Annotated in this window: 54 protein-coding genes (2 of these 54 cut by a window edge); 27 read left to right on the plus strand and 27 right to left on the minus strand. The window is 72.3% G+C overall.

The features are described 5' to 3' along the window. The 6 genes from CLV68_RS21435 to CLV68_RS21460 form a co-directional block, all read left to right on the plus strand. Nucleotides 1-236: the 3' end of a CoA transferase subunit A gene (locus CLV68_RS21435; RefSeq protein WP_121392691.1), read on the plus strand. The gene continues 529 nt to the left of window position 1, outside the view; the window shows 236 of its 765 coding nt (coding positions 530-765); its start codon lies off the left edge, out of view; it ends in the stop codon at nt 234-236. Next, nucleotides 236-868 carry a CoA transferase subunit B gene (locus CLV68_RS21440; RefSeq protein ID WP_121392692.1) on the plus strand — a complete coding sequence of 211 codons (633 nt, stop codon included), beginning with the start codon at nt 236-238 and terminating at the stop codon, nt 866-868. The genes CLV68_RS21435 and CLV68_RS21440 overlap by 1 nt, the downstream gene beginning before the upstream one ends. A 70-nt stretch (nt 869-938) precedes the next feature. Continuing rightward, a complete protein-coding gene (gene pcaH / locus CLV68_RS21445) occupies nt 939-1646 on the plus strand; it encodes a protocatechuate 3,4-dioxygenase subunit beta (RefSeq protein WP_121392924.1) in 708 nt (235 codons plus the stop codon). A 16-nt stretch (nt 1647-1662) separates the two neighbouring features. Continuing rightward, nucleotides 1663-2274: a protocatechuate 3,4-dioxygenase subunit alpha gene (pcaG, locus tag CLV68_RS21450; RefSeq protein ID WP_121392693.1), complete on the plus strand. Its 612-nt coding sequence runs from the start codon at nt 1663-1665 to the stop codon at nt 2272-2274. Then, a complete protein-coding gene (gene pcaDC, locus CLV68_RS35355) occupies nt 2261-3367 on the plus strand; it encodes a bifunctional 3-oxoadipate enol-lactonase/4-carboxymuconolactone decarboxylase PcaDC (RefSeq protein WP_121392694.1) in 1107 nt (368 codons plus the stop codon). Before pcaG ends, pcaDC begins: the two co-directional genes overlap by 14 nt. Then, nucleotides 3364-4500, plus strand: a complete 1137-nt coding sequence (locus CLV68_RS21460) for a 4-hydroxybenzoate 3-monooxygenase (RefSeq protein ID WP_121392695.1) — start codon at nt 3364-3366, stop codon at nt 4498-4500. The genes pcaDC and CLV68_RS21460 overlap by 4 nt, the downstream gene beginning before the upstream one ends. Nucleotides 4501-4530: 30 nt before the next feature. Here the strand turns inward: CLV68_RS21460 and CLV68_RS21465 are convergent, their stop codons facing one another. The 3 genes from CLV68_RS21465 to CLV68_RS21475 all read right to left on the minus strand — a co-directional run bounded on the left by CLV68_RS21465 (nt 4531) and on the right by CLV68_RS21475 (nt 6616). Continuing rightward, the gene (locus CLV68_RS21465; protein ID WP_121392696.1) at nt 4531-5418 is read right to left on the minus strand and encodes a hypothetical protein; all 888 of its coding nucleotides are present in this window, start codon (nt 5416-5418) and stop codon (nt 4531-4533) included. A gap of 60 nt (nt 5419-5478) precedes the next feature. Then, nucleotides 5479-5808, minus strand: a complete 330-nt coding sequence (locus tag CLV68_RS21470; protein WP_092774542.1) for a DUF2218 domain-containing protein — start codon at nt 5806-5808, stop codon at nt 5479-5481. 94 nt (nt 5809-5902) lie between these two features. Beyond that, the gene (locus tag CLV68_RS21475) at nt 5903-6616 is read right to left on the minus strand and encodes a hypothetical protein (RefSeq protein ID WP_121392697.1); all 714 of its coding nucleotides are present in this window, start codon (nt 6614-6616) and stop codon (nt 5903-5905) included. Nucleotides 6617-6861: 245 nt separating this feature from the next. On the opposite strand from CLV68_RS21475, the gene CLV68_RS21480 reads away from it, so the two are divergent. The 3 genes from CLV68_RS21480 (at nt 6862) to CLV68_RS21490 (ending at nt 10735) form a co-directional block, all read left to right on the plus strand. Further along, nucleotides 6862-7839, plus strand: a complete 978-nt coding sequence (locus tag CLV68_RS21480; protein ID WP_147460097.1) for a helix-turn-helix transcriptional regulator — start codon at nt 6862-6864, stop codon at nt 7837-7839. A 50-nt stretch (nt 7840-7889) separates the two neighbouring features. Then, a complete protein-coding gene (locus CLV68_RS21485) occupies nt 7890-8330 on the plus strand; it encodes a VOC family protein (RefSeq protein WP_121392699.1) in 441 nt (146 codons plus the stop codon). A 554-nt stretch (nt 8331-8884) separates the two neighbouring features. Next, on the plus strand, nt 8885-10735 hold the full coding sequence (locus CLV68_RS21490) for a S8 family peptidase (RefSeq protein WP_121392700.1): 1851 nt from the start codon (nt 8885-8887) through the stop codon (nt 10733-10735). A 95-nt stretch (nt 10736-10830) separates the two neighbouring features. On the opposite strand, the gene CLV68_RS21495 is transcribed toward CLV68_RS21490, so the two are convergent. The 4 genes from CLV68_RS21495 to CLV68_RS21510 form a co-directional block, all read right to left on the minus strand. Beyond that, complete coding sequence (locus CLV68_RS21495) at nt 10831-11274, minus strand: hypothetical protein (RefSeq protein WP_121392701.1); 444 nt, start codon at nt 11272-11274, stop codon at nt 10831-10833. Nucleotides 11275-11287: 13 nt separating this feature from the next. After that, on the minus strand, nt 11288-12028 hold the full coding sequence (locus tag CLV68_RS34120) for a hypothetical protein (RefSeq protein WP_170224504.1): 741 nt from the start codon (nt 12026-12028) through the stop codon (nt 11288-11290). Beyond that, complete coding sequence (locus CLV68_RS21505; protein WP_121392702.1) at nt 12021-15608, minus strand: phage tail protein; 3588 nt, start codon at nt 15606-15608, stop codon at nt 12021-12023. Before CLV68_RS21505 ends, CLV68_RS34120 begins: the two co-directional genes overlap by 8 nt. A 105-nt stretch (nt 15609-15713) precedes the next feature. Then, on the minus strand, nt 15714-16493 hold the full coding sequence (locus CLV68_RS21510; RefSeq protein ID WP_121392703.1) for an eCIS core domain-containing protein: 780 nt from the start codon (nt 16491-16493) through the stop codon (nt 15714-15716). Nucleotides 16494-16883: 390 nt separating this feature from the next. On the opposite strand from CLV68_RS21510, the gene CLV68_RS21515 reads away from it, so the two are divergent. From CLV68_RS21515 to CLV68_RS21525, 3 genes are all read left to right on the plus strand, one after another. Continuing rightward, entirely contained in the window at nt 16884-17534 is a 651-nt protein-coding gene (locus CLV68_RS21515; RefSeq protein ID WP_246010031.1) for a sensor histidine kinase, read from the plus strand. Between the two features lie 6 nt (nt 17535-17540). Further along, the gene (locus CLV68_RS21520) at nt 17541-18173 is read left to right on the plus strand and encodes a response regulator (protein ID WP_121392705.1); all 633 of its coding nucleotides are present in this window, start codon (nt 17541-17543) and stop codon (nt 18171-18173) included. A gap of 150 nt (nt 18174-18323) precedes the next feature. Continuing rightward, nucleotides 18324-18968, plus strand: a complete 645-nt coding sequence (locus CLV68_RS21525; RefSeq protein ID WP_092774532.1) for a helix-turn-helix transcriptional regulator — start codon at nt 18324-18326, stop codon at nt 18966-18968. Nucleotides 18969-19474: 506 nt separating this feature from the next. On the opposite strand, the gene CLV68_RS21530 is transcribed toward CLV68_RS21525, so the two are convergent. From CLV68_RS21530 to CLV68_RS34130, 11 genes are all read right to left on the minus strand, one after another. Continuing rightward, nucleotides 19475-20791 (minus strand): COG1470 family protein, encoded by a 1317-nt coding sequence (locus CLV68_RS21530; protein WP_170224505.1) that lies wholly within the window; start codon nt 20789-20791, stop codon nt 19475-19477. A gap of 43 nt (nt 20792-20834) precedes the next feature. Further along, the gene (locus CLV68_RS21535) at nt 20835-23168 is read right to left on the minus strand and encodes a DUF11 domain-containing protein (protein WP_121392706.1); all 2334 of its coding nucleotides are present in this window, start codon (nt 23166-23168) and stop codon (nt 20835-20837) included. Between the two features lie 40 nt (nt 23169-23208). Next, nucleotides 23209-24315 carry an NADase-type glycan-binding domain-containing protein gene (locus CLV68_RS34125; RefSeq protein WP_170224506.1) on the minus strand — a complete coding sequence of 369 codons (1107 nt, stop codon included), beginning with the start codon at nt 24313-24315 and terminating at the stop codon, nt 23209-23211. Continuing rightward, the gene (locus CLV68_RS21545; protein ID WP_121392707.1) at nt 24315-24884 is read right to left on the minus strand and encodes a phage tail protein; all 570 of its coding nucleotides are present in this window, start codon (nt 24882-24884) and stop codon (nt 24315-24317) included. Before CLV68_RS21545 ends, CLV68_RS34125 begins: the two co-directional genes overlap by 1 nt. 4 nt (nt 24885-24888) lie before the next feature. After that, nucleotides 24889-26823 (minus strand): putative baseplate assembly protein, encoded by a 1935-nt coding sequence (locus CLV68_RS21550; RefSeq protein ID WP_121392708.1) that lies wholly within the window; start codon nt 26821-26823, stop codon nt 24889-24891. Next, nucleotides 26823-27299, minus strand: a complete 477-nt coding sequence (locus CLV68_RS21555) for a GPW/gp25 family protein (RefSeq protein WP_121392709.1) — start codon at nt 27297-27299, stop codon at nt 26823-26825. Before CLV68_RS21555 ends, CLV68_RS21550 begins: the two co-directional genes overlap by 1 nt. Before the next feature lies 1 nt (nt 27300). Beyond that, the gene (locus CLV68_RS21560) at nt 27301-27582 is read right to left on the minus strand and encodes a PAAR domain-containing protein (protein WP_121392710.1); all 282 of its coding nucleotides are present in this window, start codon (nt 27580-27582) and stop codon (nt 27301-27303) included. Nucleotides 27583-27687: 105 nt separating this feature from the next. Next, nucleotides 27688-29460, minus strand: coding sequence for a VgrG-related protein (locus CLV68_RS21565; protein ID WP_121392711.1), 1773 nt, complete (start codon nt 29458-29460; stop codon nt 27688-27690). Continuing rightward, nucleotides 29450-30214, minus strand: coding sequence for a CIS tube protein (locus CLV68_RS21570; protein WP_121392712.1), 765 nt, complete (start codon nt 30212-30214; stop codon nt 29450-29452). The genes CLV68_RS21565 and CLV68_RS21570 overlap by 11 nt, the downstream gene beginning before the upstream one ends. After that, complete coding sequence (locus tag CLV68_RS21575) at nt 30214-30645, minus strand: phage tail protein (protein ID WP_092774524.1); 432 nt, start codon at nt 30643-30645, stop codon at nt 30214-30216. Before CLV68_RS21575 ends, CLV68_RS21570 begins: the two co-directional genes overlap by 1 nt. Before the next feature lie 16 nt (nt 30646-30661). Continuing rightward, on the minus strand, nt 30662-31807 hold the full coding sequence (locus CLV68_RS34130; protein ID WP_170224507.1) for a hypothetical protein: 1146 nt from the start codon (nt 31805-31807) through the stop codon (nt 30662-30664). Between the two features lie 907 nt (nt 31808-32714). Here CLV68_RS34130 and CLV68_RS33455 point away from each other — a divergent pair. Then, nucleotides 32715-32936: a hypothetical protein gene (locus tag CLV68_RS33455; protein ID WP_147460098.1), complete on the plus strand. Its 222-nt coding sequence runs from the start codon at nt 32715-32717 to the stop codon at nt 32934-32936. Nucleotides 32937-34222: 1286 nt separating this feature from the next. Here CLV68_RS33455 and CLV68_RS21585 read toward each other — a convergent pair. From CLV68_RS21585 to CLV68_RS21610, 6 genes are all read right to left on the minus strand, one after another. Further along, the gene (locus CLV68_RS21585; protein WP_092774522.1) at nt 34223-34381 is read right to left on the minus strand and encodes a DUF6760 family protein; all 159 of its coding nucleotides are present in this window, start codon (nt 34379-34381) and stop codon (nt 34223-34225) included. After that, the gene (locus CLV68_RS21590) at nt 34378-34806 is read right to left on the minus strand and encodes a hypothetical protein (protein WP_121392713.1); all 429 of its coding nucleotides are present in this window, start codon (nt 34804-34806) and stop codon (nt 34378-34380) included. The genes CLV68_RS21585 and CLV68_RS21590 overlap by 4 nt, the downstream gene beginning before the upstream one ends. 2 nt (nt 34807-34808) lie before the next feature. Beyond that, nucleotides 34809-35252, minus strand: coding sequence for a phage tail protein (locus tag CLV68_RS21595; protein ID WP_092774521.1), 444 nt, complete (start codon nt 35250-35252; stop codon nt 34809-34811). Between the two features lie 18 nt (nt 35253-35270). Beyond that, entirely contained in the window at nt 35271-36800 is a 1530-nt protein-coding gene (locus CLV68_RS21600; RefSeq protein ID WP_121392714.1) for a phage tail sheath family protein, read from the minus strand. A gap of 542 nt (nt 36801-37342) precedes the next feature. Then, nucleotides 37343-39346 (minus strand): ATP-binding protein, encoded by a 2004-nt coding sequence (locus CLV68_RS21605; protein ID WP_121392715.1) that lies wholly within the window; start codon nt 39344-39346, stop codon nt 37343-37345. Further along, nucleotides 39343-40002, minus strand: coding sequence for a Pvc16 family protein (locus CLV68_RS21610; RefSeq protein ID WP_092774518.1), 660 nt, complete (start codon nt 40000-40002; stop codon nt 39343-39345). Before CLV68_RS21610 ends, CLV68_RS21605 begins: the two co-directional genes overlap by 4 nt. A gap of 161 nt (nt 40003-40163) precedes the next feature. On the opposite strand from CLV68_RS21610, the gene CLV68_RS21615 reads away from it, so the two are divergent. Next, nucleotides 40164-41714, plus strand: coding sequence for an amidase (locus CLV68_RS21615; protein WP_121392926.1), 1551 nt, complete (start codon nt 40164-40166; stop codon nt 41712-41714). On the opposite strand, the gene CLV68_RS21620 is transcribed toward CLV68_RS21615, so the two are convergent. Together CLV68_RS21620 and CLV68_RS21625 are read right to left on the minus strand one after the other, a co-directional pair. Continuing rightward, the gene (locus CLV68_RS21620) at nt 41711-42925 is read right to left on the minus strand and encodes an MFS transporter (protein WP_121392716.1); all 1215 of its coding nucleotides are present in this window, start codon (nt 42923-42925) and stop codon (nt 41711-41713) included. The genes CLV68_RS21615 and CLV68_RS21620 overlap by 4 nt on opposite strands. Continuing rightward, nucleotides 42922-43509, minus strand: a complete 588-nt coding sequence (locus CLV68_RS21625; RefSeq protein ID WP_121392717.1) for an ArsR/SmtB family transcription factor — start codon at nt 43507-43509, stop codon at nt 42922-42924. Before CLV68_RS21625 ends, CLV68_RS21620 begins: the two co-directional genes overlap by 4 nt. Nucleotides 43510-43615: 106 nt before the next feature. Between CLV68_RS21625 and CLV68_RS21630 the strand changes: the two genes are divergently transcribed. The 12 genes from CLV68_RS21630 to CLV68_RS21685 all read left to right on the plus strand — a co-directional run bounded on the left by CLV68_RS21630 (nt 43616) and on the right by CLV68_RS21685 (nt 55263). Then, on the plus strand, nt 43616-44299 hold the full coding sequence (locus CLV68_RS21630) for a hypothetical protein (protein ID WP_121392718.1): 684 nt from the start codon (nt 43616-43618) through the stop codon (nt 44297-44299). Nucleotides 44300-44858: 559 nt separating this feature from the next. Beyond that, nucleotides 44859-45947 carry an LLM class flavin-dependent oxidoreductase gene (locus tag CLV68_RS21635; RefSeq protein WP_121392719.1) on the plus strand — a complete coding sequence of 363 codons (1089 nt, stop codon included), beginning with the start codon at nt 44859-44861 and terminating at the stop codon, nt 45945-45947. Nucleotides 45948-45997: 50 nt separating this feature from the next. Next, complete coding sequence (locus CLV68_RS21640) at nt 45998-46351, plus strand: hypothetical protein (protein ID WP_211346708.1); 354 nt, start codon at nt 45998-46000, stop codon at nt 46349-46351. Then, nucleotides 46351-46773: an RrF2 family transcriptional regulator gene (locus CLV68_RS21645; protein WP_121392927.1), complete on the plus strand. Its 423-nt coding sequence runs from the start codon at nt 46351-46353 to the stop codon at nt 46771-46773. Before CLV68_RS21640 ends, CLV68_RS21645 begins: the two co-directional genes overlap by 1 nt. Nucleotides 46774-46780: 7 nt before the next feature. Beyond that, on the plus strand, nt 46781-47236 hold the full coding sequence (locus CLV68_RS21650; protein ID WP_121392721.1) for a cupin domain-containing protein: 456 nt from the start codon (nt 46781-46783) through the stop codon (nt 47234-47236). Then, nucleotides 47233-48117: a DsbA family oxidoreductase gene (locus CLV68_RS21655; RefSeq protein ID WP_121392722.1), complete on the plus strand. Its 885-nt coding sequence runs from the start codon at nt 47233-47235 to the stop codon at nt 48115-48117. Before CLV68_RS21650 ends, CLV68_RS21655 begins: the two co-directional genes overlap by 4 nt. 319 nt (nt 48118-48436) lie before the next feature. Beyond that, nucleotides 48437-48964 carry an ABC transporter substrate-binding protein gene (locus CLV68_RS21660; protein ID WP_211346710.1) on the plus strand — a complete coding sequence of 176 codons (528 nt, stop codon included), beginning with the start codon at nt 48437-48439 and terminating at the stop codon, nt 48962-48964. Between the two features lie 591 nt (nt 48965-49555). Further along, complete coding sequence (locus CLV68_RS21665) at nt 49556-51085, plus strand: GGDEF domain-containing protein (RefSeq protein WP_121392723.1); 1530 nt, start codon at nt 49556-49558, stop codon at nt 51083-51085. Between the two features lie 746 nt (nt 51086-51831). Further along, nucleotides 51832-52275: a helix-turn-helix domain-containing protein gene (locus CLV68_RS21670; protein ID WP_092774507.1), complete on the plus strand. Its 444-nt coding sequence runs from the start codon at nt 51832-51834 to the stop codon at nt 52273-52275. A gap of 4 nt (nt 52276-52279) precedes the next feature. After that, the gene (locus tag CLV68_RS21675; protein ID WP_121392724.1) at nt 52280-52786 is read left to right on the plus strand and encodes a hypothetical protein; all 507 of its coding nucleotides are present in this window, start codon (nt 52280-52282) and stop codon (nt 52784-52786) included. Continuing rightward, complete coding sequence (locus CLV68_RS21680; RefSeq protein ID WP_121392725.1) at nt 52783-53895, plus strand: MAB_1171c family putative transporter; 1113 nt, start codon at nt 52783-52785, stop codon at nt 53893-53895. Before CLV68_RS21675 ends, CLV68_RS21680 begins: the two co-directional genes overlap by 4 nt. Before the next feature lie 192 nt (nt 53896-54087). Continuing rightward, nucleotides 54088-55263: a cytochrome P450 family protein gene (locus CLV68_RS21685; RefSeq protein ID WP_121392726.1), complete on the plus strand. Its 1176-nt coding sequence runs from the start codon at nt 54088-54090 to the stop codon at nt 55261-55263. Nucleotides 55264-55644: 381 nt separating this feature from the next. On the opposite strand, the gene CLV68_RS21690 is transcribed toward CLV68_RS21685, so the two are convergent. After that, nucleotides 55645-56559, minus strand: coding sequence for an Lrp/AsnC family transcriptional regulator (locus CLV68_RS21690; protein WP_246010032.1), 915 nt, complete (start codon nt 56557-56559; stop codon nt 55645-55647). 76 nt (nt 56560-56635) lie between these two features. On the opposite strand from CLV68_RS21690, the gene CLV68_RS21695 reads away from it, so the two are divergent. After that, nucleotides 56636-57130, plus strand: the 5' portion of a protein-coding gene (locus CLV68_RS21695) for an inositol monophosphatase family protein (protein WP_121392728.1). The gene runs 228 nt beyond the window's last position; the window shows 495 of its 723 coding nt (coding positions 1-495); it begins with the start codon at nt 56636-56638; its stop codon lies beyond the right edge, outside the window.

The raw sequence follows: 57130 nt of genomic DNA on the forward strand, positions 1-57130 counted from the left end.
GCGACCGGCACGGCAACCTGGTCTTCACCAAGTCCGCGCGCAACTTCAACCCGCTGGCCGCGATGGCGGGGCGCACCACCGTCGCCGAGGTCGAGCGGCTGGTCGAGCCGGGCGAGATCGACCCCGACCACGTGCACCTGCCCGGCGTGTTCGTGCAGCGGGTGGTCGAGCTGACCCCGCAGCAGGCCGCCGACAAGAAGATCGAGTTCCGCACGGTGCGCGGGCGGGCCGAGTAGTGGCCTGGACCAGGGAGCAGATGGCGGCGCGGGCCGCGGCGGAACTGCGCGACGGCGAGTACGTGAACCTGGGCATCGGGCTGCCGACGCTGATCCCCGAGCACCTGCCGCCGGGGGTGAGCGTCACGCTGGAGTCGGAGAACGGGATCCTGGGCACCGGGCCGTTCCCCACCGAGGACGCGGTCGACCCCGACCTGATCAACGCGGGCAAGCAGACCGTCACGGTGCTGCCCGGCGCCGCCTACTTCGACTCGGCGCTGTCGTTCGGGATGATCCGCGGCGGGCACATCGACACCGCGGTGCTGGGCGCCATGCAGGTGTCGGCCACCGGCGACCTGGCCAACTGGGCGGTGCCCGGCAAGCTGGTCACCGGCATCGGCGGCGCGATGGACCTGGTGCACGGCGCCAGGCGGGTCATCGTGATCATGACGCACACCACCAAGGACGGCGCGCCCAAGATCGTGCGGCGGTGCACCCTGCCGCTGACCGGCCGCGGCTGCGTGCACCGGGTCATCACCGACCTCGCCGTGCTCGACGTGGGCGCCACCGGGGTGGTGCTGGTCGAGACGGCACCGGGGGTCAGCGCGGCCGAGGTGGCCGCGCAGACCGACGCCGACCTGCAAGCGTGCTGAGGGGAGCAAGGCCGTGCGACCGCCGACACCGCTGACCGGGGAACCGACCCAACGGGACATCGACGCCGCGATGGCCGAGGCCGACCGGCTCCCACCACCGGATCCGGACCACCCCGACCGGGACTACCCGCCCTACCGCAGCAGCGCGCTGCGCCACCCCAAGCAGGCACCGCTGCCGGTGGTGGACCCCGAGGCGGTCGAGCTGACCGGGCCGGTGTTCGGCGTGACCGACGTGTCCGCGCTGGACAACGACCTGACCCTCGGCCGGACCGGTGAGCCCGCCGGGCAGCGGATCACCATCACCGGCCGGGTGCTGGACCGGACCGGGCGGCCGCTGGCCGGGCAACTGGTGGAGATCTGGCAGGCCAACGCCGCGGGCCGCTACGCCCACGACCTCGACCAGCACCCCGCGCCGCTGGACCCGAACTTCACCGGCTTCGGGCGCTGCCTGACCGACGCCGACGGCGAGTACAACTTCACCACCATCCGGCCGGGCGCCTACCCGTGGCGCAACCACCTCAACGCGTGGCGGCCCGCGCACATCCACTTCTCGCTGTTCGGCACCGCGTTCACCCAGCGCATGGTGACCCAGATGTACTTCCCCGGCGACCCGCTGTTCCCGTACGACCCGGTGCTGCGGTCGGTCACCGACCAGTCCGCGCGCGACCGGCTGGTCGCGGTGTACGACCACGACCTGTCCCTGCCCGAGTGGACACTGGGCTACCGCTGGGACATCGTCCTGGGTGGACCGTCCCGCACCCTGTTCGAGGATCGATGACGCCGTACGAGGATCGATGACACCACAGCCCGACTCGCACCCGCACGCTCCCGGCTGGTTGCCGCCGACCCCGGCGCAGACCGTCGGCCCGTTCTTCGGCTACGCGCTGCCCTTCACCGGCGGCGGCCACATCGCGGGCCACGGCGACCCGGACACCATCACCGTGCACGGCCGGGTGTTCGACGGCGCGAGCGGCCCGGTGCCGGACGCGCTGGTGGAGATCTGGCAGGCCGACCGGGACGGCTGCCTGGCCGGGGCGCCCGGCTCGCTGCGGCACGACCAGGTGACCAGCGAGGTCGTCGGCCGGGACGGGACGGCGTTCACCGGTTTCGGCCGGGTGCCCACCGACGCGGACGGGCACTGGGCGGTGCGCACGGTGGCGCCCGGGCCGCACCGGCCGGGGGCGACCCCGTACCTGGCGGTGGCGGTGTTCGCGCGGGGGCTGCTGCGGCACCTGTACACGCGGGTGTACCTGCCGGAGCAGGCCGACCACGTGCGCGCGGACTTCCCCGACCTGCCCGCGGAGCGGCTGGACACGTTGCTGGCGGTGCGCGAGCGCGACGGGCTGTACCGGTTCGACATCCGGCTGCAGGGCGAGCGAGAGACGGTGTTCTTTGACTTCTGCTGACCTGACCCACCGGCTCGACGGACCCGATGGCGCGCCGCCGCTGATCCTGGGGCCGTCGGTGGGGACCTCCAGCGCGGTGTGGGACCACCAGGTGCCCGCGCTGGCCAGGCGGTTCCGGGTGGCGCGGTTCGAGCTCCCCGGCCACGCGGGCACGCCGCCGCTGCCTGCCGGAGCGTCCATCGAGGACCTCGCCCGGCTCGTGCTGCGGTTGGCCGATTCCCTTGGCTGGCGCCGGTTCGACTACGCGGGGATCTCGATCAGCGGCGCGGTCGGGGCGACGCTGGCATTGCTGGAGCCCGCTCGGATCGGACGGCTGGCGCTGGTGTGTTCGTCGGCGCGGTTCGGGGAGCCGCGGCAGTGGCGGGAGCGGGCGGAGTCCGTGCGCGCCAACGGGACGGCGTCGTTGCTGGAGCCGACCGTCGCGCGGTGGTTCGCCAACGCCGGTTCGTCCCCTTTGGGCAAGCGGCTGGTCGATGATCTGGCCACTGTGGACACTGCCGGGTATGCCGCCTGCTGTGACGCGCTGTCCACTTACGACATTCGAGACCGGTTGGCCGAGATCCAGGCGCCGACGCTGGTGATCGCGGGCCGGGCGGATCCGGCGACACCGCCCGCGCTGGCCCGTGAGCTGGTCGACGGGATCCCGGACGCGAGCCTGACCGAGATCACCGGGGCCGCGCACCTGGCCGTCGTGGACCGGCCGGATGCGGTGACCGCGGCACTGTTGGCCTTCCTGGACAGGGAGTCGGCGGGAATGCGGGTGCGCCGGGAGGTCCTGGGCGACGAGCACGTCGACCGGGCGATCGCGCGGACCACGCCGTTCACCGAGGCGTTCCAGGACCTGATCACCCGCTACGCGTGGGGCGAGATCTGGACCCGGCCCGGGCTCGACCGGCGCACGCGCAGCGCCATCACGCTGACCGCGTTGGTGGCGCGCGGGCACCACGACGAACTGGCGATGCACGTGCGCGCTGCGGTGGGCAACGGGCTCACCCGCGACGAGATCGGCGAGGTACTGTTGCAGTCGGCGATCTACTGCGGGGTGCCCGCCGCGAACGCCGCTTTCGCCATCGCGCAACAGGTCCTGGAGTGAGCCTGCTGGTCGGGATCGTCGGCGCCGGGCCCGCGGGGTTGCTGCTGGGCCGGTTGTTGCAGCGCGCGGGGATCGACAGCGTGGTGTTCGAGAGCCGCGACCGCGGGTACGTCGAGCGGCGGCAGCGGGCGGGGATCCTCGAACAGGGCACAGTGGACACCCTGCGCGCGGCGGGGGCGGCGGACCGGCTGGACCGCGAGGGCATCCCGCACGACGGCATCGACCTCGTGTTCGACGGCGCGGCGCACCGGGTGGATTTCCTCGGCACGACCGGCGCGCGGGTCTGGATCCACGCCCAGACCGAGGTGGTCAAGGACCTGGTGGCGCTGCGGCTCGATGACGGGCTGCCGCTGCTGTTCGACACCGAGGTCCGAGCGGTGACCGACCTCGACGGGCGCCCGACCGTGCACCACGACGGCGGGAGCCTGGTGTGCGACTACGTGGTGGGCTGCGACGGCTTCCACGGGGTGACGCGCGGGTTGGTGCCGGGGCCGGTGCACGAGCGCGCGTTCCCGTACTCGTGGCTGGGGATCCTGGCCGACGCGCCGCCGGTGCACCACGAGTTGGTGTACGCGCACTCCCGCCGCGGCTTCGCCCTGGCCAGCATGCGCTCCCCGTCGGTGAGCAGGCTCTACCTCCAGGTCCTCAACGGCGAGTCCCCCGACGCGTGGCCGGACTCGCGCATCTGGACCGAACTGGAGCACCGCCTCGCCGACCACCGCCCCCACCGCGGCCCCATCACCGCCAAGTCCGTCCTCCCCATGCGCGCCTCCGTCGCCGAGAACCTCCGCAACGGCCCCCTGTTCCTCGCCGGAGACGCCGCCCACATCGTCCCACCCACCGGCGCCAAGGGCCTCAACCTGGCCGCCTCCGACGTCACCCTCCTCGCCGCCGCCTTCGACCAACTGAACCGCACCGGCTCCCCCGCCCTGCTGGACGCCTACGAGGACACCGCCCTACACCGAGTCTGGCGAGCCCAGCACTTCTCCCACTTCATGACCACGACCCTGCACCTGGCCCCCGACCAGTCGGAGTTCGACACCCACCTCCAACTCGCCCGACTCCGCCACCTCACGTCCTCCCGCGCGGCCACCACCGCCCTGGCCGAGAACTACACCGGTATTGCGCTGTAGGTACGCGAGCAACGGTTGGTTGAGGTGCGGTTAGTTGAGGTGCCCCAGCAGGACCGGATTCGGCACCGTGTCCACATTCGGTGCTGTCGGGTACCAGAGGAACTGGTTCGTCGGTACTCCGGAGGCGTCCGTGATCAGGGTGATCTCGGCGGTGCCGATGCCCTTGCCGTCGACGTTGCGGGGGTTGTTCTTGCGGCTGTCGGTGGGGCCGTGTTGGAACGCGGTGGAGTCGGCGATGGGGACCACCCAGCGGGTGGGGTCCTTGGTGGGGGTGGGTTTGGCGGCGACGAACATGACGTGGCCGGTGTCGGTGGCGCCGGGGCCCAGGGCGTAGGTGACGATGTCGCCGGGGGTGAGGGCGGGGACGGTGGGGACTCGGGTCCAGTGGCCGTTGGTGGTGCCGGGTTCGATCTGGGTGAGCATGGCGGCCCAGTCGGCGGCGTAGGGGCCGTGCTCGATGGCGCCGACGCCGAGGTCGCAGCCCGCGAGGAAGCCGGTGCCCCTGGTCTCGTTGGTGATGCGCACCAGGTCGGCGTAGGCGGGGCAGTCGGCGGCGCGGAGCAGGACGTTGCCCCAGCCCGAGCAGTCGACGATGTAGGTGCCCGCGGAGCGGTTGACCGTCGTCGTGTGCTGGTAGTCCGACTTCTGGTAGGTGTCGAGCTGGCGCCGGATCTCGGCGGAGACGGCGTCGGCGCCCTTCTCCTCGTCCTCCTGCCGGACCCGCGGTGCCGCCCGGAACGCCTGCGTGGTCGTCGTGGGCGCGGCGGGCAGCGCGGTCTGACCGGTCTGCCCGGTCTTGAGGCAGCCGATCTCCTCCGCCGTGACGGCGGGGGCTCCTGCCTGCTGGGCCGGGGTGGTGGACGAGCACGCGGTCAACGCCAACGCGATGACCACCGGTGGGACGAGGCGGATCAGCATGCCCTGATCATCGACCGTCGGGCCGCGCCGCCTTGAGGCGGGTCAGCACACCGGGTGACATCACTCGTCCCCGGAGTGCCGCCACTCGGTGCCCGCCTCGCCCGTCGACCGGCTCCACAGCACGACCAGCTCGTCCTTGGCGCCGAAGCGCACCAGGTGCTTGCCGACCACGGCCTCCAACCGCTCCAGGTCCTCGGCGGCCCCGTCCACGGTCAGCAGCAGCGCGTCCGGCTCGGCGACCAGGCTGGAGGTGCCGAACGGGAAACGCAGCTCACCGACCCCGGTGTCGGCGTCCCAGCTGGTGTCGACCTTGCGGGCCATGTGCGCCGCCAACTGCTTGGCGTAGCGCCCCGGCCGATCGGTCACCACACGCGCGCTCGAGGTCGCCATGCCGCGTCTCCCGTTCCGTCACCAACAAGTCCTGCGGCGATGTTACGTCGCCACCTGTCGAACTACCCGGCTACATGACGCGCGTCGCACCCGGTCAGGCCGCCCAGCTCGCCGAGGTCGCCAGCTGTGACTGCTGCGCGTACAGGTTCTGCACCAACTGCTTGCTGACCGCCGTGGAGTCGTACGAGCGCTGGGCCAGGTCGAACTGCTGCCGCGGGCCCGCGTCGTCCTGCTCGGGCTTCGGCGGACCCTCGATGATCTTGTCGGCGAGCTCGGACACCGCGTCGGCCGACAGGGTGGAGTCGGCGGCGCCGATGGCCTTGGTGAGGGTGGTCTTGAGGGTGGCGGCGTCCATCCCGTTGGCGGCGGCGACGTCGGTCAGCGACTCGCCGGAGGCCAGTTCGTCGTCGAGGTCGTCGATGCCCAGGGCGTCCTGGACGGCGCTGAGGGCCGAGTCGACGCGGGAGTCGCGGGGCGGCGGCGGGGGCCCACCGGGACCGCCGGGGCCACCTCCGGGACCGCCAGGACCGCCGTGGCCGCCGCCGGGCCCGGCGAGCAGCTTCTGGGCGATCTCGGCGCCGCCGGACGAGGTCGCGCTGGTGATCGCGTCGGTGATGGTCGACTCGCTGACGCCCTTGGCCTTGGCGATGTCGGAGAGGGACTGGCCGTCTTGTAGCGCACTGCGCAGGTCGTCGGTGGACATGTCCAGCGCCTTGGCGGCGGCCTGGAACGCCTTGCGCGTGGACGAGGCGTCTGGCTTCTGGGTCAGCGCGGTGGTCTGCGCGCTGGAGATGCTGCTTACGTTCATCGTTCCTGCCTCGCGGTGGGGTTCGCTTGCCCCCGGGAGGTCGGCACCGCCACTAGCCCATCCGAGCGAACCCGCGCCACGCACAGCCAACTCATGGGTCGCACAGGCTCCTCCCAGGTAGGCGGTGACCAGCCCGAACGCGCCAGAGGCCACTCGGCGGCGGTCACCGGAGTGGTGGACAGCAGGGGTAGCCCAGGTCAGCGGTGGGTAGCCGGGTGTGACACCCGTAGGCGGAAGGGCAGGCGATGACGACGCGACCGAGTGCGCCCGGCGGCACTCACGTGGTGCTGCCCAGCCAGCGCGGCCCCGGCCGGTCCCGGTTCGAGACCGACGACCCCGACGTGGCGCACCAGTACCTGGTGGAGACCCTGGACCACGACCTGCGGATCGGCTCCCTCGACGGCGGGACGCTGCGCCACGAGCGGGCCTCGGGCGGCCGGTTCGTCGTCGACGACCTGCAGCTGCCGTTCGAGCTGAGCTTCAGCGCCGAGTCGACCGGCCCGCTGGTGGTCGAGCTGTGGGCGGGGCACGCGGAGCGGACCCTGGGCAGCGACCACGCCCAGCTGGTCCCCGGTGACGTGCTGGTGCACGCCGGTCCCGGCCAGCGGTTCGCCGCGCGGTCGTCGATGGCGCTGCTGCGGTCGGTCACCTTCGACACCGCCCTGCTCGGCGAGGTGTCCAGCGGGCAGCCGCGGTTCACCGGGTACCGGCCGGTCAGCGCGGTCGCGGCGGGGCGCTGGCGGCGGATGGTGGCCTACCTGGTCGACGACGTGCTGACCGGGGAGCCCGTGTCGCGGCTGGTTCTGTCCAACGCGGGCAGGCTGCTGGCGGCGACCGCGCTGAGCACCTTCCCCAGCACCACGGTCGCCGAGCCGACCGGGACCGACCGGCACGACGCGTACCCGCCGACGCTGCGCCGGGCCATCGCGTACCTGGAGGAGAACGCCGCCCGCGACGTCAGCGTGCCGGAGGTGGCCGCCGCCGCGCGGGTCACCGTCCGGGCCGTGCAGCTGGCGTTCCGCAGGCACCTGGACACCACGCCGCTGGCCTACCTGCGTCGGATCCGGCTCGACCACGCCCACGAGGAACTGCGGTCGGCGACCCCGGGCGAGGAGACCGTCACCGCCGTCGCGGCCAGGTGGGGCTTCTTCAACGCGGGCCGCTTCACCGGCTACTACCGCGAGGCTTTCGGCGTCCTGCCCAGCCAGACGTTGGGTTCGTGACAGGTCTTTGAGGACAGCACCTGTCCGCGGTGGTGCCTAGGGTGGTCCGCATGAGTCCACACGTGTTCCAGGTCGTCGTCGACAGCCAGACCCCGCACGCGCTCGCCGACTGGTGGGCGGAGACCCTCGGCTGGGTGGTCGAGCCCTCCGACGAGGCGTTCATCCGCTCCATGATCGACAAGGGGTACGCCACCGACGACGACACCACCAGGCACAACGGGGTACTCGTCTGGCGCACCGGCTCGGCCATCCAGCACCCGGACGACCCGACCACCGGCACCAGGCGGCGGGTGCTGTTCCAGTGGGTGCCGGAGGCCAAGACGGTGAAGAACCGGGTGCACGTCGACGTCTGGGTCGGCCAGGAGAACATCCCCGCCGCGGTCGAGGCGCTGGTCGCCAGGGGCGCGACCCGGCTGCACGACGGCACGCAGGGCCCGCACGGCTGGGTCACGCTGACCGACCCGGAAGGCAACGAGTTCTGCGTGAGCTGAGCCACCGCCGGGGCGCCCGGTGGAGCACGCCCCACACCGCCTCCACCGGCCCCGCGGCCGCAGCCACGCCCTCAGGACGAAGCAGGCGATCGTCCACAGCGGACCCTCGGTGATGCCGAGCCCCGCTGGTAGCTAGAAGACTCACACGTTGGTGCCGAACGTGCCCAGGATCGTGATCCCGCGCAGCGCGTCCAGACTCGACACCCGTCCCATATCGTGACTCCCTCTTGTCACCGGATACCACCGACGGTGACCATGGGGCGCGCCACCGCGTGTCTTCCGCGTGCCCGGTACCGCGTCCACACTTCGTCGCAGTGGTGCCGCACCGGGTCAATACAGTGAATTGGGCGCCATTCACTGTTGCCGTGAACAACTGTGAACGTTCCAGCCTTGCCAGTTCTTCACGCCGTTCACCTGCGCTTTCACAGCGGAACGGTCACAGGGAAGGAATAGGGCTTGTATCCGAATTGGGACAATTGCACTGTTCCGGAGTCCGGTCCGCCGTGAGGGCATCGTGGACCGTTCGGCTCTGTCCCCTGCACAGAAGGACACCAATGAAGATTCGCCTCTCGCGGAGATCCGCGGTCGTGGCCATCTCCGTCGCCGCCGTCGCCGGTGCCGCCGCGATCATCGCGCCGCCCGCGTTCTCCGCCCAGGAAAGCTCCGCCGCCATCGTCAACGCGGGTGCCGCCAACTCGGTGGCCGACCGCTACATCGTCGCCTTCAAGTCCCAGGGCCAGGGCATCGCCTCGGTCAGCGCCTCGGCCACCTCGCTCACCCAGCGCTACGGCGGGCAGATCCGGCACACCTACGACGCGGGCATCAACGGCTACTCGGCGCGGATGTCGGCCGCCGAGGCCGCGAAGGTCGCCAAGGACCCGAGCGTGGCCTACGTGCAGCAGGTCACCACCATGGCGCTGACCGACACCCAGACCAACCCGCCGAACTGGGGCGACGACCGCATCGACCAGGCGAGCCTGCCGCTGGACCGGTCGTTCACCTACCCGAGCAACCCCGGCCAGGGCGTGCGGGTGTACATCATGGACTCCGGCCTCAACGCCAACCACCAGGAGTTCTCCGGCCGCGTCGCCGCGGGTTACGACTTCGTCGACGGCGACAGCAGCCCGACCGACTGCCACGGGCACGGCACGCACGTCGCGGGCACCGCGGCGGGCACCACCTACGGCGTGGCCAAGAAGGCCACCATCTCCGCGGTCCGGGTGCTCAACTGCCAGGGCTCCGGCGCCAACGACGACATCATCGCGGGCATCAACTGGATCCGGAACAACGCGGTGAAGCCCGCGGTCGTCAACTACAGCATCGGCTGCCAGCAGCGCTGCACCGACAACTCGCTCGACAACGCGGTGAAGGCCCTCGTGGCCAGCGGCGTGCAGTGGGTCCAGGCGGCGGGCAACTCCAGCGACGACGCCTGCTACTACAGCCCGCAGCGGGTCCCCGAGGCGATCAACGTCGGCAACTCGAACTCCACCGACGTGCGCAACTCGACCAGCAACTACGGCACCTGCCTGGACATCTTCGCGCCGGGCACCAGCATCATCTCGGCGTCGTACTCCAGCAACACCGGTACCGCCACGATGACCGGCACCTCGATGGCGTCCCCGCACACCGCGGGCGCGGCGGCGGTCTACCTGGGCAAGAACCCCTCCGCCACCTCGGCGCAGGTGCAGACCGCCCTGGTGAACAACTCCAGCACCAACAAGCTGACCAGCATCGGCACCGGCTCGCCGAACCGCCTGCTCAACATCAGCTTCCTCAACGGCGGCACCACCCCCGGTGACGTCTCGGTCGCCAACCCCGGCAACCAGACCGCGACCGTGGGCCAGCCGTTCAGCGTGAACAACTCGGCCTCGGGCGGCACCTCCCCGTACACCTGGTCGGCCACCGGCCTGCCCGCGGGCCTGTCGATCAGCTCCTCCACCGGCACCATCTCCGGTACCCCGACCGCCGCGGCCACCGCGAACGTCACCGTCACCGCCCGCGACTCCGCGGGCAAGACCGGCACCGCGTCGTTCACCATCACCGTCGGCACCACCGGCGGCTCCTGCGGCCCGGTCACCAACTCCGCCGACTACACCATCCGCGACAACGCCACCGTCTCCAGCCCGGTCACGGTCGCGAACTGCACCGGCCGCGCCTCGGCCACCGCCACCGTCGCGGTGAACATCGTCCACACCTACATCGGCGACCTCGTCGTCACCCTGGTCGCCCCGGACGGCAGCACCTACGTCCTGCACAACCGCGCGGGCGGCTCCGCGGACAACATCAACCGCTCGTACACGGTGAACCTGTCCTCGGAGAACAAGAACGGCACCTGGAACCTGCGGGTGTCCGACCAGTACGTCAACGACACCGGCTACATCAACTCGTGGACCCTCACCCTCTGAGTGAGCCCCACCCCGTTGAGATAGCGACAAGATGACGGTGCCCCGGTGAGCCTCGGCTCACCGGGGCACCGTGCTGTCGCGGGCCTTTCCGGCCGTCAGCCGAGGACGACCAGGCCGGAGTGGATCGTCGACTCGGCCCGCCGCTGGTCGGCGGGCACGTCGAGCAGGTGGGCCGCGATCGGGTTGAGGAACAGGGCCGGGAACCCCTCGGCGTAGAGCGCGGTGACGTCGCCGTCGAGCAGGGCCGACTCGTGGGTGGCGGCCACCGCGAGGACCTCCGCCAGGTCGGCCACCGCCGCGGTGAACGCCCCGGCGGGCTTGCCCTGGTCGCACGCGGCGGCGAAGGACTCGGGGAACCCGTCCGGCAGCCGGGGGTGGGCCAGCACGAGCACGGACAACTCCGCCAGGTCGTGCACGCTCACCTCGCAGTCGACGCCGGACCAGGTGCCACTCCCCTGGTCGACGCCGACCTCCGCGGCCGCCGCGGGGGTGAGGCCCTGCGGGAAGTCCGCGCTGTCGAAGTAGAAGACGGTGAACATGGTCGCTCCTGGCTCAGGTGGACGAGCGTGGGTGTTCGACGAACAGCCGGTCGGTGCGCCGGGCCGACGGGGACCAGCCGAGCTCCAGCGCCGCGGCCCGGAGGTGGTCGAGGCGGTCGACCGCGGTGGCGACGTCGTGGTCGCCGAGGGACACCACCACGTGGTGCAGCGCGGGTCCGAGTTCAGCGCTAGCGACGGCGGGCGCGTCGAACACCTCGGCCGCCGCCGCGGCGAGGGCGGTCACGTCGGGTTCGGCGCCGACGACGTCCGCGATCAGCTCGCACCGCTCGTGTCCGGGAACCCAGTACGCGCCGGAGGGCTGCCAGGTCTCGTCGACACCCCGCGCGCCGAACGGCCCGACACCGCGGTAGCCCTCGATGCCCGTTCCGACGACGGTGATCCGCACGTGCCAGCCCACCGGGTGGCGGTCCGCCCAGTCGCCGCCGAGGTCCTCGGCGCTGTCACCGCTGTCGCTGGTGGAGTAGTCGGAGTAGTAGGTCGAGCAGAACCGCGGCACGGACCAGTCCACGACCTCGTCGACCCGGACGTCGAGCGCGTGGCAGAACGCGCGGACCACGTCCTCGGTGCCCGAGCCCAGGTGTCGGTTCGACGCGGGTGTCGCGTCGAACTCGACGACGAGCCCGTCGTCGCCCCTCGTCGCCCGCACGTGCCAGAGCGCGAAGTCCACCGGGGTCGGCGACCGGTGACCGCGTCCCCAGGCGAGGGCGGCGTCGTGCGCCTGGGTCTCACTCATTCGGACCGCGGAAAGTGGGTTCGACGTTCCGGCCGAACGAGGCGCCACTGCTGCCCTTCCTGGAGTTGCACGGTCCACACATGATCTCCAGTATCGAGGTGTCGCTGTAGAACCGCACCCGCTCGGAGTGACGGGACTTGCGGCCCGTGTCCGTCCAGTGCTTCGCGACCGGCACCTGGTGGTCGAACGTCCAGTTCTCCTCGTGCACCAGGTGCGCGCCCTGCACGCACAGGTAGCACGAGTGCAGCGGAACTCCGGGTGGCGGCGCGAGTCCGCTGGTGGCGGCCCGGGCCTTGAGCGCGGTCAGCTGGGCGGCGGCCCAGGTGTGCGCGGTGGCGGAGTAGGCCGACGGGTAGAACTTCGCCCGGATGTCCGGGTACTCGGAGCGGATCTCCCCGTCGAGGACGTAGTCCGAGGGGTGTTGCAACGACTCGATCGAGGGGTACCCGTGGCCCTTGGCGACCCGGCTGGCGCGCTCGAGCATGTCGGCCAACTCGGCGCGGATGACGTCCTCCTCGGCCTTGCGCCGCACGGCCGCGATCCGGCTGTCGATGGCGGGCAGGCCGGCCGCCATCGACTCCATGGTCGTCAGCACGGTGGCGCACTCCGGGCGGCGGCGCACCCGTTCGATGCCGATCGCGTGGTCGAGCACGCTCTTGACGCGCTGGAACTTGCGCTTGAGCTTGTCGACGTCCAGACCGGGGGCGCGGGCGTCGGTCCGCTCCAGGTACTTGTCGATCAGCATCTGCTCCCGCCGGGCGGGCGCCAACCGCTTGAGGGAGCGGAGCAGGAAGTTCGGCCGCATCTCGGTGCGCAGCGCGTCGAGTTCCATCTGCGCCCGCACGTCGCCGAGCGCGGCCCGCATCGCCTGCAGCTCGGCGTCGGCGGGGTCGCGGAAGGAGCGCTCGCCGGTCCGCGAGGTCTGGATGTGCACGACCTCGCCGGTCGCGTCGACCCGGTCGGGCACCAACCGGAGCGGGACCTGGTGGCGCCTGCCGATCTCGGCGGCACCGCGCTGGGCCGCGGCCTTGTCCGGCGCGGCGGCCAGCATCGGGCCCGCCTCGCGGATCGCGGCGGCACCGTTGGCACCCGCGCCGCGGTTCGCGCCGGGCCGTTCGCCTGGCGCGCCCCTGTCCTTCCCCTTGTCCTTGCCGAACTTGCCCTTGAGCTTGGCCCACAGCTTCTTGGCGACCCCGGCGATCTTGTCGACCACCCAGTCGACGACCTTCATGACCGGTTTCGAGAGCGACTGGATGATCTTCTTGACCTTGTCGGCGATGCCGGAGATGCCGAGGATGGCGGCGAGGGCGCCGATGAGGACGGGGATGGAGGTGGCCAGGGCGGCCTCGATCAGGCTGGGGACGCCGCCAGCGCCGCCGCCCGCGATGGCGACGACCGCGTCGAGGACGGCGTTGACGAACTGGAGGATCTGCGCGCCCTGGGTGACGATGAAGGTCACGATGTCGATGATCATCTTGACCGCCTTGACGAAGGCGGAGGCCGGGTTGAGCAGGCTGATGATCCAGGTGATGCCCGCGATCAGCACGGTGGGGACCAGGAACTGGGCGATCTTGCCGAACAGGCCCGCCTTGAGGTCGCCGGTCTTGGCCTTGATGGTCTCCCAGATCCCGCCGACGCCCTCGGCCTTCAGCTTCTGCGCGACCGGGACCGCGCCCTCGGCGGCGGCCATCGCCGGTTCCGGGACGCCGCGGGAGAGGACGCGGCCGCGGATGGCGGACCAGGTGAGGCCGAGCAGGGAGCCGATCATCATGATGATGCCGCGCAGGTCGAACTTCGCGGGCAGCTGCAACCCCGCCCCGGCCATCGCGCCGAGCAGCCAGCCGATGAGGCCCTTCTTCAGGTGCTCGCCGATGTTGGCCATGAACGCGCGCAGCCCGGAACCGACCGCGGACACCAGGTTCCCCAGGAAGCCGATCGGGTCCTTCAGTATCCCCAGCACCGCCGCCGCGGCCTTGGCCAGTATCCCCAGCAGCAGGTCCTTGAGCTTGAGGATCGTGTCGATCACGCCCTTGATCGCGCCGACCGCCTTGGCCACCAGCCCCTTGTTCTTCTCCTTCTCCGCGTCGATCTCCGCGTCGACCGACTTGAGCGCCTCGTTGTACTTCGACGCCAGCGTCTGCACCAACTCCGAGCCCTTGGCGTCCACCGACTCGGTCAGCTCGTCGAACTTGCCTGCCAACTCCCCCGCCGCCTGCTTGCCGACGGCTTGCAAGTCGGCGGGCAGCTTGCGGACCTCGGCCTGCAACTGCTCGCGACCGGACGCGATCCGGGTCTTCGCGCGGGTCAGCTCCCCGCCGATGACGTCGGCGACCGAGGAGATCACCGCGCGCATCCGGGTCACGTAGCCCTGCCGCGCGGTGACGAAGATCTGGTTCGCCTCCTCGGGCAGCCCGGCGAACTTGTCCTTGACCCACTTGAGCTTCCCGGTGAACCCGGAGTACCGCTTGTCCTTGTAGGCGTCCATCTTCTGCTTGTGCTCGGCGGTGAACGCGTCGCGCGCCGCCTTCTCCCCCGCGGTGAACGCGTCGTCGACCTTCTTGTCCAGGCCGGACAGGATCGCCTCGACGTCGGTCTTGGTCGCGTCGAACACCTTCTGCAGCGTCGCGGTGACCTGAGCGCGCCGCGCCTCGTCCTTGCCCTTGGCGCCCTGCTTGTCCGCGGTGACCTTGCCCCCGGCCCTCGCCCGCTCACCCGCCAGGCCCGCCATCGCCGCCGCACCCGTGCCCGCCGCCGCGGCTCTCGCCTCGCCCAGGGTCTCCGCCTCGGCGCCGCGCACCTTCCCCGGGGCGGTCGCCGCGTGCTGCTCGACCTCTTTCTTCTCTTGCAGCGCACCGGTGAACTCGGGTTCGTTGGACTTCGCCAGTTGGTCCTCGGTGATCCCTGCCGCGGCCATGTCGCCGTCGACCTGCTTGGGCCCGGCGGAGAAGTCCGTCGCCGACGCGGGTGCCTTCTCCGGCACGGCCTTGGCCGCGTCCGGCGCGGCGGGCGCTCCCGGCGGGCGGTCCGGCGCGAGCGGGGTCACCGGTTTCTCGGTGGCGGCGGCGGTGTCCGGTGGCGCGTTCGTCGTCGACTCGATCGGACCGGCCGACGCCTGCTTGCCCGCGGTGACCTGGCCCCGCACCTGGCCCTTGACCGCGTCGGCCTTGCCGGACCCGCCGAAGTCGTCGGCCTCGGCGAGGTTCTTCGGTGCTTGCGCGGCGATCGCCTGCTCGACCGCGCGCACGAACCCGGCCTTGTCGAACTCGCCGGGCTTGGCCGCGTTCATCTTCTCGGCGTTGGCTGCCTTGCCCTGCGCGAGCTTGTCGTCCGGCGGCGCGACGGCGGCCGCTTGGGCCGCCGATGCCTCGGCCGCCGCGGGCGGGTGCGCGGCGACCTGTTTCTGCTTGCCCCGAACATCGGCCTCCACCGAGGCGAACCGCGGGTCGGCCTCGGCGGTGGGTCGGGTGACCGTCTCAGGCGGGGACTCCAGGCGCTGAACGGCCGCGGTCCGCCCGAGTGCCTTCGTCGCGGCCCGGTTGCCCACCGACCGCTGCAACCGCCGCACGTGGGCGACGGACATCCGTGCGGCGGGGAGTGCCCTGTGGCGTGGTTCGTCCGAACGGTCGACCGGGGGCGCGCGCCGGGGCTCCTGGTCCCCTTTCGTGCCGGGCGTCCGCACGCCCGATCACTCCTCCTCGGCGAAGTCCTCGCCACTCTCCTGCCGCTGGACGAAGGTCTGCGCGGCGGGCGCCTCCTCTTCCTCCTCCTCGGGGGCGGGCTCCTCGGCGCGCTGCACGGACGGCTCGCCCGGCTCCCCGTGGTCGTGCTCCGCGTGGTCGTGCGCCCCGTGATCGTGGTCGGCGTGGTCGTGGTCGGCGCTGCGCTGGACGGCCGGGGCGGACATGACGTGGTCGGCGTTGGCGACGGCCTCGCGTTCGAAGCGGTCGCCGGGGTCGCTGACCTTGACGCCGCCGCCGGTGTCGGTCCCGTCGACCGGGCCGGAGCGCTGCTGCACCACGTGGGTCAGCTCGTGGGCCAGCATGTGCTTGCCCTGCGCCGACCCCGGGTCGTAGTGGTTGTCGGAGAACACGATGTCGGATCCGACGGTGTACGCCTGCGCGTGCACCGACTTGGCCGACTCGGTGGCGGCGCCGCCGGTGTGCACGCGGACGTCGGAGAAGTCCTGGCCGCCGAAGCGGTCCTCCATCTCGGCGCGGGTCCCGGCCGCCAGCGGGCTGCCGCCGGAGCCGACGACGGAGTGCACCGGGGAGCGCTCCTCCTCCACCAGCGCGCCGACGCCCGCGTTGCCGACCGCGCGTTGCAGGCCGAGCAGGCCCGGCGCGCCGAGCACCTCGGGGCGACCCGCGGCGGCCGCCTTGCCGAGCAGGGCGTGGTCCTCGCCGTCGTGGCCACGGTCCGCCGCCTGCCGGTGTTCGGTCTCCTGGTCGTGTTCGTGCTCGCGCATCTGCCGCCTGCCCTCCCCCACCCTCGTCCACCGTGTCGGCGCCGCGCGGGGCGTCATCGCCCGTGGCGGGGCCTCGACGCCGAGCGTCCCCGGGTCGCCCGCGCCGGGCAACGACCGTCCGTTCACCCATTAGGGCAGTGCGGATTGCCCTTCCCGCAACGGAATCCGGCGCGGTCGGCGCGGTGGGCCGGTGCCGCGGCGCTCCCCGGGTGGCCCTATCGCGATCGCCGCGATGAGCGGAAAGTGCGATTGCTCCCCGGCCGGGTGTGATCCGCTGCTACGAACGGGCTACGCCGTCGCCAGGTGGCCGCATGGCGGAAACGTAGCCCCTATGGTCACCGATAAGGGTGTTGCGGAGGGGACATGCGTCGCAACAAGACGGTTTCTGCGGTGACCGGGGACGCCGGCCCCGACGGCGCGCGGCTGCTGCGGGAGCTGCACGACGCGATCGGGCCCGCGCTCACCGGGATGGCGTTCGGCCTGCGGGCGGCGCGCAACCTGGTCGGCCGCGACCCCGAGTCGGCCGCGCGGCTGCTGGCGCAGCTGGAGGAGGAGCTGCACGGGGCCATCTGCGACCTGCGCGGGCTGACCGACGGCGCTCCCCCCGACGTGCTCGACCGGGTGGGCCTGGTGGAGGCGATCCGCAGGCACGCGATCGCGTTGAGCGGCCACGTGTCCGGCTCCGGCACACCCCTGAGCATCGACGTGCAGGCGCGCGGGAACATGACCGTGCTGACGCTGCCGGTGCAGGTGGCCACCTACCGCGTGGTGTGCGAGGCGCTGAGCAACATGGCCAGGCACTCCCGCGCGCGCACCTGCGTCGTGCTCATCCGGACCGACGACGAGCGCGACGGGGAGCTGAACGTGGAAGTGGTCGACGACGGCATCGGGGTCCCGTGGCGCGACGCGGACCCGTGGCGCGGGGTGGGGCTGGCGTCGATGCGGACCAGGGTCACCGAGCTCGGCGGCCAGTGGTCGATCGAGCCGGGGGTCCCGGTGGGCACCAGGGTGGTGGCGACCTTCCCGCTCGGCTCGGGCTGAGCCGCCGTGCGCCGGGTGCTCATCGTCGACGACCACGCGACGTTCCGGCTCGGGCTCGGCGCGCTGCTGCAGACCGTGCCCGGCGTGCAGGTGGTCGGCGAGGCGGACCGGGGGCAGGCCGCGGTGGCGATGGCCGCGTCGCTGCGCCCGGACGTGGTGGTGATGGACCTGCACATGCCCGATGTGGACGGGGTGGCCGCGACCGAGCGGATCGTGCGCGCGCGCCCGGAGACCGCGGTGCTGGTGCTGACCATGGACGACGACGGCGAGGCGGTGTTCGCCGCGATCCGCGCCGGGGCGGGCGGGTACCTGCTCAAGACCGCGGGCCAGGACGAGATCGTGCGCGCCATCCACGCGGTCGCCGACGGGGACCTGATCTTCGGTGGCCCGGTGGCGGCGCGGGTGCGCGCGATGGTCGCCAACAACCCCGCCCCCGCGGGCGACCTCACGGGACTGACCGCCCGCGAGCGCGAGGTGCTGACGATGATCGTGCGCGGCGAGGGCAACGCGGTGATCGCCAGGCACCTGGTGGTGAGCCCGAAGACGGTGCGCAACCACATCACCCGGATCTTCCGCAAGCTCGACGTCGTCGACCGCGCCGACGCGATCCGCAAGGGCCACGCGGCCGGCCTGCGGTGAAACCGTCGTGGTCCCCCTCGACCGTGGGACCGGCGTGGGACCAGTCCCCGGCGATCGGGACCAATGGGGACAGCCGGTCACTTCTCGCCCATCCGGCCGAGCGGGAGGATATGTGCTATCGGACACATCCCAGGGAGGAGATCGACGAGGATGATCACCGACCCGATCCCGGTCGTGCTGCACGCGATGGACGTCATCACCAGGGCGGGGGTGGACGCGGCACTGCGCGCCCGCCCCGAGATCCGGCTGACCGCCGAGGAGGTCCTGCCCGCCCCCGACGCCGCCGACCGCTCGGTGGCGCTGGTGGTGGCCGAGACCTGGGACACCGCCACCCAGGCCCTGTTCCGCAAGCTCCAGGTCCAGGGCAGGCGCCGGGTCGTGCTGGTCGCCGGGGAGATCGACAACTCCCAACTCCTGGAAGCCGTCGGCATCGGCGTCGCCGCCGTCATCCGCCGCGCCGAGGCCACCCCGGAAACCCTGGTCCGCCTCATCGAGGCCACCTCAGCGGGCGACGGCACCCTCCCCCCGGACCTACTGGCCCGCCTGCTCGACCGCGTCTCCCGCCTGCAACGCCAGGTCCTCAACCCGCGCGGCTGGGACCTGGCCGGGGTGTCGGCCCGCGAGGCCGAGGTCCTGCGCATGGTCGCCGAGGGCATGGAAACCCGCGAGATAGCCGAACAGCTCTGCTACTCCCAGCGCACCGTCAAGGGAATCCTGCACGACATCACCAGCCGCTTCCAACTCCGCAACCGAGCCCACGCGGTCGCCTTCGCCCTCCGGGAGGGCCTGATCTGACAGGGTTTTCTCGCGCGTGCGGGGCGGCGGATACGTATCCGCCGCCCCGCTGCGCTTTCCCTGCCGCGCCTTCCCAGCCGTGCCTTCCCAGCCGTGCCTTCCCAGCCGTGCTTTCCTGCCTGCTGCCTGGCGCGCGCCCATTGGCCAGGAAGACCCGCACCGCAATGATCTGCCCGTCCCGCCCTCTCTCGCGCCTCCCCCGCAGCCTGGACTTTCACCCGGTTCAGCGACAGAAGTTATCCACATCTGGATCTTCAGCGCCCTGTTTCAAGATCGACTGTCGGTGGGTCCCGATAGACTGGCACTGGGACGCCCCCCGGTGAGGGTGGGGGCTGGGCGGGGTCCTCGCGGGCGCGCGAGGCGGGGGTTCGGGGGCTTGGGCGAGGCGGGGATTTCGTTGCTGTGGTTGGGGTTTCAGGGCTTCGGGGGTCGAGGGCGGGCTTTCGAGTCGCGCGTGGGCTTGGCCCTGGCGGGCCGCGTCGAGGGCCAAGCCCACCGCGGAGGGGTCAGCCCTCGATGCGGCCCGACAGGGCGATGGCGGGGGTGCAGTTGCCCTTCTCCGGTGGGTTCTGGCAGCTGACCGCCAGGGTGATGGCCTCCCCGCTGGTGAAGACGAGGGGTTGGACCCAGTGGTGGTCGAGGTCGCGGAAGTTGCCGAGGCCGAACTCGAACATCAGGGAGCGGCCGTCGGGGGTGCGGCGGACGACGCGCATGGTGCCGATGTCGGCTCGGGGGTTCTGCAGGATGAGGTCGGTGATCTGGAGGGTCTTGTTCTCCGGGACCACGAAGTCGAACTCGCGGAAGCGGCGGACGTCGGCGTCGATGGGGGCGTCGGCGGCGATGCGGCGGTCGAAGGGGGCGGTGGCGGGCGCGGGGGGCGGGGTGGGGGTGCGGGGGGGGGCGACGGGGTCCGACGCCGGGGGTTGGGCCGGGTCGACGCCTTGGGCGCGCAGGGCCCGGTCGGAGCCGGTCTTGGCCTCGCCGGCTTGTTGCTTGGCGGCGCCCGCGTCCTGTTGGGCGGCTTGGGCGACCTGCTTGACCTCGGCGGCCTGCTTGGCGGCGGCGTCGGAGGCGGCCGAGCGCACCGCGGGCTTGAACACGGTGAACCACAGCGCGATGATCGCCAGCAGGAACGCCAGCAGCACGGCCAGCGCGGGCAGCACCCACTTGGGCAGCAACTGCCGCTGCACGTACACCCCGTCGGCCACCACCACGGCCCCACCGACCGGCGTCACCGTGACCTTGAACGGCCGCCGCACCGGTTGCCCCCGCAGGAACCGGCGCGGCGGCCGGACCCGCAGCCGCACGTACGCGGTGGTGCCCGGCTCCAGGGTCACCTCCGTGTGCCGGAAGTCGAACGACAGGTCCGCCTCCGGGTCGACCGCGGCGAGCACGACCGGGGTGGCCTGGTTGCCCCGGTTGTCCACCGCCACCTCGAAGGTCGCCCCCGAGGCGCCCTCCACCTTGGCCGGGACGATCTCCGCGGTCACCTCGCCGAACGCGGCGATGTCGAGTTCGCCCTCGGCCATCACCGAGCCCTCGGGATCCTCCTGGGCGAACACCCGCACCCCGAACGGCACCACGCCCGCGGTGACGTCCGCGGTGCGCGGTGGCGCGAAGGTGACGGTGACGGTGGTCGACTCGTCGGGCAGCAGGTTGACCGAGTTCGGGGTCACCGTCGCCCACGGCGCGGGTGGGCCGATCACGTCGACGGTGAAGTGGTCGACGACGGCACCGGCGTTGCGGATCACCACGGTGGTGGTGGTCTGCTGGCCCGCCTGGACCGCGAGGGTCGGGGTGGTCATCGTGGCGGAGGCACCCATGGCCGGGCTCCTTCCTTCGTGCTGGAACGGGGATCGGGGCAGGTCAGCGCAGGACGAACGTGCGGGGGTCCCCGCGCAGCACGAACGCGACCGGTTTGAGCGAGCGGATCATCACGACGTACTGGCCGGTGGCGACCCGGCCGAAGGCCGGGCCGGTCACCGGGTCGGCGGCGAGCAGCCTCGGCCCGAGGACGTCCTTGTGGAACACCAGGACCTGGGCCTGGAAGGTGCCGTCCGGCCGGACCGGCACCAGGCCGGGGGTCTCGGAGATGCCGGTGTCCCAGCTGAGCCGGACGGTGGCGCCGGGCGGGAAGTCGGTGCCGATGGCGTTGGTCACCGCGCCCTGCGGCCCCGCGGTCGGGTCGACCCGCAGCACCGGCTGCCGCACGACGACCCGACCCGTGGCGGTGTTGTCGGCCGGGTCGATGTCCGGCCCGGTAGTGCTAACGGTCGCCGTCACCGGTATGTCGACGGCCGTGGTGGCGATGTAAGCGGCCTGGACTTGCACCACCTGTCCAGGCGCCAGAGTGCCGAGAACACAGGCGACCGGACATCCGGCAGGTGTCCCCGCGGCCAACCCCGCGGGGGCGGGCGCGGTCAGCCGCACCCCTGGCATCGGCACCGGACCGCCGTTGCGCACGGTGTAGGTGACGGTCACGGGTAGTCCGCCGACGTACCCAGGTGACGGGTCGGCAGTAAGACCGACCGAGAGTGCCCCTTGCGGTACCGGGGCCTTGGTGACGACTAGCTCGGCGCGATCGGTCACCGGTGGGTTGACCCCGTCATCCACCGTCAGCGCCAACGTGTAGGTGCCCGACTCGGCGCAGGTGACCAAAGTGGACAGTTCGCCGACCGCGGTGAAGGTGCACGGCGGTTCCGGCGACGTGTCGGTCGGCGGCTCTACCGACCAGGTGGTGTCCAGTTCCGGACTGTCCGGGTCGTCGACCGTGCCGACAATGGCGATCGCGGTGTCTTCCTGCCCGGTGTAAGGACCACCCGCGTCGACCTTGGGCCCCGCGTTGCGTAGCACCAATGTGGTGCTCGACGGCTCGGCTTCACTGATGCCGTCCGAGCCCTCTAGCGTCAAGACGTACGTGCCGTACCGGTCACACCGCACGGTCGTGGTCATGTCCTCGGGGTCAGCGATCTCGCACTCGGCGGAGTCGTCGGTGCCCGGCGCGGGCGAGATCGACCACGTGGTGATCCGGTTGGGCCCGTCGGTGTCGGTGAACGTCCCCGCGATGGGGATGTCGGTGTCCTGCAACCCGTCGTAAGGGCCACCGGCGTCGACCACTGGCGGCCTGTTGATGGTGATGTCGCGGCACCGGGTGGCGCTGCCGTTGCCGTAGAGGTCCTTGCCGCGCGCGGTCACGCACAACCGGTGGCCACCGGGGGCGAGGTTGTTCACAGTGGTCTCGTAAGGCGTGCTGTACGGGCCGCTGTGCGGGAGCCCGTCGACGTCGATCCGCCGCTCCGGCCCGCCGTCGACGGTCAGGAACACCCCGTCCAGCGACGACCTGACCACACCGGGCAGCACGTCGGGCAACGTGGTCGGGTCGAGGATCGTGTCGCACCCGCCGTGGGTCTGGTACCCGATGTAGGCCAGCGTCGTCGGGTCGCTCGCCGCGCCGCACACGGCGTCCACCCCGACGGCGAAGGTGCGGAAGACGATGGTGTCGGTGATCGGTTCGAGCGCCCCCTGCACGGAGCCGCCGTTGTTGAGCCCGTCGGACATGAACACGATCAGCTTGTTGCGCTGCGGCATGGCGGCGGCGACCCGCTTGGCCTCGGTGACCGCCCGCGGGAAGTTGGTGTAGTCCACGTTGATCCCGACCGGGGTGAACTGGCCGATCCCGCCCTCGCCGTCGCTGTTCTCGCCGTCGTCGTCGTTGTCCAGCGACATCAGGACGGTCGTGGTGTCGGGCGCGCCGTCGTGGTTGGCGTCGGTGCCGGGTGCGACGTACTCGGTGAGCGGGTTGTCGTACACCTCCGGCGGGCTCAGGTCGGCCGCCCGCGCCGTGGTGGCGAAGGCGACGACCGCGACGGACCCGACCGACCCCTCCAGCGCGGCTTGGTGCAGCAGTCCGGTACCCGCGGTGATCTCGCACCGCAGGATGGTGCTCGGCGCGCACGTCGTGTTGGTGCTGCCGGAGATGTCGACCACCAGCACCAGCGCGGTGTCCGGCGGCAGCGAGCTGTCCCCGACCGCCGCGGTCCCGCGCAGCGTGAGCGGACCCGGCCCCAGCACAGCGCCGTCGGCGGGTTCGCTGATCGAGACCGTCACCGTCGTCGGCCGCTGCTGCGCCACGGCCACCGACCCGGGGACGAACGCCACCGCCCCGACCACCAGCGCCGCGGCGGCCGCCCTGCTCGCCACCCGCGCCCCTATCCCCCGCATCGCCGGGCCCCCCGCCGCGTCATCGTTGCTCGAACAGTTCGATCTCGGACATCGCCACGTCCAGGCCCTGCAACGACCGGTGCACCTCGACGACGTGGATCTCGACCTGTGTGGCACCCGCGCTGCCGCCGATCTCCACCGTCTGCGGGTCGGGGGTGTCGGCCAGCGGCACGTCGAAGGTCTTGCCGGTGGAGTAGACGAGGTGCAGCTTCGCGGGCCGGTGGGTGGCCTGGAACGCGGCCGGGTCGCCGACGCGCACGATGGCGCGGCGCAGGTCGACCGGCTGGGCGAAGGTGAACACCAGCACCGGCTCGGTGGCCCCGGTCGGCGCGGCCCAGTAGGTGTTCTTGGCGTTGTCGGCGACCAGCACGGCCTCGTGGCCGGGGGTGGCGGCGGTGGCGGTCACCTTGGTCGGGCGGACCGGGGTGAGCTGGGTGCCGAACTGGCGCTCCACCCACTTGCGGCCGTCGGTGATCTCCTTGTTCACCGAGCTGCGGAACCCCGGGATGATGCCGTAGAGGACGGCGAGCACCGCGAGGATCGCCAGGAACACCCGGCGTATCCACCGCCAGACCGCGGCGAGGGTGCCGCGGCGGCGGGGTTTGCGCGGCTTGCGCTCCCGATCGCCGCCGCGCCACCACTTCCACCACGGCGGCTTCACCGGCTCCGGCTCGTCGAGCGGCCGACCGCAGCCCATGCACAGCTTGCGGGTCACCGGGTTCCTGGTGCGGCAGCCGACGCAGATGAGGTCGTCCTCGGCGAGCACGCGGGGTTCGGCGCCCTGGGCCTTGGCCCGCAGCGGTCTGGCGTCGGCGGGCTGCTGGGCGCCGAACTGGGTGGGCGGGCCGGGCGAGGTCGGGGTGGGCGGGCCGGGCGAGGTCGGAGTGGGCGGGGTGGGCGGCTCGGCGGACTGCTGCGGTCCGATCGGGTCCGGCGTCACCACCCCGCTCGGGCCGACGGGCGCGGCGACCCTGGCCGACTCGACCACCGCCGCGGGCTGGGCGGTCGGCGCCGCCGTGGCCTGCTGCTCGGCGTCGGTGCCCGACCAGTCGAGGAAGCTGCCGCAGCCCGGGCAGAACCGGGTGGTGCCCGCCGAGCGCTCCCCGCACTTCGCGCAGACGATCATCACGTGCTCCCCTGGGTGTTCCCGGCGGGCGGCCCGCCGACGACTTCGACGGTGACCCGCAGGTGCACCGGGACCGACTCGGTCACCGCGGCCCGCACCGCGGCGACGTCCACCGCGCCGGGGTCGGCGACCCGCACCAGCACCCGCACCTCGCCGGGGTCGGCGCCGGGCAGCGGGCCACCGTGCTCGGCGCGCACCACGCAGCCGCCGCTGTCGGTGATCTCGACCTGCCCGCCGGTCAGCAGTTCCAACTGCCTGCCGATCCCGGCGGCGGTGCCGCGCCTGCGGTGGGTGCCGACGGCGGCGCCGACCAGGTCGCGGCGCTGGCGCGGGCTCCAGCCCTCGTCGGACTCCAGCGCGACCCAGGTGCACAGCCAGTCCAGGAAGTCCGGGGCGGCCAGGTCGGGGTCGAGGTAGTCGGCGAAGGAGTCCAGCACCGCGAACAGCGGCGCGATGACCTCGTCCAGCGCGGCGGTGAAGCGCTGGGTGAAGTCGTTCTCGGCGTAGATCGCGGGCAGCCGGTCGCCGATCGGGTGGCGGACCGGGACGTCCGCTGACGCGGTGCGCACGCCTTCAGCTCCTCGTCACTCTGACCTGGTGCCCGTAGGAGAACACCAGGGCGTCGGGTGGGATGTCGATGCGCTTGACGATGTCGCCGCGGGCGCCGGTGACCGGGTCGGCGGCGAAGAGCAGCACGCTCTCCACCATCTCCACCCCGGACAGCCGTTGCAGCACCGCGAACATCTCGCCTTCCTGCACCGGTCTGCCGAACGGCCAACCGTCGCCGTCCGGGCCGCCGGTGACCGGGTTGAGGTAGTCGTGCAGCGCCTGGGTGGCGCGCGCGGCGAGGGTGTCGGAGACGACCTTGGGGCGGGCCCGCAGCTGCGCCACGACGGTGATGCCCTGGTAGAACGGCGGTTCGACGACGACCCTGGCGCCCAGGCAGCGCCGGGCCTCAAGAGCGCGTTCGACGTCGGCGCGCATCCGGTCGGGCAGCTTGAGCGAGGCGAACGCCAGCTCCCCGGCATCCGGGACGCCGGGGACGACCAGCACCCTGACCCCGTTGGGGCTGCTCGGGTCCGTGGCGCAGCGGACCCGGGCGACCTGCGGGGACGCGCTCCTGGTGAGCGCCTCGTAGTCCTGGGCGGTGACGGCGCGGTCGAGGGTGCGCAGGGTCAGCGGGCCGCGGATGGCCGCGTCGGTGACCGACTCGCCGTCCACTCCCCCACTGGCGGGCCGGTGGTTGGTGACACCGCTGACGAACGGGACCGGGTCGCGCAGCACCGCCAGCATGCCCCGGGCGACGTTGCCGCCACGGCCGCCGCCGGTGCGGTACTGGGGGACACGGATCGCGGCGGCTTTCGCTGGAACGGCGCCGTAGTAGCGGAACGCGCCGTCGGGCTGGCGGATCGCGGGGCCGAACACGATCTCGCCCGCGACCCGGTCGACGGTGAAATGCCGGTCGTCGGGGCCGGAGTCGGCGAACGAGCCGACCTCGGTCCACTCCTGCCAGCCGTCGTCGGCGCCGATCTCCACGGCCAGCGGGTCGCCCGCGACGACCGGGCGGCGGGCGAGCGGGAACCGTTGCCCCGGAACACCCTCGGACACCCCGACGACCTCGTCGCGCACAACCTCGGCGTGCACGGCGAACCCGGTGGCGCCGACGGTCGACGCCGTGACGGTCCGCAGGGTCGGTGACGCCTGGTAGAACGGCTGCCCCGGCTCGGGAGCGGTGGCGCGGCACCGGATCCAGCCCGCGCGGTGCACGCCGACCACCGAGGCCGCGTGGTTCTCCGGCAGGTGCAGCTCGACGTCACCCGCGGTGTTGAACCCGCCGGTGGTGTCGTGGGCGACCTGGCAGGGCGCCCACCGGTCGCCGTCCCACGCCTCCCAGGCCAGCGGCGGGTCCTTCGGGTCGATGCCGACCCCCTCGACCTGGCACTGCATCCGCAGCAGCACCAAGCCACCCGGCACCGGGTCGGAGAGTCCGAAGTAGATGGTGTCGTCCGGCCGCGGGCTGGTGCCGAACAGCAGCGGGTTGCGGTCGTCGACGATGTCGTCGGTGCGGTCCACCGGCGGCCGGTCACCGGAAGACGTGGCCAGCCTGGTCCAGGTGCACGGCCGGATCTCCACGGTGCGCTCCAGGGTGAACACCACCGGGTCGGACACCTCGGTGCGCTGGGTGACCACCTGGCTGCCCGCCTGCACGAACACCGGGTTCTCCTGCGGCGCCGACAACCGGAACGTGGCGGGCACCCGCGCCGCGGCGGGCGGGAACAGGGTGACGCCGATCAGGTCGAGGAACCGCAGGTAGGACCGCTCCGGGATCCGGTTCACCCGGTAGATCAGCTGGTCGACCATGAACGCGAAGGTCTCGATCAGCGTCACGCCGGGGTCGGAGACGTTGTGGTCGGACCACTCCGGGCAGCGCTGCTGCACCCGCCGCTTGGCCTCGTCGACGAGGTCCTGGAAGCGGCGGTCGTCCAGGTTCGGGATCGGGATGCCCATCAGAGGTCCTCCCGCGCCGACGAGGACAGGGCGCGGTGCTCGGCGCCCGGCAGCCCCGGGGTGTGCTCGGGTGGCGGCGCGACCGGGTCGTGCTGCGGGATGACGTAGAACGGGAACACCAGGTTGCGCGGGTCGTTGCGGTCGCGCAGCGTGTAGCGGATGTCGATGAGCAGCATGCCGTCGTCGACCGCGTCGAACCCCACCACCACGTCGTCGAGGGTGATCCGCGGCTCCCACCGCTCCAGCGAGATCCGCACCTCGTAGGCGAGTTGGCCCGCGGTGGCGGCGTCCGCCGGGGCGAACACCAGGTCGTGGATGGCGCAGCCGAACTCCGGGCGCATCGGCCGCTCCCCCGGCGAGGTGCCCAGGATCAACCGGATGCTCTCCACGATCTCCCGGTCCCCGCCGACCAGCGCCACCGACCCGGTCGCGTCGGTGCGCACCGGGAACGCCAGGCCCCTGCCGATGAACTCCACGTCACCCTCCGATCAGGACAGTCGGGCAGCCGACGATGATCGGCGCGCCGCACCCGGACATGTCACCCATCCTGGCCGCGGGCTTGCCGCCGATCAGCACCGTCGGGCAACCGGGCGGGATGATCGGGGTCGGCGGGTGCGGTGGCGGCGGCGGGAACGAGCAGGCGTGCATGTCGCCGACCGTGGCCGCCGGTTTGCCGCCGATCAGCACGGTCGGCACCCCGGGCCCGGTGACGGTGCCCGGATGCCCGGTGGGATCCCCGATCCGCGCCGCTGGCGGCATGTCGCCCCTCCCCTGCTCGTCGATCCTCGTCCGGTAGATCCCGACCCGGTCGATCTTGACTCAGTTGATCTTGACTCAGTTGATCTTGACTCAGTTGATCTTGACTCAGTTGATCTTGACGATGCCGCCGCGGACGGTGACCGCGCCGCTGGCGCTGAACTCGGCCTGTCCCTGGCCCTTGACCGCCACGGTGGCGCCCTCGGCGGTGAACTCGGTGGTGGCCTTGACCTTCACCGTCTGACCGTTGAGCTGCAACGGCCCCTGCCCGGCGTCGACGGTGATGCCGTTGGTGGCCTTCACCGAGATCTCCTTGCCGCTGGTGATCTCGATGATCTGCTTGGTCTGGTCCAGCCTGATGACGAACCTGCCGTCGCCGGTGGCGATGGTGATGCCGTCGGCCTCGACGAACTCGAACTTGTGCGCCTTGCGGGAGACGAACCCGCGCACCGCGACCTCACCGGATCCCCCGTCCAGCACGGGTTTGCTGAACTTGGGCACGGTGTCCTTGCCGTTGTGCAGCGAGCCGAGCACGAACGGGGCGTCGAAGTCGCCGTGGTCGAAGCCGACCACCACCTCGTCGCCCACCTCGGGCAGCATCATCGCGCCGCGGTCCTTGCCCGCGCCCCACTCGGTCATCCGCGCCCAGCCGCTGGTGTAGTCCTCCGCGAGCCAGGGAAAGGTGACCTTGACCCGGCCCAGTCTCGCCGGGTCCCGCACGTCGCTGACGATGCCGGTGACGAGCCCGCCGTGGCCGCCGCTGCCGCCGCGCCCGCCGGAGGCCAGGCCGTAGAAGGAGCGTTCCTGCTTGCCGGAGACGGAGAACTCGGTGGTGTAGCCGACCTCGTCGCTGAACAGGTGCTTGGTGTTGGTGAGGGTGTACTTGCCCGCGAACGGCTCGCCGACGTTGGCCAGCGACACCTGGGCGCCCGCGCGCAGCTTCGGGTTGCCCTTGGCGACGCCGTCGAGTTCCACGCAGGCGCTGCCGAACTCGTCGGCCAGCCCCTTGGCCATCGCGGTCGCCGCGCCCTGGGTGCCGTTGGTCGTGGTGGCCACCAGCGGCGGGCTGCCGAACCCGGAGGCGAGCTTGACCGGGTCGGCGCCGGAGACCTCGACGCCCGCGTGCTTGGGGGTCTCGGTGGCGGTGATCGCCTGCTTGGCCTGCACGTCCCAGCCGCGCACCTCCACCTTCGGCACCTGCTCGGCGGCGGTCACCCCGGCGCGCAGCGACAGCAGGTTGCGGTGCGCCTCCAGCACCAGCGGGTCGGTGGCGGCCTTCGCGGACTGGTCCGGCGCGGCGGCGGGCTGCTCGGGCAACCGGAAGTCCAGTTTCTTGTCCACCACGGCGATCTGCGCGCCGACCGCGTCGGCCAGGCGGGACAGGAACTCCCAGTCGCTGACGTTGTCCTGGCCGAACTGGGTGTGCGGGGTGCCGCCGTAGCCCTTGACGTCGTCGATCTTGCCCGCTTGCAGGCCCGCCCTGGTGGTGACCTTGCGGACCACGTCGGCCACGGTCATCTCCGGGTACACCGCGACCCGCCTGCCCCGGAACAGCCGGTGCGCGTGGTCGTAGCCGCGGACCTCGGTGAAGGTGCCGGTGCGGTCGAGGTCCAGGCCCACCGCGGTGACCTCGCCGCTCATCAACGGCTGCGGGCCACCGGGGTCGGCGGTCTGCACCTTCAGCTCCACCGGCGCGCCGACCTTGAACCCGGCCTTGCTCAGCACCACCCCGCCCGGGTCGCGGAAGCGCAGCACGAACATGTCCGGCAGGTTCCTGCTGTCGTCGACGTAGGCCACCGCCAACATGGCCTTGACGTCGGCGGGCAGCGGCTGCCCGTTGACGGCCACGACCAGCGAGTTGGCGAAGCTCTCATTGGCCACGGGAGATCTCCTCCAGCGCGGGCACCCGCAGCCGGGTGCCCGGTCGCAGCACCATCGGGTCGTCGATGTCGTTGAGCTCGGCGATGTCGCGCCAGAACCGCGGGTCGCCGTAGGCGGTGAACGCCACCGACTGCAACGTGTCGCCCGCGACGAGGGTGTGCGTCGAGCGGACCGCGCGGGTGCCGGAGGTGGGGTTCTGCCCGGCCTGCTCGCCGGAGATCTCCTCCAGGTTGACGGTGCACACCGCGCGGACCGGGACCCCGGCCGGGGTGAACAGGGTGTACTTGGCGGTGACGCTGGCGACGTAGGCGGGGAACCCGGTCATCCCGCCCCACTTGAACACCACCCACGGCGGCGAGCCCTTGCCGCTCTGCCTGCTCTCCTCGGTGGCCACGCAGCAGCCGAAGACCTGCTCGACGGTCTTGACCACCTTGTCGTCCATGGTGTCGGTGGCGTCGAGGAACATCTCCAGGGCCAGCTTCACCGGGTCGGCGCCCTTGAACTCCGGCGGCCCGCTCTTCTTGGCGTTGCGCTGCTCGTCGCGCTTCCACTTGGCGTTCTTCGACAGCGACAGTTCCTTGGGGTTGAACTGGAACGGGATGTCGAACATCAGCGCGCCCGGCTTGGCGGTGCTGCCCGCCTGCGGTGGTTTGTGCACCGAGAGCTTGGCGCGCTGCAGGTTCGGCGGCGCGCCCGCGCCGTAGTTGGCCGAGGCGGGCGACCCGGCGGAGGTGAAGGTGATCGGGGAGCCCATCACGCCCCCCGGCCGAGGAACCCGTGGTGGGCGAGCTCCAGCGTCTCGGTCGCCACCTTCGGCGAGTCGGCGGACAGCTGCGGCCCGGTCCAGCGCACCGGCACCACGTCGACCAGCGACCAGCGCGCGATCACCTTGCCCGCCAGCGTCCTGGCCTCGATGGTGGCGGTCTTGCGCCGGATGCCGCCCGCCATGCCCGCGATCCACGCGGTGACCTTCGCGCTGTCGGCGGTGACCGGCCGGGAGAACTTCACGTTGCCGTACTTGATCCTGGTCGGCAGCTGCCAGACGAACCCGTTGTTGCCGCCCTCCTCGCGCTGCTCCATGACGAACTCGCAGCCGAGCCCGTCGCAACTGCTGAACGCGCCGAGGCTCTCGTCGTCGATCTTGACGACGTAGCAGACGGCGACGGCCTCCTCGATGCTGGTCATCACGCCCCCCTCGCTCTCAACGCCACCGGTCGGTCACCCGGCCGCGGCGTTCGCGGTCGAGCCGCAGCTCGGTCTTGAGCTTGCGCAGCAACGGGTCGAACAGCTTGCGCACCAGCTCCTCCGGAACGGTCTCCGGCGGCGCCCCTGCCGCGGGCGCCGCCGTGGACACCGCCGCGGGGGCGGGTGCCTGGGCCACCGGGGGTGGCGCCGCCTCGGGTGTCGGGGCGGGCTCGGGCTCCGGTGGTGGTGCTGGTGGGTCGTCCACCCGCTGGACGGCGGGGACGAGGTCGACGCGCCGCACGCCCTGCTGGACCGTTGTCGGCGGCGCGGCGGTGGGTAACTCCGGGGCGCGCCGCACGGCGGGCGGATCGGGTCGGGTGGGGTACTGCCTGGGGATCATCGGGGTACCGAGGGTCGGCACGTCACTTGGCGCGGGCGTGGGGTCGACGGCCCGGGAGACGGGGACGACCTGGAGGTCCTGGTGCGGCGCCGGGACGAGCAGGCCCGGGGACTCCTGCAGGGTCGATACGTCGCTCGACGCGGGCGCGGGGTCCACGGCCCGGGACACCGGGACGACTTGGAGGTCCTGGTGCGGCGCCGGGACGAGCAGGCCCGGGGACTCCTGCAGGGTCGATACGTCGCTCGACGCGGGCGCGGGGTCCACGGCCCGGGACACCGGGACGACTTGGAGGTCCTGGTGCGGTGTCGGGACGAGCAAGCCCGGGGAGTGCTGGAGGGTCGGCACGTCACTCGGCGCGGGCATGGGGTCCACGGTCCGGGAGACCGAGACGACATGGTTCGGCGCCGGGACGAGCGGGCGCGTGGAGTCCTGGGGGGTCGGCCGTTCGATCGGCGCCCCGAGCCCGAGCCGCCGCTGGACCACCGGGGCGGCCGGGTGTTCGGACCCGACGACCTGCCGCTGGATCGGCGCACCGAGCCCGAGCGGCTGGATGACCGGGTGGTCGGCGATCGAGTGGTCGGCGATCGAGTGGTCGGCGATCGAGTGGCCCGCTGACGAGTGGCCTGTGGTCGAGTGCCCGCCTGCCGAGTGCTCGGCGCCCGGGTGCTCGGTGATCGAGCGACCCAGGGTGGGGAGGTCCGCTGCCGAGTGCTCGGCTGCCCAGTGGTCCGCGCCCGAGTGCTCGGCAGTCGAACGACTCACCGTCGGAAGATCCGCGGCCAGGTGGTCCGCGGTCGACCGCCCGCCCGCCGAGTGCCCCGTGCCCGAGTGGGACGCGATCGAGTGCTCAGTGATCGACCGACCCACCGTCGAGCGATCCGCCGCCAGGTGGCCCGCAGGCCCTGGCTCGCCCCCCGCCTGGTGCTCCGCGCCCGAGTGCTCGGTGATCGAGCGACCCAGGGTCGGGAGATCCGCTGCCAAGTCGCCCGCGGCCGAGTGCCCCGTACCCGAATGGGCCGCGGTCGAGTGCTCGGCAGTCGAACGACTCACCGTCGGAAGATCCGCGGTTGACTGCCCGGCTGCCGAGTGCCCCGTGCCCAAGTGGGACGCGGTCGAGTGCTCAGCGATCGAACGGCTCACTGTCGAAAGATCCGCGGCCGAATCGCCCGCGGTCGACCGCTCGCCTGCCCAGTGCTCCGCGCCGGAGTGCTCAGTGATCGACCGACCCGCCGTCGGGCGATCCGCGGCGGAATGGCCCACGGCCGAGTGCCCGCCTGCCGAGTGGCCCGTGCCCGAGTGCTCAGTAGTCGAACGGCTCACCGTCGGGAGATCCGCTGCCGAGTCACCCGCGGCCGACCGCCCGCCTGTCGAGTGCCCCGCGCCCAACTGGGACGCGGCCGAGAGCTCGGAAGTCAAGCGGCCCACCGTCGGGAGATCCGCAGCCAAATCACCCGCAGTCGGCTGGCCGCCCGCCGAGTGTCCGGTGGCCAAGTGGGACGCGGCGGAGTGCTCGGTGGCCGAGCGGCTCACCGTCGCGAGGTCATCGCCGGCGGTCGATCGCTCGCCCGCCCAGTGGCCCGTGCCCGAGTGCTCGGCAGTCGAACGGCTCACGGTTGGGAGATCCGCTGCCGAGTCACCGACGGTCGCCCGCCCGCCCGCCCCGTGGCCCGTGGCAAGGTGGGACGCGGCCGAGTGCTCGGTGGCCGAGCGGCTCACCGTCGGGAAGTCCGTTGCCGAGTCACCTGCGGTCGACTGCCCGCCCGCCGAGTGGCCCGTGCCCAAGTGGGACGCGGCCGAGAGTTCGGCAGTCGAACGGCTCACGGTCGGGAAGTCCGCTGCCGAGTCACCTGCGGTCGACCGCTCGCCTGCCCAGTGCTCCGCGCCCGGGTGAGCCGCTGCCGAGTGCTCAGTGATCGACCGGCCCATCGTCGGGCGATCCGCGGACAAGTGGTCCGCGGCCCCCTGCTCGCCTGGCGAGTGGTGCTCGGCGGCCGAGCGGCTCACCTTCGGGAGGTCCGCTGCCGAGTGGCCTGCGCCCAAGTGGTCGGTCGCCGAGTGCTCGGTGGTCGAGTAGTCGGTGGTCGAGCGGCCCACCGTGGGGAGGCCGGAGCCGGTGTGGTCCGGGCCCGTGTGGGGGTCGGAGTGGTCGGCGGTGGGGTCCGCGGAGGTGATCGGGCGGTCCCAGCCGGTGTCCTCCGGTGTGCCGTGGTCCTGAGTCGCGGTGCTTTCGGCGGCGTGGTGCAGCCGGGACACGTCCGTGGATTCCGCGTGGGGCACCAGGACGGGCGGCGCGCCCGCCTCAACCGCTCGCTGAACCGATTGCGTGACGGCGAGATCCCCACCATCCACCAACGGCCGCACGCCTTGGACCGACGCCCCCGTCGGCGTGACCGGCAGATCCCCGTGCGGCCCCACGGCCGTGTCCGACAGCCCACCGCCCGTCAGCAGTGGCCGCTCGCCGTCCGCACCGGCCCCCTCGCCCTGCACCAACGGCGGCGCGCCCCCAGACCATCCAGCACCCGAGACATCCCCCGCACCCGTCGCCTCCGACCGGGTCGCCGGCAGACCCCCACCGTCCACTATCGACCGCACGTCCCCAGACTGCCCAGCGCCCAGCGCATCCCCAGTGCGCTGAACCACCTCCGACCCCGTGACCGGCAAGTCCCCGCCATCCACCAGCGGCCGCGCGCCAGCCCCAGTGCGCTGGGCCGCGGTTGCCTCGGGCGGGCTGGTCGACCGCACCGGAGCCGACTCGGCCGCCCGCTGGACCACCGGGCGATCCAGCTGTGTCAACGCATCCGTCGCACTGTCCACACTCGACGCTGGAGCCTCGACCGACCGCTGCGCGGCAGGCGGGTCCGATTCGGGCACGACGGGCAGCCACACCGTCGGTCGAAACCCCGCCGGGTCCCGCCCGGGCGTGGCGAGCGGCAGGTCGACCGGGGTCAGCACGTCGGCCACCCCGCCGGGTTCCGACTCCCCCACCCGGTGCGCGAGCGGGCGCAGCATCGACGGGTTCTGCCAGGCCGTGAGCCCGGAGCTGAACCGCTGCACCGGGTTGACCACCGGGTGCTCGGGCACCACCCGCTGGATCGGGGGCAGCGCGCGCCAGTCCGCCCGCACCACGGGTGGGGCTTCAGGGGCGGGTTTGCGTCGCCACGGCCACATCGAACGCGTTCACCGTCCCTGCGTGATCCTGGTGTTGATGCGGGCGATCTCGGCCACGTAGCGCAGCCGGTCGGGGTGTTCGAGGTCGAGGATGTCCTCGAGCGGCCAGTGGAAGTGGTAGGCGACGTACGCGACCTCCTCGTGCAGGCGGTCGGCCGCGTACGTCACGATTCCCCCAGGCGCCCACCGGAGACGTCGACGGCGAAGCCGTGGCCGCACTGCGGGCACTGGACCCCCGCCCTGGTGTGGCCCTCGCTGTTGACCCTGCGGTAGAGGTCCTGCAGGAACGCCAGGTCGGCGGCGAACAGGTTCTCGATGACCCCGGCGTGCACGTCGGTGACGTCGCCGATTCGGGTCACCACCCTGGCCAACAGCACCACGGTCAGGTAGGCGGCGTTCTCCCGCACCCGGTCGTCGCGCAGCGGGACCAGCTCGTCGCGGGCGGTGGCCAGGCGCATGGTGCCCGCTTGGTGCACGACCCCGGCGTCGTCGACGTAGCCGCGGGGCAGTTCGAAGGCGAACTCGGTGCGCAGCTCCCGCCGCGGCTCGGTCGGCCGCGGCGGGTCGGCGACGCCCGCCATCGATCGGCGCACGGCTACTCGACTTCCATCTGCTCGTAGGTGACCACGAGCTTCTCGGTGAGCACGCTGGTGTCGCCCGCCTTGAGGGAGCCGATCTCCAGGGTCTTGGGCCAGGCGTTGGTCAGCTTGTAGCGCTTGATGGGCTGGCCCTCGTAGTCGTAGACGATGATCGCCCCGCCCTTGCGCGCGTCGGCCATCTTGCCGAAGTGGGCGTCCTTGACCCACTTCTCGAAGCTGGTGTCGCCGGTGAGGCCGCGGGTGAGGGTGACCTCGCCCGCCTTGGGGCGCCCCGGCAGCTTCTTGATGACGTACTTGCCGTCGGCGGTGTTCTGCTTGAGCTCGATCACGTCCTGTTCCATCTTCAGGCCGCTGACCTCGTTGATGCTCTTGATCTGGATGCCGTCGACCTCAAGGCCGAAGGAGTGGCCGACCGAGGTGTCGAGATCGGGGAGTGCCATCTGCTTCTCGCCTTCCGGTTACTCGTTGACCAGGCTGGTGCCACCGGACAGCTGCGCGAGCCGGAACACCACGAACTCGGCGGGCTTCACCGGGGCGACCCCGATCTCGCACACCACGTGCCCGGCGTCGATGCTCTCGGCCGGGTTGGTCTCCTGGTCGCACTTGACGTAGAACGCCTCGTCCGGGGTGTTGCCGAACAGCGCGCCCTTGCGCCACTCGTTGACCAGGAACGCGCTGATGGTGCGGCGGATGCGCGCCCACAGCGCGTCGTCGTTGGGCTCGAACACGACCCACTGGGTGCCGTTGAGGATGGACTCCTCGAGGTAGTTGAACAGCCGCCGGACGTTGAGGTAGCGCCAGTCGGTGTCGCTGGAGAGGGTGCGCGCGCCCCAGACGCGGATGCCGCGGCCGGTGAAGGAGCGCAGCACGTTGACACCGATCGGGTTCAGCAGCGCCTGCTCGGCCTGGGTGACACCGCTCTGCAGGGCGAGCACGCCGCGCACGACCTCGTTGGCGGGAGCCTTGTGCACGCCGCGGGTGCCGTCGTTGCGCGCCCACACACCGGAGAGGTGACCGCTGGGCGGGACGAACACGGTGCCCTCGCCCGCGGGGTCGGCGACCTTGATCCACGGGTAGTAGAGGGCTCCGTAGCGGGTGTCGTAGTTGACCTCGTCGCGCCACTGCTTGACGCCCTGCGGGGTCAGTCCCGGTGGGGCGTCGAGGATCGCCATCCGGTCGCCCATCAGCTCGGCGTGGGCGATCATCGCGGTCTGCACGGCGCGGACGCCGTCGAGGTCGATCAGGTCGCGCTCGTAGAGGCCCATCAGGTCGGGCACGGCCACCATGGTGACCTCGTCGACGATCTCCAGTCCGCCGAAGCCGGTGCGGTCGGCGACGTCGCCGACGATGTCATCGGCGCGGATGGCCTCGGCCGGCGCGGAAGGCGGCGCGGCAAGCACGACGGTTCCCCGGTCGGGCTTGGCGAGCTGGCCGCTCGCGACCTCCTCGACGGTGATCAGCGCCGACTTCTCGCGCACGACGGTGACGACGTTCTCCTTGCCGCGCTTGGTGGTCGCGGTGTGCGTCTCGACGACCTTGCCGCCCTGCTTGACCACGAGGGTGAACCGGTCCTCCGGCGCGCCCTCCTCGGTCGGGTGGGTCACCTCGACGGTGATCTCCTCGGCGCGGCCACCCGGCAGCTGCTTCGCCGCGATCCGGTAGTTGCCGATCTCGGCCTGCGCGGGCGGCGGGGCGGACCCGTTGCCGTTGCCGCCGTTGCGGCTGCCCGCGCCGACCCGCACGACGTAGGCGGTGCTGCCCCCGTTGAGGAAGTAGCCGAAGACGGCTTGCGCCAGGTACCCGCCCTCCAGGAAACCGCCGAAGGTCTGGGTGAACTGCCCCCAGTTGGTGACCAACGTCGGCTCGTCGTGCGGACCGCGCTCGGCGAGCCCGACAAAGGCGGCGACGGCGGTCCCGACTCCCTCGATCGGCCGAGACCCCGACTCCACCTCCTCGACGTACACACCCGGCGAGAGGTAATTGGGCATGACCTGCCTCCAAGGAGTCGACCGCTGACAGAACCGATACTGGCCGCGCGCCCCACTGCCTCCCAGGGCCTCCCGACGGCGCCGGGGGGTAACACCGGTTGCCCGAAGAGGCAGCCGAGGAACACCGCCACCCCGGCCGGACGCCCCGCGCAGATCAGGCAGCCGCTGAGCCGCCGTCCAAGCCGCCCGACACGGCCACCCCCCGCTACCCTCCGAACGCGACAGTCCCCACCCCTCGAACAGGCCGCCCACCCGCGTCATCCATCCACAAGGCCCCGAACCATCCACAAGCCCAGCCAGTCCCCTATTGACAAGCAGCCCGGTTCGATAGGTTCAGAGATGGGCCCCCGGCCCCCGGGAGGGTGGGCCCCGGCCGCGGAGTTGATCTTGATCGGCGGCGGGTCGGGGTGGGTCCACGGACGGCTCGCGATGGGCGGCTCGCCGGGGTTCACGGTGGGCGAACATCCCTTCCGCACGGACCACGGCCATCCACAAGCCCACCTCGGCACCGAGTGGGGCCTGCCTCCCCGGTCGGGTCGACCTCAGCCCGCCATGGCGACGTCGTGGTAGCGGCCGAACTCGCGTTCCAGGCAGAGGCGGCCGAGTTTGCGGTATTCCCTGGCCACGGCGCCGACCAGGCGGGCCATGGAGACGGGTTCGGCGGCGTCGGCGGAGAGGTAGGCGGCGGTGATGGCGGCGGAGCGGATGTGGCCGCCCGCCAGTTCGAAGGAGTCGGCGAGGAAATCGAGGTCGAGGTCGTCGCCGCGGGGCAGGGCGGTGCCCAGGCAGCGGTCCCAGAGCTGTCGGCGCAGCCGCTCGTCGGGCACCGGGAAGTCGACGACGACGTCGAGCCTGCGGGTGAACGCCTCGTCGAGGTTGGCGCGCAGGTTGGTCGAGAGCAGCGCGATGCCCTCGAAGGTCTCCATGCGCTGCAACAGGTACGCGCTCTCGATGTTGGCGTAGCGGTCGTGCGCGTCGCGGACCTCGGAGCGTTTGCCGAAGATCGCGTCGGCCTCGTCGAAGAGCAGGACGCCGTTGACGCCCGCGGCCTCGGCGAAGATCCGCTCCAGGTTCTTCTCGGTCTCGCCGACGTACTTGTCCACCACAGTCGCCAGGTTGACCGTGTAGAGGTCCATGCCCAGCGAGCCCGCGATGACCTCAGCCGACATGGTCTTACCGGTACCGGAGTCCCCCGCCATAAGACCCGTGACACCCCTACCGCGCCCCGCCCCAGGACGCATACGCCACTCGTCGAGGACACGGTCGCGGTGGCGGGCACGGGCGGCGAGTTCGTGCAGACCCATGAGGATCGGTTCGGGCAGCACGAGGTCTTCCCAACCGACGGCGGGTTCGATGCGGCGCGCGAGCCGTTGCAGGCCCGCGGCGTTCTGGCCGCGCGCGCCCGCCCGGAGGTGTTCGGCGCGGACAGCGCTACCGGACGCGACGGCGGCCAGTTCGGCGGCGTGCGCGGCGTGCCGGATCTGGCCGGGGCCGAGTACGAAGTGGGCGGTGACCTCACCGGGGTCGGTGTCGGGGGCGAGCCTGCCCGCGAGGCTGGCGCGCCAGATGGCCGTGCGAGTGGCGGCGGTGAGCGGGCGGAGGTCGTGTTGGACCGGCGGCATGGGGCTCCACCTGGGGTCCCACACCGCGGTCCCGTGCAGCACGGTCGGTACGGCGGGGTGCGAGAGCCTGCTGAGGGGCAGCGGGGTGCCGTCCGCGTCGATCGGGCCGATGACGATGCCCGCGCCGCGCAGGAGTGCCTCGCGCAGCAAAGCGCGGGCGATGTCCTCGGGGTGGTCGCCGGGGAGTCGGCTGGTGTCGACGGTCAGGGCGGCGAAGCCCGCCTCGGCGAGGGCAGCCGCCGCGGTTTCCCTTGCACCGCACCCGGGTTGCTCGCGCAGGTAGACCGACCGGACGCCGCCCGCGAAGGCCCTGGCGAGCAGTTCGGTGCCCGGTAGCGCGTCGAACTCGGTGGTGACGGCGGCGAACCCGGTGACGCCGGGGTCCAGTCGGGTGTCACCAAGCAGGTGGGCCACGACGCGGTCGGGTACGCGCAGTGAGCGGGACAGCAGGGGTCGGTCGCGGTCGTCGACGACGAGCAGACCGGAGGTGATGAGCGGGGCGTCGGCGTCGAGCCTGGCCCTGGCCGGGGCGGACGCCTCGGGGACACCGCACAGGCGCAGGGCGAGTCCGACGCTGGCTCTACGGCGGGTGACGTCGTCGTTGAGGTAGCCGTAGAACTGCTCGAAGCGGCTGTCGATGTCGGGGGCCACGGCGATGAGCAGCAGCTCGGTGTCCAGTGGGCTAAGAGGCACCAGACTGGTCAAGCGGTCGGACAAGCCTGACGGGTCGAGGTCGCCGGGTAGCGGGAACGGTGAGCGGCTGTCGGCGAACAGCGCGTCTATGGCTTCCTCGGACAGGTAGAGCCCACGGAATGGGTCGTCCGGGTTGGGGTCACCGGCGCGTCTTAGCGCTACGGCATCACGGATGCGTTGCTCTAAGGCTGCTAGACGGTCGAACAAGTGCACAACGCTGGTGTCGGTCACTGCTGCCCCCTCCGGACCCTGGTCATCGCGACCCGCTCCGGCACGTGGCCGGGTGTGCTGTCTTGGGGCACGTTGTGCGCGACCGCGTGATCGCCGCCGACCTCCAGGCGGACACCCTCGCTGGCGGGTGGGCCTGCCGGGAAGACGCGTCCGGTCTCCATAGGCGCGGACACGACGATGTCGAGTGACGGCTTGAGTTCGCCACCCAGCGCGGACCACACATCGGCGAAGGCACGGTCCTCTGGCGGCGGAAGGGCGACCGTCATCGGGAGGGGGAGACCGAGGCTGGCGAGGGTGCCTTCGAGGAGTTCGGCCGGGATCGCCTCATAGCGCAGGAATCGACTCAAGAGGGACGACAGGAGTCTGTGCTCGTCTTCCGGTCGTTGGGTCCACGCGGTGACGAGGTAAGAGAGCTTGAAGTAGCGGGGTGGCATGTGGCGGGCGGTGACCACGCCGTCGGTGTACTCGTTGTGCAGCCCGCGTTGCCTACGGCGCATGTCCTCGCGCACGTCGTAGAGGTAGACGTTGACGGTGGGCGCGTTGCGGCGCGACGCCCAGTCCTTGGTCGGCGCCTCGAACGCGACGTCCACGTCCCCGCCGAGCAGGGCGTCGTCGCGGACCAACCGCCGCAGGCACAGGTCGACCTCGTGAATCACCGCGCCTCCCGCGTGTGCTGACCTGCGGTCGACTATCGCGCGCCGGGGTCGGCGCGGACACCCGCGCCGCGCCGTCCGTGGGGGAACGGGCGGCTTCCCCAACGGGCAACCGGGAGTCGTTGACGTGGCCCGCGGTCCCGGTTTGAATCACACGGGTGCGCGTGCAGCGATTGATCGCGGTCCTCGGCCTGACCCTGCTGACCACGGTGGTGCCCGGCGAGGTGGCGTCGGCGAGCCCGGCTCTTGGCTTCGACCTGGACCGGGCGACCATCCCGCAACTCCAGCGGTTGATGGACCGGGGTTTGCTTAGCTCCGTCCGGTTGACTCAGACCTACCTCGACCGGATCAAGACCGTGGACGTGAAGGTCAACGCGGTCTTGAGGGTCGATGACACCGCGCTCGCGCAGGCCAAGGCGAGCGACCAGCGTCGGCGGTCCGGTCACAGCCGGGGGCCGTTGGACGGCATACCGGTTCTGCTGAAGGACAACATCGACACGCGTGGACTTATCACCACGGCTGGTTCGCGCGCGCTGCTCGGGTCTCCCCCATCGGCTGACGCGACGCTGGTAGCGCGGTTGCGGCAGGCAGGGGCAGTGGTGCTCGGTAAGGCGAACTTGTCCGAGTGGGCCAACTTCCGCTCCACCCACTCGACGTCGGGGTGGTCGGGGGTTGGCGGGCAGACCAACAACCCTTACGTGCTCGACCGCAACCCGTGCGGGTCGTCGTCCGGTTCCGGTGCGGCCATCGCGGCGAGTCTCGCGCAGGTGGCCATCGGCACGGAGACAGACGGTTCAATCGTGTGTCCGTCGGCCGCGAACGGCATCGTTGGGCATAAGCCCAGCCTGGGCCTGGTTAGCCGTACCGGCGTGGTACCGATCTCGCTGGAGCAGGACACGGCAGGCCCGATGGCCCGCAACGTCGAGGACGTCGCGATTACCCTGTCTGTGCTTCAGGGCCGTGACCGCAGCGACAAGGCCACCTTGGCGTACCCGAGCACTCAGCCCACCGACTACGTCAGCGCTATCCGGCCGGACGCACTCCGTGGCGCTCGGATCGGCGTTTGGCGTAACGCGGGCGTGGACAAGGACGTGGACCGGATCGTGGAGCGCACCGTGTCGCGCCTGCGCGCGCAGGGTGCCACGGTGGTGGAGGTAGACCTGCCGTACCAGGCCGACATCGCCGAGGTGGAGTTCCCCGCTCTCATCACCGAGATCGCCCGCGACCTCCCCGTGTACCTCCGGCACCGCCCGCGGGCACCGCAGACCATCCAGGCCCTCATCGACTTCAACCGCCGCGACCCGGTGGAGCTGAGCAAGTTCGGGCAGGAACTCTTCGAACAGGCCGCCACCGCCCCCGGCCCCGACGACCCCACCTACCGCCAACAGCGCCAGACCACGACAACCCTCGCCCGGCGGTCCATCGACGAGACCCTCGCCGCCCACCGTCTCGACGCCATCGTCGCCCCCACCAACAGCCCCGCCTGGCCCACTGATTACACCGCGGGCGACGCCTACATCCTCGGCACTTCAACCCCCGCCGCAGCCTCCGGCTACCCCTCGACCACCGTGCCCGCGGGCTACGTGGGCCACCTCCCCATCGGCCTCTCCTTCATCGGCCCCCAGTGGTCCGACGCCAAGATCCTCTCCCTGGCCGCCTCCTTCGAGAAGACCTACCCCATCCGCCACGCCCCGCGCTACCTACCGACGGCTTAGCCCGCTCCTGCCAAGACAACCTCCTTGTGCGTGGTGGTTTTGCGCAAACCGACCAGGGCTACCACGCCTGCCGCGAGGAGCAGGGCGGCTTGGGTGTCGAGTAGGACTACGAGGGGGACGAGTTCCGCGAGGGCGCCGGTCGCCAGCATGCCGAGGGCTTGGAAGGCGGCCATTCCGGCGAAGGCCGTGGTCATCACGCGACCGGTGCGGTCCGGGGGAACGGTCGATTGGAGGAGGGTCAGTGAGCCGGTGGTGGCTACCACGGCGGGGGCGCCGATGAGGGCGAAGAGTCCGATGTAGAGCGCGATCGCGGTGCTGACCGGCGGCATGTTCCAGATGGACGCCGACAGCACGGCGAACGCCACACCGCCCCAGCCGAGCAGTGCGCCCGGATGTGCCCGGCGGGCCGCGGTTGCCAGGGCGATCCCGGCCGCGAGGCCGCCGATCGCCTGGACTCCGCGCAGCAGACCGACCTCGGCCTCCCCCGCGCCCAGTCGTCCGGTCACGAAGACCACGAACAGCACCAGGAACATCCCCTGCGCGAGGGAGACCAGCACCAGGCTCACGCCCAGCGTCCGAAGTGGACCGCGACCGAACTCGGCGACACCCGCCAGCCACTGCCGGAACACCGCGGCGGGCACGATCACCACGGACGAGCCCGGCATCGCGGGCAGTAGCAGCACCGCGGCCGCGGCCAGGGCCCCAACCGCGCCCACAATCACCCACTCCAGGCCGAAAGCGCCCAGCACGATCCCGCCGAGGGCACTGCCGGCGAGTCGCGCGACGCTGCTGTTGAAGCCCATCAGGCCGTTCGCGGCCGTCAACCGGTCGGCGGGGACGACCGCGGGCAGCATCGCGGACCTGGTCGGCTCGAACACCGAGGCCACCGCGGACTGCGCCACCAGCACGGCGATCACCAGCGCGGACCCACGCCCCACCAGCAGCGGCAGCAACACCAGCGCCTGCAGCACGCAGACCCCGAGCAGCACCTTCCCGCGGTCCCACCGGTCGACCAGCACACCGGTGACCGGGCTGAGCAGCACCGTCGGCAACAATCCGGCGACCATGGCCAGCGCCGTCGACCCGGCCGACCCCGTGCTCTGGTAGATGTAGACCGGCAGCGCGACCTGCGCCATCCACTCGGCGGCTTCCTCGAACAGCCCCGCCAGCCACAAGCGGGCGAACGGCCCGCGCCCCAACAGGTCTCTCATTCGCTTGACCGGCCGTCGGCCTCGATGCGCAGGAACGCCCGCCAGCTGGCCTGGACCGGGCGCGCGTCGTCAGGCGCGTCCTCGCGGATCGTCGACACGTACGGGCGGACCATGGCGTCGATCTTGTCGTTCAGCGCCGCCAGCTCGTCCGGGCTGATGCGCAGGGAGTACTGGTTGAGCTGCGAGGCCCGCCGCCACTGCGGGTCGAGATCACCGGCGACATCGATGTAGCGCTGGGTCAGGACCTGCTCGTTGCCCAGGGCGGCGCCGAACACCGCGAGCTGCGCGCCCCGGATGGCCGGGTCCGGGTCGAACTCGCCGACCTCGAGGCCCACCTGCGTCGGCCGCCACGGCCGCTCCCGGCCGTCCGCGCCGGGGACCGGCTCGACCAGCCCCCACTTGGCCAGCTGCCGCAGGTGCCAGCTGCAGTTGGACGCGGACGAGTCGACCGCCGCCGCGCACTCGCTGGCCGTCCTGGGGCCGACCGCCATCAGGTAGCCCAGCAGCGCGACGCGCAGCGGGTGCGCCAGCGCGCGCATCAGCTCGACGTCGCGGATCCGCATCCGCTCGGGCAGCTCGGCCATCACACGACCCCGATCTGAAAGGACTCTTTCGAAAGTACCCTTTCAGGATCGCCGACAAGTCGCCCCCGGTCAAGCCCCGGTCCGCGCGCCGTGATCTGCTCCGCGCATGGCCGAGCTGACGGTGCCCGTCGACCCCCGCGACACCCCGCCTCCCCCACCCCCGTCGGCGCTGCGCAGGCGCCTGCGCACCCCGGCCGCCCTGGCGGCCTGCCTCGTCGCGGCGTTCGCCGGGTGGACGCTGTACGAGCAGCTCACCGGCGAGGCGGACGCGTTCGTCGCGCGGATCGTCGTCTGCGCGGTGCTGCTGCTCGCCGCCGCGTTCCTGGCGCTCCCCTACGCGCTGCTGGCGACGTCGTTGAGCGTGGGCCTGGCGCTCGTCCTCGCCGGGCTGCCCGACACCGACTGGCTACGCCTCGGCATCGGCGCGTACCTGCTGTCGTGCACCTTCCTGGGCGTGTCGCTCGTGGTGAGCCGGGCCCGCGAGCGGGCGACGTACGACCCCCTGGTCGAGGAGCTGATCGCCCACGGCACCCGCCACACCGGCGAGATCACCCACGTCCAGGCCACCGGCGCCGACCACGAGTCCCCCGAGGCCACCGTCACGGTCGCCCACCCCGGCGGCCCCACCACCCTGACCCGCTCGTTCAACCCCATCCACATCCCCCGCCCCGGCGACCCCGTCCTGGTCCTGAGCACCCCCACCCACACCACCCACCTCTTCCCCGGCGACCAGCACCCCCGCACCGAGATCCGCTCCCAACTCATCGCCGCCGCCAAACGCCGCAAGTAGACCGACCACCCCACCGAGCCCCGACACCACGGCGCCCCCCTGAGCGCCAGTCCAACTCCCTACCGCCACTTCGCCCGTCTTACCCACCAGGCTCCGCGTCCGTTCGTGCTGCGCATGAACGACGCGGCCAAGGAGTTCGGCGCCGCCCGAGCCCAAGCCGAACGAGGCCGTCTCAGCAGGGCTCCGCTCCCGCGCGAACCGCGCACCCACCCCGCCCCCACCGGAGCCCTTACCCCGCCCCAGCCGCTTCGCGCGCACGCGGTCCCGACCCTGCCCAGCCCCCACCCACACCGGGGGGCGTCCCAGTGCCAGTCTACCGGCACCCCCCGTCAAACGATCTTGAAACAGGCCGCCGAAGATCCACATGTGGATAACTTCTGTCCCTGGACCGGGTGAATCCGCACAGGACCGAGACCGCCGCGGGACCGGGGCGCGGGTACGGGCAAGAGGGGTCCAGGGAATGGACACCCCGAGATGACCAATTGACACCGCGGTGGGCGGTGTCGTTCGCTGGGCGGGGTCGGGTGCGGGGGTTTTCGCCGGGGCGGGAGGGAAAGCGATGGCGGTCGAGTTCGTCGGGATGGTGGGTACTCGGGATCAGAGCGAGACCAGGGCGCCGTCGGGGCCGGTGATCGATCGGGAGTACCTGCGGCGGTTCGCTCGGGCGCATGAGGACGGTGGGTTCGACCGGGTGCTCATCGGGTACGGGTCGGGGTGGCCGGAGGGGCAGCAGGTCGCGGCGTACGTGGCGGCGCACACCGAGCGGCTGGGGTTGCTCGTCGCGCACCGGCCCGGGTTCGTGGCGCCGACGTTGGCGGCGCGGGCGTTCGCGACGCTCGACCACTTCAGCGCGGGGCGGGTGGCGGTGCACGTCATCACCGGCGGCAGCGATGTCGAGCAGGCCCGTGACGGCGACTACCTGGGCAAGGACGAGCGCTACGCCCGCACCGACGAGTACCTCGACGTCCTCAAGGCCGCGTGGCGGGCCGAGGAACCCTTCTCCCACAACGGAACCCACTACCGGGTCGACGGCTACCGGGCCGAGGTCCGCCCGCTCAACGGCCCTGCGCTGCCGCTCTACTTCGGCGGTTCCTCCGAGGCCGCCTACCGCGTCGGCGGCAAGCACGCGGACACCTTCGCGCTCTGGGGCGAGCCCCTTGCCGAGACAGCCGAGCAGATCGCCGCCATCCGCGCCGCCGCCCACGCGGCCGGTCGACCCGCGCCGGGCATCAGCGTCTCGTTCCGCCCGATCCTCGGCCCGACCGAGGGCCTGGCGTGGGAGCGCGCGCACCGGATCCTGGACGTCATCAAGGGTTCCCCCGCGGCCGCGGTGACCAAGCAGTGGCGCGGCGGCGAACCGACCAACGTCGGCAGCCTGCGCCTCCTGGAGGCCGCCCGCAAGGGTGAGCGGCACGACCGTGCACTGTGGACCCCGACCGCCGCGGCCACCGGCGCCGCGGGCAACTCCACCGCCCTCGTCGGCACCCCGGACACCGTCGCCAAGGCGCTGCTGGACTACATCGACATCGGCGTCACCACTCTCCTGATCCGCGGTTACGACCCCCTCGACGACGCCATCGACTACGGCCGCCACGTCCTCCCGCTGGTCCGCCAGGAACTGGCCGACCAGGCACTGGTGGCGGTATGACCAGCGCACCGAGGACAGTCCATTGGGGACTGTCAGCCACCCATGGCACCGTGGTCGTGCTTCCCGGGCGGGGTGAGCACCCCGGCATCTACCAACGCCTCGGCACCCGCTTGGCCACAGAGGGCTATCACGTCGTCGCGACCCGCGTGGACCAAGCCGCCGACGTCATCGCGGCGGCCGAAGGCCCAGTTGTGTTGCTGGGCAGTGACACCGGCGCCGCCGCTGCCCTCGCTCTCGCCGACATCGCGATAGCCAGGGTGATCGCGGAGCGCCTGCGGGCCCGGTTCGTCGAGGTCGACGGCGGGCACGACATCCTCAACGACACCACCCACGACGCCGCGGCCGACGAGGTGGTCCGGTTCCTGGGCCGGGTCCGCGCGGACGCCGTGCTCGTGCGGGCGTGATGCGCGTCTCGGCCAAGGCGGACTACGCGATCCGGGTCCTGCTCGAACTCGCCGCCGACACCTCCCGCCCGATCACCTGCGAGGCCGTGGCGTCCACACAGGACATCCCACCGCGGTTCATCAAGGCGGTGATCAGGGACCTGCGCCAGGCGGGTCTGGTGCGCAGCCAGCGCGGCTGCGATGGCGGCTACTGGCTGGCCCGCGACGCGGCGTCGATCACCGTGCGGGACGCGGTGACCGCGGTGGACGGGCCGCACCTGAGCGTGCGCGGTGAGCCGCGGCCCGCGGTCGGCTACCACGGGACCGCGGCGCACCTGGGCGGCCTGTGGTCCGCTGTGGAGTCCCAACTGGACCTGGTGCTGCGCGCGACCACCATCGCCCACCTGCTCGCGGGGGCGACCCCGCACCGGATAGCGAACTAGGAGAACCATGACCCAGCACGACGACCGGGTGGCGGGCACCGAGCACTGGCACCGCCCGCTGCGCCACATCAGGGGCGCCGACCTCAGCGGCGACACCACGCAGACCAGCGGCATGCGCAGGCTGGAGGCGGTGTCGGGCAAGACCGTCGGGTCGACCAAGGTGTGGATGGGCGAGACCCACGTGGGACCCGGCACCAACTCCGGCGACCACCACCACGGCGAGGCGGAGACGGCGATCTACGTCAAGTCCGGCAACCCGGTGTTCGTCTTCGCCGACGGCGACCAGGAGGTGCGGCTGGAGACCGGCCCCGGCGACTACATCTTCGTGCCGCCCTACGTGCCGCACCGCGAGGAGAACCCGGGCGACGAACCGGCGGTGGTGATCATCGCGCGCAGCAGCCAGGAGGGGGTCGTGGTGAACCTGCCCAGCCTGTGGGCGCCGGTCGAGCTGCCGCTGCCGTGACGGGTGCCGCGCTCGCGGTCACCGAGTACACCGACCCGGCCTGCCCGTGGGCGTGGGGCACCGAGCCGAAGCTGCGCTGGCTGCGGCAACGGCTCGGCCGGGCGGGTGCTCCGGTGCGGTGGCGGCGGGTGTTCGGCATCCTGTTCGACGATGGGGACGACCCGGCCCCGGACCCGGCTGCCGAGGCCCGCTGGTACAACGGCTTCATCGCCGAGGTCGCCGCGCACACCGGCGCGCCGCACGCGGACCGGCTGGCCTGGCTGACCAGGTCGAGCCTGCCCGCGTCGCTGGCGGGCAAGGCGGCCGAGACCCAGGGCGCGGACGTCGCCGAGCGGGTGGTGCGGCGGCTGCGGGAAAGCACGTTCATCGCGGGCACGCCTGCCGACGACGAGCCGGGGATCCGCCACGCGGTCACGGGCGTGCCGGGGTTGGACGTCGACCGGCTGGTCACCGATCTGGCCGGGGCCACCGACGCCGTGCGCGCCGACCACGCCGAGACCCGGCGCCCGTGCGACAAGGTGTTGGCGGTCAACGGCCCCGGACCGCACAGCGGACAGGCGAAAGAACTCGACGAGGGCATCCGCTACGCCCTGCCGACCCTGGTTCTCACCGGTGCGGGCGGCAGTTTCGTGGTCCCGGGCTGGCGCCCGCTGCGCGAGTACGTCGACGCCGTCCACGCCGCGTCCGGCATCGCCCTGCCGCCAGAACCGCCACTGACGGCCGAAGATGCCCTGGCGCACTACGAAACGCTCACCGGTCCCGAGCTGTCGCTACTGGCGGGCACCGACCGCGCGCCCGGCGTCGAGGTGCCGACCGCGAACGGTCCACTGTGGATCGCGGAAGACCGTCTCGCCCGCTGGGAACGCGCCTGGAGCCGTTGACTCTCCCCGGCCCGGCCGCGACAACGGACACCCGTTGGTGATCGTTTACCGCACCGGGGAGAGCCCGCCATGCGCTCGAAACGCGTCCTGCTGCTGCTCGTCGCCCTGCTCGGCGCGGCAGCGCTGACCGCCTGCGGATCATCCACTTCGGACAACAGCGGCCGGGTGGTGCTGCGGGTCGGCGACCAGACCGGCGCCACCCAGTCGCGGCTGCGCGCCGCGGGCCTGCTCGACAACCTGCCCTACGACATCGAGTGGTCGCAGTTCGCCGCCGCGGTCAACCTGCACGAGGCCCTGCGCGCCGACGCGATCGACATCGGTGGCGCCAGCGACTCCCCCCCCCCCCCCCCCCCCCCCCCCCCCCCCCCCCCCCCCCCCCCCGGTCACCGCCATCGCGAACGGCTCGAAGATCAAGGTCGCCGCGGCGTGGACCAACGGCGGCCGCGGCACCTACCTGCTGGTGCCCGGGGACAGCCCGGTCAAGACCGTCGCGGACCTGCGCGGCAAGCGGATCTCGCCCACCACCAAGGGCAGCGTCGCGCACTACCTGGTGATCGGCGAGCTGACCAGGGCGGGCCTCTCCGACAAGGACGTGACACTGGACTTCCTGGCGCCCACCGAGGCGAACGCCGCGTTCTCCACCGGCCGGATCGACGCCTGGGCCACCTGGGCGGTGTACGCGGTGCGGGCCAGGACCGAGCAGGGCGCCAGGGTGCTCAGCGACGGCGCGGGGGTGAACACCGGCCTCAACCTACGACACCTGGGTCGCGCAGGGCCTGTTCCCCGGCGGCAAGGACCTCGCCGGGTTCATCGCGGGTTCGTCGCCGGGGACCTCGACGCGCACTGACCTGCTGCTGCATTGACGAATTGGTCTAGGCCACCTACCGTCGCGGGTACCGGCGCCGGGTTGGACCGCCCGAACGCCCGACGAGTGTCACCACGCCGGTCCCGGGTTCTTCTGACACCCTGGACCTGTCGGGCGGAACTCGCCCGACGCCGCGAGCCGAGGCCGCGGCGGTGGCCCACCAACCCACCGCCGCGGCCTCACCTTTCCGCCCCGGGCAGCGAGACCTCGACAGCGACGGCCCGGTGGCGCAGACTTGGGCTCCCGAGTCCCCGTACGTCCGCGCAGTGCCTTGATGATCAAGAGGTAGCGCTGTTCGCGGGTATCGCGGCCGCCGGTCGCGCCGAGATCGCGCCGCCGTCCGCCCCATCGGCGGTGCGCCGAATGAGTGGTTGACGCGCTCCGCCCACCGCTGTCGGCGGCTTGCCCTAGGGTTCTGGGTGAGGGACTCGCGCCCACGGGGGACCGCGAGGTGATCACGCGGAGCCATGCCCCGGGGGCGGCCTCCGCGAGGCGGGACGGGGGTCCGGCCGACATCTCCCATCCCCTGTGCGACGACGGGTCCGCTCTGAGCTGCTCACGGGGAGGGGCGGTATGGGGGGAATCCACACCGGGTCGGACTGCCGCAGGTCCGGCATCGACCGGCGGGTGCGCACGCGACCGCGGTACGACGAGCTCGCGGCGTCCCGGTTCGCCGGGATCCCGTTCGCGCTGTCGCGCCCGGTCGACGGCGGCCTGACCGGTCCGGCGGGCGCGCGGCGGGGCTGGGTCGTGCCACCGCGGCGCAGGCGGCGGTGGACCGACGAGTTCGACCGGCCGACGGTGGCGATGCTGCTGGGCACGGACACCGCCGCGGTGCTCGCCGTGGTGGCGGCCGTGGTGCTGGCGCCGCTGGTGACCACGGGCGACTGGGGCGTGTTCCTGGTCCTGGTCGCGTGCGCGCTGACCTACACGGAACTGACCGCGGCGAGCGAGCAGCGCCGCCGGGTCGAGCGCGCGCGGCGCGGTGCCGTCGAGTTCATCGACCAGGCGTCGATCTGGTACTTCAGCGCGGCGGTGCTGCTGCCGCCGTTGCTGGCCGCGGCACTGGTGGTCGCGGTGCGGCTGCGCCGGTACCGGATCTCGCTGAGACCGGCCGCGGTCTGGGTGGGCAGCACGGGATCGCTGCTGCTGGCGGTCACGGCTGCCGGACTGGTGCGCGGGGCGCTGACCGGCCCGGCGTTGCCCGCGGACGTCACCGTGCTGACGACCGGCAACGGCCTGTGGTTCGGCGCGGTGCTGCTGCTGGCGGCGGTCGCGTACTTCGTCGTCGACGCGGCGGTGGTCGCCCTGTACCGGGGCGTCCGGTTCCACCGGTGGGACGCGGCGGCGACCTTCGGCACCCGCGAGGACAACCTGCTGATGGCGCACACGTTGCTGATAGCGCTCGGGGCCGTGGTCGCGGCCCTGGTCACGCCGGTCGCGCTGCTCGCCGTGCTGGCGGTCGCGGTGATGGAGACGAGGATGCTCGGCAGGTTGGCCGCGCGCACAGCGGACCGCGACCAGTTGCGCGTCGACGCGACCACCGACCCGCTCACCGGTTTGCGCAACCGGCGCGGGTTCGACCCGGCCGCCGCCGCGGTGCTGGCCGCCGACCGGGAGGCGGGGCGGTCGACGGCGGTGCTGATGCTCGACCTGGACCGCTTCAAGCGGTGGAACGACCGGCTCACCCACTTCGGCGGCGACCAGGTGCTGCGCGCCGTGGCCGACGCGCTGCGCGCGAGCACCCGGGGCGGCGACCTGCTGGCGAGGTGGGGCGGGGAGGAACTCGCGGTGGTCCTGCCCGACACCACCGTCGAGCAGGCGCGGGAGGCGGCCGAGCGGATCCGCACCGCCGTGCGCCGCCTGGACACCTCGATCGACCTTCCGGCGAGCGGGCCCCGGGTGCGGCTCGGCCACGACGTCCCGCCGTGCACCGTGTCCATCGGCGTCGCGTGCGCGCCCGAGCACGGCGGGGACCTGGTCGACCTGCAGCAACTCGCCGACCGGGCCCTCGGCGCCGCCAAGCGCGGCGGCCGGGACCGGGTGGTCGTCATCGGCGACGAGGTCCCCGCGCCGGGCGCACCCGACACCGAGCCGCGCTGATCTGTCCACTGTGGACCCGACCGGACTCGCGGAAGTGACCTTCGTCGCATCTTGGCGGCTGATGTCACAAACCGAGGGCCCTCGGACGTTAGCAGTGCTGACGGCCGTCCAAGGTCAAGAAGCCGTGGTGGGGACGGGTGTGACGGCCGTGGCGCAGTCGTGCGCGCGGCGTGACCGGAACGGGACCGACCCGACCCCGGCGACACGCCCGAGAACGAATTTCGCCGCGCCGCTGTGCAGGGAGGCCATCGGCGTACTACGCTAGTTGAAGTTCCGCGCTCCCGGTAACCCCCAGGCCGGTTGAGCGCGGAACTCCTTCTTTCTCCCGGCCCCGCTGGCCCAGCGCCGAATCGTTGCCGCACAAGACAACGAGCGGGTGGGCGTTGTGCGGGCGCATCCGCAGCGGGGCGCACCAGCGGGCGGGCACGTCACCAGCGGGCACGTCACGAGCGGGCACATCACGAGCGGGGCACTGCGTCATTGGGTGCGGGGCACCGTGTGGCGAGGTACCCCCTGGACCCCGCCACACGGCACACCCCCACACACAAGGGCTTCACCGGCGACGGGCCCGCGCACCAGGCCCGCGCACCACACCCACCGCCTTGGGGACACCGACGGTTGGCGCTCTAACTGGGAGTTAACCCTTGTGGGTCATCGTAGCCAGCGGTGTGGGCGGATTGTCAACTGACAGTTACCCTGCGACACTGGTCGGGTTCGCAGCGACGACCCACCGCAGGGGGAATGGGATGTCCGACGGCGCCAGCACGCCGTTGACCGCGCGCCTGGACCGGCTGTTCCGGTTGAGCAGGCCCCGCGGGCGGCAGTGGTCCAACGCCGAGGTCGCCGCCGAGATCAAGCGGCTCGACCCGGACCTGCGGGTCAGCGGCGCGTACCTGTCGATGTTGCGCACCGGGCGGCGCACCAGCCCGTCGACCGACCTGCTGGTGGCGCTGGCGCGGTTCTTCGGGGTGAACCCGAGCTACTTCTTCGACGACGAGGACGGCCAGGGCGAACGGGTCCGCGACCAGCTCGAGCAGCTGGCGATGCTGCGCGACCGGGGCGTGGTCGGCATCGCGCAGCGGGCGATGGGGCTGCCCCGGTCGAACCTGGACCTGATCACCGCGCTGCTCGACCAGGCGCGCCGCCAACGCGGGCTGCCGCCGGTCACCGACGCCGACCCCGGGGAGTGACCCGGTGTCGCGGCGGGACCTGCGGGCGATCCGGCGCGCGTGCGCGGACCTGCTCGCCGGGCTCGACCTGCCCGAGCGGCTCGACCTCGCCGCGCTGTGCGAACACCTGGCCGCGGCGCGGGGACGACCGCTGCACGTGGTGCCGGTGCCGATGCGCGCGTCGGAGCCGTGCGGGCTCTGGGTGGCGACCCGGGAGGCCGACTTCATCTTCTACGACGAGACCACCACGCGAGCGCACCGGGAGCACATCATCCTGCACGAGATCGGGCACATGATCTGCTGCCACCGCGGCGGCGGCCACCTCGACGAGGACACCGCCGCGGTGTTCTTCCCCGACATCGACCCGGGGCTGGTGCGCGACATGCTGGCGCGCAAGGACTACAGCGACGAGCAGGAGCAGCAGGCCGAGGTCATGGCGTACCTGCTGGCCAGGCGGCTGGGCTCGGCGGCGCCCCGGCACCAGGGCCTGGCCGCGCGGATCGCCGACTCGCTCGACCACTCGACGGGATGAACGGGGTCCTCTACCCGCTGTGCGCGGGGATCGCGTGGGTCAGCCTGCTGTTCAAGCTCCCGGCGCTGGCGCGCGGCGACCGCGGCCCGGCGGCGGTGGCGGTGGGGTTCTTCTACCTGTTCATGGGGTTGACGTTCACCATCAGTGACCCCCGGGTGTGGGCGGCCCTCGACCGGGCGACGGGGGTGCCGAACCTGGCGCTGCTGCTGTCGCAGGGCAGCGTGATCGGTGTGGCCGCCAGCCAGCTGGCCGCGTTGACGTTCTGGGACCGCGAGCCGGAGCGCGCGCGACCGGTGGTCCGGCGCCAGATCTGGGGTTTCGCCGCGGTGCTGGCGTCGATGGCGGTGCTGTTCACCCTCGCCGACCTGACCGAGGAGGACACCACCACGGCCGCGGTCCGGTTCGCGGGGCACGGGCTGTACTCGGTGTACTTGATGCTCTACGTGACCGCGTTCGCCGTGACGGAGTACCTGATCGTGGTGCGTTGTCTGCGCTACGCCCGCGCGGTCGACGGGGCCTGGCTCTCGCGCGGGCTCCGGCTGGCGGCGATCGGCGCGGTGGGCGGGTTGGCTTACGTGCTGGCGCGCTACGCGGACGTGGTCGCGGCGCCGCTGGGCCTGGACCCGCAGCGGTGGGAGATCGTCGCGCGGCTCGGGGCCGGGCTCGGCGGGATCTGCACGCTGATCGGGTGGAGCCTGCCCGGGTGGGGGCCGCAGGTCGGCCGGGTCCGCGCGGGGTGGCGCGACCGCCGGTCCTACCGCGCGCTGTACCCGCTGTGGTCGGCCCTGATGACCGCGAACCCCGCCCTGGCCCTCGACCGCGAGGCGGGCCGCCGCGCCGGCCGCGACCTCAACTTCCGCCTCCACCGCCGGGTGATCGAGATCCAGGACGGCCTCCGCTGGCTCAACCCCACCCACGCCACCCCGGTTCCCCCCGACCCGGACCTCCGTGCCCAGTTCACCGCGATCGCCATCACCGACGCCCTGACCGCCCGCACCCCGGCCCCCCGCACCGGCACGGTCGCCGAGCCACCCCCACCCGACACCGACACCGCCTGGCTGGTCCGAGTGGCCCGCGCTTACACGAACCTCGACCCCCGGTCCGGCTGACCACCCCGGCCCCGCACAGGGCACGATGATCCACAATGTGGCGGTCGGCGAAACGGTGGTCTGCCGGGTGGCGATCCACAGGGTGGCGAACGTCGCCGTGGTGGGTCGCGGCGCGCGGGGGTATCCGCGTGGTGGGCGGCGGTTCGACCAGTGGTGGCACGGCGATCCAGACCGCACGGTGACGGAGCAGGGATGAGCGAGTTGTTCGGGCGGGCGTTCCACGTCGACCCGTACCCCATCTACGCGCGGTTGCGCGCCGGGGGTGGGATCCGCCAGGTGTCCACACCGGACGGTGCGGCGGCGTGGGTGGTGACCAGGTACGACGATGTGCGCGGCGGGTTGGCCGATCCGCGGTTGTCGGTGGACCGGTCGAACGCGGGGGCCGGGTACCGGGGGTTCTCGCTGCCGCCCGCGCTGGACGCGAACCTGCTGAACCTGGACCCGCCGGACCACACCCGGTTGCGGACGTTGATCGCGGGCGAGTTCACCCCGCGCCGGGTGCAGGAGTTGGTGCCCGCGATCGAGGCGGCGGCGCGGGAGTTGGTGGCCGGGTTGCCCTCGGGTGAGCCGGTGGACCTGATCGCCGGGTTCGCGGCGCCGTTGCCGTTGCGGGTGATCGGCGACCTGCTCGGGGTGCCGCCCGCCGACCGCGCCCGGTTCCGCGGCTGGACCACCACCCTGCTGACCCCCGGCCCGGACCAGCCGCCGACCGCCGCGCGCGACGCGGTGGTGGCGATGCACGGGTTCCTGGTGGACCTGGTCGCCGCCAAGCGCGCCGAGCCGGGGCCCGACCTGTTGTCCGGTCTGATCGCGGTGCGCGACAACGAGGACCGGCTCAGCGAGTCCGAGTTGGTGTCGATGGCGTTCCTGGCGCTGTGGGCCGGGTACGAGAACCTGGTGCACCTGATCGGCAACGGTGTCCGCGCCCTGCTCGCCGCCCCCGACCAGCTCGCCGACCTGCGTTCCGACGAGGCGCTGCTGCCCCGCGCGGTCGAGGAGCTGACCCGCTTCGACCAGCCGCTGCAGTGGGCCATCCGCCGCTTCCCGACCCGCGAGCTCGACATCGCGGGCGTCGAGGTCCCCGCCGGTGACACGGTCCTGCTCGGCATCGCCTCCGCCAACCACGACGAGACCGTGTTCGACCGCCCCGACACCCTCGACCTGCGCCGCGACCCCAACCCGCACCTGAGCTACGGCCACGGCATCCACCGCAGCTTCGGGTCCCGGCTCAGCCAGGCCGAGGCCGCCGCCGCGTTCTCGGCCCTGCTGGCCCGGGGTTTCCGCGCCGCGGTCGACCTGGCCGATCTCCGGTGGCAGCCGTCTTTCCGCAACCGCGGCCTCACCGAGCTCCCGCTGCTGCTGGGCTGACCTACCGGAGGGAGCGCCCCGACCTGTGCAGCCGCAGGTCAGCCTCGATGCCAACCTTCGCGACGCGATCGGGGCAGGCGGCAAGGTGTGGCACCTCCGTGACTGTCCGATGAGGACCGTTCGCGGCGTGCCTGCCGTTCTGAGCAGCCCCCGTTTCCATCCTTCCCTGTACGGGCCGGGGGAAGCCAGAGGCAGTGTGCGGGCTGTGGATGAGATGACCGGATGGGGACAACCTCCGGGGCCGCGACTCTCACGCGGGCACCGAACCTGTGGTGCCGAACAGGCTTCACACCGGGACACGTCCACCCTGCCTGTCCACAGCAGCCACAGTGGGTCTGGCTTCCCGCGGCCAACAGCTGGAAGGATGGAAACGGGGGCTGCTCAGAACGGCCCGCGCGGACCAGGATGCCGGTGCCCCGCCCGCTTGACCGCCCCCTCCACCACGGTCACCTCGGCCGACGGCACGTCATCCAGCGCGGTCACGAACCGGTACAGCTCCGACAGGTCCCGGCAGAACACCGCGGCCATCAGGTTCGTGGTGCCGGTCGTGGCCAGCACACCGTGCACCACGGGCGACGCCGCCAAGCGCCTGCCGAGTTCCGCCAGGCGACCGGGCGGCACCGTCATCCAGATGTTCGCGTCCACGCCGAACCCGAACAGCCTCGGGTCCGCCACCACGCAGGTGCGCACCAGGCCCGCGCCCGCCAGCCGGTCGAGGCGGCGGCGGACCGTCGACTCCGGCGCGGACACGGCGGCGGCCACGGCGCCGGGTGGTGTGCGGGCGTCGGTCGACAGGACGTCGAGCACGCGTGAGTCGAGGTCGTCGGGAACGTGCGAGCCCACCGGCGGCGCGGGCGTCAGCGCCGCGAGTTCCGCCGGGGTGAGCAGGCCGGTGCGCCAGTCGGCGGCGTCGGAGAAGACGTGCAGGACGCGGTGGGCGCGGACGCTGGTGATGGCCTGGCCGGTGGGCAGGCGGGGGGTGCCGCCGAGGGTGACGGCGCTGATCTCCTCGCCGCCGGTGAGGACGTCGACGAACAGGACCTCGGGGCGGCGGGCCAGCGCGTCGGCGAGCACCTCGACCCGCCCGCGCAGCACCCGGACCCGCAGCAGCGTCACCTCCGGCAGCGTCGCCCGGTCCGGCACGCGCACCACCCGCACCGCCCCCGCGACCCGGGTGAGGCTCCGCGCCACCGTCCGCGCCGACACCCCGAGGACCTCGGCGATCCGACCGGGCCCGGCCCGCCCGTCGACCTGCAGGGCCGACACCACGCGCTGGTCCAGTTCGCTCAGTTCCACCCCCGCCAGTGTCCACTTCCGCTCACCCGGTGCCAAGCGCAGCCGCCGAACAGCCACCCGCTGCGACCCTCGCCCCATGCTGACCACCGTGATCGAGACCGTCGAGGACATCGCCTCCCGGATCCCCGCCGCCACGACGACGACCGCCACGACCCTGCCAGGGCTGCTGGCCCGGTTCACCGACCTCGACCGACCCCTCACCGCCGAACTCCGCGACCGCCTCCCCGCGGGCGACTGGGTGATCGACTCCATCGACGGGGCCGTGCAGTACCTCCAGGGACTGCCCCAGTGGTGCGTGACCGCCACCCTTGTCGACAACGGCGAGGCGGTCCTCACCGTGCTGCACTCCCCCACCCTCGGCGAGACCTACGCGGCTGAACGCGGCAAGGGCGCCTGGCGCGACGGCAAGCCGATCCGCCCGTCCGCCAAGGTGTCCCTCGCCGCCGCCCTCGCGGGCTCCAGCCACCCCGCCACGCCCCAGCCCGGGGCCAACGCGGCGGCGGGCCTGGCGTTGCCGGGGATGCTCGACCGGGTCGCCGCGCTGCGCAACCTCGGTCCGACGTCGTGGCAG

Source organism: Actinokineospora cianjurensis, from assembly GCF_003663795.1.
In the GTDB taxonomy this organism is placed as follows: Bacteria; Actinomycetota; Actinomycetes; order Mycobacteriales; family Pseudonocardiaceae; genus Actinokineospora; species Actinokineospora terrae.

Excerpts from the sequence above, each read along its gene's own strand:
- pcaH (WP_121392924.1), top strand. The coding sequence starts at position 939 with ATGGCCGAGGCCGACCGGCTCCCACCACCGGATCCGGACCACCCCGAC.
- pcaG (WP_121392693.1), top strand. The coding sequence starts at position 1,663 with ATGACACCACAGCCCGACTCGCACCCGCACGCTCCCGGCTGGTTGCCG.
- CLV68_RS21465 (WP_121392696.1), bottom strand. The coding sequence starts at position 5,418 with ATGCTGATCCGCCTCGTCCCACCGGTGGTCATCGCGTTGGCGTTGACC.
- CLV68_RS21470 (WP_092774542.1), bottom strand. The coding sequence starts at position 5,808 with ATGGCGACCTCGAGCGCGCGTGTGGTGACCGATCGGCCGGGGCGCTAC.
- CLV68_RS21475 (WP_121392697.1), bottom strand. The coding sequence starts at position 6,616 with ATGAACGTAAGCAGCATCTCCAGCGCGCAGACCACCGCGCTGACCCAG.
- CLV68_RS21480 (WP_147460097.1), top strand. The coding sequence starts at position 6,862 with ATGACGACGCGACCGAGTGCGCCCGGCGGCACTCACGTGGTGCTGCCC.
- CLV68_RS21485 (WP_121392699.1), top strand. The coding sequence starts at position 7,890 with ATGAGTCCACACGTGTTCCAGGTCGTCGTCGACAGCCAGACCCCGCAC.
- CLV68_RS21490 (WP_121392700.1), top strand. The coding sequence starts at position 8,885 with ATGAAGATTCGCCTCTCGCGGAGATCCGCGGTCGTGGCCATCTCCGTC.
- CLV68_RS21495 (WP_121392701.1), bottom strand. The coding sequence starts at position 11,274 with ATGTTCACCGTCTTCTACTTCGACAGCGCGGACTTCCCGCAGGGCCTC.
- CLV68_RS34120 (WP_170224504.1), bottom strand. The coding sequence starts at position 12,028 with ATGAGTGAGACCCAGGCGCACGACGCCGCCCTCGCCTGGGGACGCGGT.
- CLV68_RS21505 (WP_121392702.1), bottom strand. The coding sequence starts at position 15,608 with ATGTCCGTCGCCCACGTGCGGCGGTTGCAGCGGTCGGTGGGCAACCGG.
- CLV68_RS21510 (WP_121392703.1), bottom strand. The coding sequence starts at position 16,493 with ATGCGCGAGCACGAACACGACCAGGAGACCGAACACCGGCAGGCGGCG.
- CLV68_RS21525 (WP_092774532.1), top strand. The coding sequence starts at position 18,324 with ATGATCACCGACCCGATCCCGGTCGTGCTGCACGCGATGGACGTCATC.
- CLV68_RS21530 (WP_170224505.1), bottom strand. The coding sequence starts at position 20,791 with ATGGGTGCCTCCGCCACGATGACCACCCCGACCCTCGCGGTCCAGGCG.
- CLV68_RS34125 (WP_170224506.1), bottom strand. The coding sequence starts at position 24,315 with ATGATCGTCTGCGCGAAGTGCGGGGAGCGCTCGGCGGGCACCACCCGG.
- CLV68_RS21550 (WP_121392708.1), bottom strand. The coding sequence starts at position 26,823 with ATGGGCATCCCGATCCCGAACCTGGACGACCGCCGCTTCCAGGACCTC.
- CLV68_RS21560 (WP_121392710.1), bottom strand. The coding sequence starts at position 27,582 with ATGCCGCCAGCGGCGCGGATCGGGGATCCCACCGGGCATCCGGGCACC.
- CLV68_RS21570 (WP_121392712.1), bottom strand. The coding sequence starts at position 30,214 with ATGGGCTCCCCGATCACCTTCACCTCCGCCGGGTCGCCCGCCTCGGCC.
- CLV68_RS21575 (WP_092774524.1), bottom strand. The coding sequence starts at position 30,645 with ATGACCAGCATCGAGGAGGCCGTCGCCGTCTGCTACGTCGTCAAGATC.
- CLV68_RS21595 (WP_092774521.1), bottom strand. The coding sequence starts at position 35,252 with ATGGCACTCCCCGATCTCGACACCTCGGTCGGCCACTCCTTCGGCCTT.
- CLV68_RS21600 (WP_121392714.1), bottom strand. The coding sequence starts at position 36,800 with ATGCCCAATTACCTCTCGCCGGGTGTGTACGTCGAGGAGGTGGAGTCG.
- CLV68_RS21620 (WP_121392716.1), bottom strand. The coding sequence starts at position 42,925 with ATGAGAGACCTGTTGGGGCGCGGGCCGTTCGCCCGCTTGTGGCTGGCG.
- CLV68_RS21625 (WP_121392717.1), bottom strand. The coding sequence starts at position 43,509 with ATGGCCGAGCTGCCCGAGCGGATGCGGATCCGCGACGTCGAGCTGATG.
- CLV68_RS21630 (WP_121392718.1), top strand. The coding sequence starts at position 43,616 with ATGGCCGAGCTGACGGTGCCCGTCGACCCCCGCGACACCCCGCCTCCC.
- CLV68_RS21635 (WP_121392719.1), top strand. The coding sequence starts at position 44,859 with ATGGCGGTCGAGTTCGTCGGGATGGTGGGTACTCGGGATCAGAGCGAG.
- CLV68_RS21645 (WP_121392927.1), top strand. The coding sequence starts at position 46,351 with ATGCGCGTCTCGGCCAAGGCGGACTACGCGATCCGGGTCCTGCTCGAA.
- CLV68_RS21650 (WP_121392721.1), top strand. The coding sequence starts at position 46,781 with ATGACCCAGCACGACGACCGGGTGGCGGGCACCGAGCACTGGCACCGC.
- CLV68_RS21665 (WP_121392723.1), top strand. The coding sequence starts at position 49,556 with ATGGGGGGAATCCACACCGGGTCGGACTGCCGCAGGTCCGGCATCGAC.
- CLV68_RS21670 (WP_092774507.1), top strand. The coding sequence starts at position 51,832 with ATGTCCGACGGCGCCAGCACGCCGTTGACCGCGCGCCTGGACCGGCTG.
- CLV68_RS21680 (WP_121392725.1), top strand. The coding sequence starts at position 52,783 with ATGAACGGGGTCCTCTACCCGCTGTGCGCGGGGATCGCGTGGGTCAGC.
- CLV68_RS21685 (WP_121392726.1), top strand. The coding sequence starts at position 54,088 with ATGAGCGAGTTGTTCGGGCGGGCGTTCCACGTCGACCCGTACCCCATC.